This window comes from Mannheimia kashgarensis, from assembly GCF_041807705.1.
Lineage (GTDB): Bacteria > Pseudomonadota > Gammaproteobacteria > Enterobacterales > Pasteurellaceae > Mannheimia.
This window is the reverse complement of the sequence record NZ_JBGTYY010000014.1, coordinates 1-51,719: the sequence shown is the minus strand read 5'-3', so window position 1 is coordinate 51,719 and position 51,719 is coordinate 1. Positions and strand designations below refer to the sequence as shown.

Below are 51,719 nucleotides of genomic sequence, written 5' to 3'. Positions count from 1 at the left end.
TTTTCAATCAAGTCAATCAACAAGTGCCCACACAGATTGTCTGATAAATTGTTAAAGAACAAAAAAGAACGACGCACTGAACTTAAAACCTAACCGTTCACAACAGCGCGTCGTTGTGTGGGGTGTATTATACGGAAAACTAAAATCCTTGCAAGGGAATTTTTGAAAAAAGTTGCAAAAAATTTTAAAAAATTAACCGCTTGTTGAAAGTTTAAACCATTTGAAAAAAACTTCAGCAACAAGCGGTTAAATTTTAGATTAATTTTGCAAATCTTCGTATAATCAGCCATAAATAGGATAATGGAGGCATAATGGATTTTTTAGATCACTTTATCAAACTGCACCAAATTGAAGGCGATATCCAAGTTCTCTGCCGTTTTCAGGGCGATTGGCATATTCAAAATCCGCAAACGGAACAGCCGATAGGGGCCTTCCATATTATTTCCAAAGGGCAATGTTGTGTGAAATTGGAAGGCAAATGCCACCATTTACAGGCCGGCGATGTGATTTTTCTGCCTTATGGCACACAGCACGAACTGGCAAGTTGCCCGACTTTACTCGCCGTCAATCCCGATCAACTTATCCCGATTCAGCAGAGTACACTTGGGGGATTTACTCTTTGCCACCACCCGCAAAGCCACGACTTTGAGATGTTCTGCGGTCATTTCCACTATCGGTCGGCAGCCAACCACCCTATTTTTGAACTGCCGAAGTGGCACTTGTCTAGCAATAATCCCTCGATTTTCGCCCTGCTCACGCTACTTCAACAGGAGAGCGACAACTTGCTAGGCAATAAATCGGTGATCAACGCCCTTTCCAATGTGTTGTTTACCTATTTGATTCGTGATTATTTGCAACATCAACCGCTACAACACGGTATTTTGAGCCTGTTACAAGACAAACGGCTACAAAATGCGGTAAAAGCGATGATTGAACAGCCGGAAACGGCGTGGTCGATGGATCTACTCGCCGAACGTTGTGCGATGTCCCGCTCCAATTTTATTCGGGCATTTAAGGAGAAAAGTGGCGTATCGGCAGGGCAATTCCTCACTGAACTACGACTACGCAAAGCGGAGATGTTGCTCAACAGTAGCCAGCTTTCCGTACAACAGATCGCCCTTGCGGTCGGCTATCAATCTGAGGCTCATTTCAGTAAATTATTTAAAGCCTATAAACACTGCTCGCCAAGCCAATATCGAGCAGAAAATAAAACCTAGACATATTCCCCCTCGAAAAATTAGACTAAAAAGCCTACTGATTAGTAGGATGCCGATTTTTGATAACTAAATATAATCCATATATTAATCAGTCTATGATCGAATTTTACTATTTGAAATGGAAAAAATCTTTCTCTGTCCTACCGACATATTCGGCTTGGCAAACCGCATTGTGACATTATTCTAATATATAGCAATGTGCGTACTCAGCTAAAATTAAAAGGACTGAGTCCTTATAATATGGAGTTCAGTCCTCAAATTAAATCAGTTTAGCTTTTCGGGCTAGATTATTTTAGGGGAATTTATTTATGCGACAATAAATAGTAGTAAACCACCAATATCAAGAAAGGATTAAATAATAGCCTTGTAACTAATTGAAATCCCTTAACTCAAATAGCCCCATCGATCTCGCTACATTGATATAAGTATAAAGTGCCTCAACTTTGGCTTTTTCAGGTGTGCCAGGTTTGCCACCACCAACAGAATCCATTTCAATCGGATAACCTATATGTTGTGCGTATCCTTTTAATACTGCTGTGGCTCTCGGAATATGTTGTAATGTACCAATTCCAAGTACTTTTCTACCGTTATAGTTTTTCATTAATTGAATAATGCCAATAGCATTTCCTGGTGTATCTCGAGCAACTGGATCTAACAACAAGCGATCTTTTTCAATACCATTTTCACTTAACCATTTTGCCATCACATCTGCTTCGGCAAACTCCGTTTTGACTGCTCCGCCACTAACAATAATTTTTGCATGTGGGAATTTCTCTGCCATTTCTTTAGTTTTTTCTAAGCGATCTAGTAATAGTGGTGAAGGTGTCCCGTCTTTATTTGGTGTTGATCCAAATACAGCAATAGTATCTGGAACCATATCTGTTTGTGGTTCATTCCCATAACGCTCAGCCAATGTCTGTTCAGTGAAAGTAAGAATATCAGCCATTCTTTGTGCCACATCAGGATTGAGTTGTTTTAACGCAGAATAACGAGCAGCCTCCTGCTCGGAATCTTCTAGTACTCTAGCAGCTAACACACTCATCGCTAAAGCGTGAAGATCGCGAGGATTTTGACGTAAAATTTGATCCAATTGCGATAAGGCTTCTTGGTACTCTTTATTAATCAAATAAGCCTCCACTTGTAAGCGGTAAGTATTCAGATAATGGGGTTTCTCTTTAACTTTTTTATCTAATGAGGCATACATTGCTTGCCAATACCAACGGCGGAAGTTTAAAACCTCCTCTTTGAGGTAAGGATCGTTAATATAGTCGGGCGCATATTGAATAACTAGATGCTCAATCGGTACTCCCCTGCCATCTTCTTTACCTTTTGGGGCTGGCAATACTTTTGCTAAGGCAAAGTTAAACGCCTTATCATATTGACTGATATTTTCTTGGCTCAAATAATCAGCTGGTGTTGCCCAGCTATGCACACTCATCAAAGAGATGCCTAATGCAAGGGCGGAAAGCGTAGTTTTAAGTTTTTTCATAGAGACTCCTAATGAATAGTAAAAAATACTGTTTTCCCACCGCTTACAGCTTATTTATACCGTAAAGAAGAATTTATAATTTTTGGCCTCAGATAAGCAAAGCGGTAAAATATCACTATTTGGCTGAGCAATATTATTAATAACATTCAACATCATTTTTAATTTTTGAGGTTGCTCAATCACATTAAGGCTAATCACAATAAATTTGGTGTAGCCATATAATGTAAAATCCTCTCTGTTTTTGAAGTAGTGAATCTCAAATTTTTCTGTCTTGGCATTGAGTTGATAAAATAACTTAATCTTATCTTGTTTATTTTCTAATGTAATCTGTTCATAATTGAGATATTCTTGCTCGATATGAAACTCCGTAAGGCGATATTGTGTATCAATTTCAATTGATTGAATGTGAGGTAATACATCATCATATTGATAAGCGTGATAAAATACTTCATTAAGTGAATCAGCATATTCATTTTCAGTTAAATGACTATCAGCGAAATAGATTGGCTTGTAAGGAATATTCATATTTTTGCCATATTCATTGCAAAGATAGTAGTCATAGTTTTTTTCTTCCATTATGGCAAGTTCATATAGTACTTTGGTTTCAATCTTTAAAATATAATCAGAAAAATACCGCTTGATATTTAATTTTAATTGTTGCGTACTTAATCTACCATTCAGAGCAATAATAGCCAATCGAAGCGGTTTACGTTCTAACTCAATTCGATTAATCATTCCGGAAAAAATATCAAAAATAAAATACTGCTCCCGAATAGAGAGGCTGTACCCGTATGTTTTCTCAATGTCAGTGACTAATTTCTCCACCGTATGTGCTAAAACCGGATTTCGATGTAGCTCTGTTTGGTTAAATAACCCTAGATCTACATCGTCTGAAACCCCAAGCATTATTTTCATTGCGATAGGGATCAGCATTTTAAGCAGATCTTTATTGCAAGTTTCATCGTGAATTTCCGATAAATTTAAATAAGCTGATAATTGAGTAAAAATAAATCGATGAATTTCCCAAGCTTTATCCAACAACAGCGGATAATTATCCGAATTACAATCCTTAAAGCGGTAAAGATCAGTACTGGCAATCGCAATATAGGTCAGAAAGCGAATAATCTCCGGATTGAACTCAAAATTGCTGTCCTGTTCACAAAGCTGTTCAAGCAATTTAATCACAAACTGATATTCATTCGTCTGTTTATAATTAAAATTGAAATCAGGAAGCAATAATTCAGATTGTTGATTATAAAAATAGCGCAAATAGATAATAAACCGCTCAGCATAAATATCAGAAAAAACAACATTAAAATGCACTATCGTTTTGGCTAAGGTTTCACGGATTTTCTCAGTCAATGGGCAAGCAAAACGCTGTTCAAATTCTTTAATTCCAAATGGGTGATCAAGCTGAGTAAAGTATTTATATAGCCGTAACGTAAGCATTATTTTGCGATAATCTTCCCCTATAATCTTCATTCCGTGATGTGGTTTAGATTCCAATAGCAGACCATATTTCCCGAGTAATGTTTTAACTTGATTAAACTCTTTTGTTAATGAACTGGTAAAACTTAAATAGAGTTCACTTTGGAAGTCTTCGACTTTCAATGTACGCTGACTCACCATTAATCGGCGTAAGATCGCATTTACTCGTGACTCAAATTTATTATTTATTGTAATTGTTTGTGAGATTTGGAAATATTGTTTCAGCTGAATATGTAATTCTTCACTCTGGATTAAGAGTTTATAACCATAAAATGGGCGCGAGAAAATATGAATACCGTAGGATTCAAGTTTTTCTTTTAATAATTTGATCTCTTTTTTTACTGTTCTTACCGAAAGCTGTAATTCATCAGACAGTGCATCACTATTAATAAATTTTTCACTTCTTAGTAGTAATAAAAATAACGATTGAAATCGGCGATGACGGCTTAATAGTGCTAAAATCTTTTTTACATCGGTTTGAATATCTTGTGACATAACATTTCCTTATGGGTGTCATCATTAAATAGGATTTCGCTAACCCTTTCAATTTTAAGGCTTGCACGATATCTAGTGAATTAAGGTATGATACCGAATTTATCGCTGGAAGCCTTAACATCAGAGAAAGGAAGTAAAGTATTGAGGGTTCTAGCTGCTGTAATATCCAACAAAAAAAGCTACCTTATTGATCGGCAGCTTTTAAGTGTAGTCACATTACTGAAGTCGTAAACGGCATCTTTCTAAGGGGCAATTGGTGACTACCCCTACTTTTTATGTACCTTCTGGGTTCTATTTGTCAAAAATTCAAAGAGTATCTGCAATGCTCTTTTCCAACAACTGCTTAAATTCCATATAATCACATAATCCATATTGGTCAGCTTGGCAATAATTCGAAATCAAAATGTAATGTTGTGCTGGTTTGTCAAGGCTTAATGGTATCGCTTGACGAATTTGTTCAGTAGATTGATACACATATTCCAATTTAACTTTTTTCGCTTGGCTGCTTTTTTCTTTCCACAATTCAATAAAGACCTTTCCACCAATTGGCGTTTGTTCATATTGATGTGCTAATTTGTAAGATTTAATATTCAATGCAGAAAGAAGAGCAATAATGTTGGAATCGTGTCCAACTAAGAGTGTAATTTTGTTTTCACTGTTGAGATCTTGCTGAATATACTTTAATAACGGCAATGAAATATGTTTGGCAATAAATGGATCCCCTCTTAACATAAATTGATAGTCGTTTTTAATTTGATTTATCGCTTGCCATTTCTGCTCATTATCAAGATGATTATTGGCAATTTCATTTAGTGGCACGCCTTCATAATATTGCAATAATAAGGCATCTACAATATTTTTTCCTAATCGCATTGTACCTGAAACACCTGGTTCTTTATCCTTTTTAATCCTTAATTTTCCAATATCATTAAGAAATTCGCACTGTCTTTCTGTCAGACATTTTTCAGAATGAGTATAATCAATGATCTCACTTAATAAGCGATATGATGAAGTTAAATTTTGATGGGTTTTATTGAGATCAATTTTGCTTAATGCCTTTTGTACAAAGGTTTCGTCATCAGTGCAGATAATCGGATTAAAAACAGGATCCATTTTGCCAATCTGTTGTTGATGTTTAACCTGTACATTACAACCTGAAAAGCCGCCTGCAACTAAAGCTTGTGCAGTAGCAACTGTACGCTGGCATAAACCTCAATCTGCTGTCCACTTTCACAGCGGGCTTTGTCCAATAATCCGTTATGTGTAAGCCATTGGCCGAGATACTGCCCAAAATAGGTTTCCAGCAGTGTCCCCTTATGAGTTAAATAGCCAGTCGGTACGCTCCATTCCGCCCATTTATAAGGGGTTGATTTTTCGTAAAACGTATCATAGCAGCTCCTTATTATGGATAAGTGGTTTTCATTTTATTCCAATGTAAGAGAAGAAGAGGAAAAAACTATTTTCCATATCTACGATTAGTATTAAATCGTATTTAAATTTACCTTTCCATTTCAGGAGTTACACGATATATAGTGAATGAAAAAATCTACCGAATTTCAAAGAAATACCACTTCTAGACTCTTTTGCTTTTACTGTATTCAAAACTTAACTAAAAATAGCTTAATGCAAATGCACCTCTGTACTCGTTTCCACATTTCTTGATTTGAACTTGCATTATTTTCTCCTCGTAATAAGTATATCTATATTGTAGAAACAAACGCACAGCAACCAAATCAGAGGGCTTTTCCTAATAAAAAAAAGCTGCCTAAAACAGACAGCTTCTATATAGGTTAGATTAAATAGTTCTCTCTCAACCTCTCAATCTCCGCTTGACTGATCCCTAATACACTTTGGGCATACTGCTCAATAGTGCCATATTCGGTTTCAATGGTATTCAGCGATTGTTCGATAAATTCAGGCTGAGTGTCGATTAAGGACAGTAGATAGTCCAGCACATCTTGATCTTGAGTGAAAGTGCGGTAAACCGCCATTTTCTCTTCATTACGAGCAAGGCGGTTATAATGGGTAAGCATATAATCAGCAATCATATCCGCTTTACTCACCCCTAAAATGCCAAGCAGTAACATTGCACCAAAACCGGTGCGATCTTTTCCTCCTCTACAGTGTTGAACCAGTGGTGCATTGTCAGGGTTTGCCGCCAGTCTGAGCATTTCAGCAAAAGCAGTTTGGCATTCTACTTTTTCGACAAAATTGCGGTATTGTGTCATCACAATATCGTAACGATTGATGAGCTTGCCTTCGGCCTTTTGAGCAATGATTTTATTCACCAGATTGCGATCTTCATCGTGCTTATCTGAGCTAAACTGGGCAGCAAGCTCTGCAGTGTGTGCATTGGGATCAAGTTGGACTGTCTTCTCCTTGTCGTTAATTGAACGATTTGGGTATTTAGCAACTTCATTCGGGCTACGATAGTCAATCACTGTCCGAATGCCCAATTTATCGAGATAAGCCACACCTTCATCCTTTAGGTTATGCAGATGGTCAGAGCGGTATAATTTGCCCCATTTCACCTGCTTACCTTGATGGGCGGCATAGCCACCCATATCTCGAAAATTATTCATTCCAGCAACAGGCAAAGTGCGTTCAGCAATGATCCGTTTTTCACTCTCCGATTGAATAAGGAAAAACGGGCGCTCTTCACAAGCGGTTAATTTCAGCTCATATTCTGCCAAATCTGTCTCCGCCAGCCATTTGCCGTCTTGGGTATCGGGGCTATCCAGTAGGACAATCTGCACCGATTGAGCCGGATGTTGGCGAAACAAGTATCTGCCCTGTGCCAACCGAATTATGTCAAACTGTACCTCCATTAGCCTAATACCCCTGCATAAACTAATCCGATACAGATCCCCATTGTGGCAAGAATCATTGTAGCTGCGTATTTCCCGTTAGTTTTTTTCAAGATCCAGTAGATAATCACAGTCAATAGTAAACTCAATAATCCCGGCATCACTTTATCTAGCATTTCTTGGAATTTAATCACGTTATCGCCAGCTGCGATTTGGGAAACGACCTTGACTTTCACCACCGAGGCAATTAATGCACCAATCACCATTAAGCCCACCACATTGGCCATATTGCCGAGCCGCTGCAAGATGTTATTGCCTGCACCGTGAATTAAATCAACCCCTTTGCTATAACCTAAATGGATTCCATAATACTTAGTCGCAATGTTTACACTGTTATACAATAGGAACATTAAAATAGGACCAAGCACACTACCACTTAATGCCAATGCCGCACCGATACTGCCACAAATCGGTAACCAAGTGAATTTTAATAAGCTATCTCCAAGCCCTGCCAATGGTCCCATTAAACCAGTTTTAATGGCTGTTACAGTCTCTTTTTCATCCTCTTTGGTCGTCTCTTCTACCGCTGCTGCAATCCCTAAAATCAATGCATCAGAATTGACGTGGCTGTTAAAAAATTTCAGATGGCGTTTCATTGCTTCTGCTTTCTCTTCCGGTGGGCGATCTTTATAAAGTCGTTTTAATACGGGAATAAAGCTACTTAAAAAGCCGATAGCCTGCATTGATTGGAAGTTGTTTGTGACATTGAGTATCTGCATCCGCCAAAATACTTTGTTTAAATCTTGTTTGGTAATTTTATTGCTCATAGATCGTAATCCTCTTCGTCAGATGTTTTGCTCGGTACAGAATTTGGTTTATTCACCGCTAAGTCATAAATTAAAGCCAGTGGCAGTGCAATCAGCGTAATCGGCAATACAGAGAGTTTTAGATAAACTGCCAGCGTAAAACCTGCGACCAAGAACATCCACAATTCTGCTTTTTTAATCATCATCAACATCAGCAATCCAATCCCGATAACCGGAATAATTTTTCCCGCCACATTTAAGCCGGTGATCACTTTTGTCGGCAAGGCAGCAACCGCCTGAGCAATAATATCGGCACCATAATAAACTGCTAAGAAAGTAGGTATTGCCCGAATTGAGAAGGCAATTATCATCGGAATATAGTTAATGCGAAAAATCTTATCAAAATCACCACTTGCAGCCCAGCGTTCAGCAATCGGATTTAATGCACAAATACCTGAACGGTAAAGAATCAACAACTGTTGGGCAAGTAATGAAGTTGGTACTGCTAGTGCTACAGCAGTTGCAGCCTCTCCAGCTGCAATTCCTAGTGCTGTACCGATCGCTGTGCCTGAAATCATATCAGGAGCAGAATACGCACCGACATTGCCGATTCCCATCCACATTACCTCAAGGGTCGCACCAATAATTAAAGCCGTTTCTAAATCCCCCATAATCAATCCAACGACAGGGGCAATGAGTAACGGGCGGCGAATCATCTGTGTGCCAATATCATCTAAGGCACAAATTCCTGCCCAAAGGGCAACAAATAATGCAGTCAGCATAGCTAGATTATCTCCTGTAAGTTAATTTTTTCATCGTTAGGCACCATTTGCACCGTGATTTCAACACCTTTTTCCAGTAAAACATTAAACGCTTGTCGCTCCTCTGGCGTAACTGAAACCGCTTTGCTTAACTGTTCCCGACCAGCTTGGTAACGCATTCCGCCAACATTCAGCTTATCAAGCTTCACACCTAACTCAACTGTGCGTAATACATCAATACTATTGGTAAACAGTAACATTGTGCGGCGGGTAATTTGCGTTTTTTGTAATACTTCACCAAATTTCTCGATCCCAAATGCCACCACCTTAATACCTTGTGGTGCTGCAAGCGTCAGAATTTGTTTTTGAGTAGCATCATTGGCAACCCCATCATTTAGCACAATAATTTGTTCAATTTGATATAAATTAACCCAAGTAGTAACAACTTGACCGTGAATTAAACGATCATCGATACGGCTAAAGCAGATCATCATTTTCCTCCTGTAAGTAGAGATCTTGTTGAGTCCGAAGAGTAAACCCATTTTGGTAAGCAAGCGGTAGATTCTCACGAATTTCCTGCAAAGTTCCATCACGACTCATCAGAACCTCCAATAATAAAGGTAAATTTAAGCCGGAACAGGCGAGCACATTAGAATGGGTTAATTGAGTAGAAGCTAAATTCATTGGTGTCCCTCCCACAATATCGGTGAGAATGATCAAACCTTTTTCTGTATTTAATCCAGCAATAGCATCTTCCATCTGCCGTTTCACTTCTGATACATTATCTACAGCGACTACACCAATAGTAGCAATATTTTCCTGTGAACCAACAATCAATTCGGCACTGGCAATCGCCGCACCTGCAAATCCACCGTGACTCATTAATAATAGGGCAATTTGATTAGACATAACACCTCCTTAATTTAAAGTATTTGCATTAAATAAGAATAGGGAAATATAAACAAGAGAAGGGATTACACGATATATCGTGAACGCCATAATCCATTGAAAAATGGATTTATAAAAATAATCTCACACTTAATATGATGTTGGAAGAGAACGAAGATTTGAAATGGGCGAGACATTCTATTTTGAAGATTTTGGTTTGATGAATAGTTTAATTTGATACTTTAAACGGTCAAAAATTGAAAGGTGAAGTAAACTTATAAATAAATGCTGTTCGTTTTTCACAAACAGCATTTATCTTGCAAATTTTCCCTAAAATTCAACCGCTTGTCAGCCGCCGAGAGCCTTTAAGCCTACGGTCATATGTGTGCCGTAAAACAGGGTTCTGGCAATCAATTCCCCTGCAATAATTAGCACAAAGCCTAAGCCATTGAACCATACGCCCTGTTTTTTCAGGCTAATCAACAACGCTATCACGCCAACCGCAATCAAGCCGAAACGCAGAACGGTGTAGGCAGCATAGCTTGGCACTAAATCTAAGGCGTTAAAAATCGCATTTTTGGTTTGAGCAAGCTGTTGATAGTGGAAGAACGCCACAATCAATGCCACCACCGCAAATAAGCCAGTTAATTTGGTAAATAAATTTTGTCCTGTTTGTACTTTTGCCAGTTGGAGCAACAGCACGGTTAAAGCCGAGCCTGCCAATAACGCCGTTAAGCTGAAATTGAGCGGGGTGAAAATGGTGTTCCAAGTCGGCACGGTCGGGATCAAATAGAGTTTTGCCATCGCACCGACAAACACGATCCCACTGATTGCCACGATTATTCTGCCCAAAGTCGCCCAGCCTTTCGGGAGCTTGTTGGTAATCGGGGCGATAAGGCTTGCCAAAGGGCTAACAAGCGGTAACTGTACGCCATCTTTTTGCAAAAAGGCGGCGGTAGCCAACGCCCAATATGCTCCGCCTAAGGCGAAGAAAGTGGAACCGGTGAAAATCTCATTGCTAAGATCTGACGCTCCCACTCGATTTAACGCATTAAATGCCCGTTCCGGTGAGCCTAAGTGGGTGGTGGAGGCAATAAAGCCTAATGCCATTAAGCCCCATAAAATCACCATTACATAGTGTAAGCGGTTTTCCGCTGTTTTACCCTGTGAGGTGGTTAAAATCAAACTTAGCCCGATAAACGCCCCAACCACCGCCTGAGCAAAGACGGTAAAGAAGACCAACGGTAATTCGTGTAATCCTGCTCCCATTTTAAACCTCCTTCGGGTTGGCTAAGAAACCGCCGTCAAAGTCGGTCGGTTTAGCGTTGTTGTTTAGGCGTAGTGCGATATTTGGGTTAGTGTAGTGCGATGGCGGCAGTGGGGCGACATCTTTGATTTCGCCATATTTTGCCCGCAGTTCGTCCATCGGCAATAAATCCAATGCACGCAGTGGGCAAGATTCTACACACATCGGCTTTAAGCCCTGCTCCACCCGCTCAAAACAGCCATCACATTTGGTCATTCGCCCTGTGCGTTGGTTAAATTGTGGGGCTCCATACGGACACGCCATCGAGCAGTATTGGCAACCGATGCAGACATCTTGATTGACGACCACAAAGCCGTCTTCCCGTTTGTGCATTGCTCCACTTGGGCAAACATTAGCACAGGCGGGGTTTTCGCAGTGATTGCAGGAAATCGACAGATAGTAAGAGAAGACATCTTGTGTCCACGCTTCGCCCTCTTGCTTCCAACCGCCGCCGCAGTATTCGTAGATACGGCGGAAACTGACATCAGGGGTTAAATCTTTGTAATCTTTACAGGCTAATTCACAGGTTTTACAGCCTGTGCAACGTTGTGAATCAATATAAAAGCCATACTGTTTTTTACTCATATTTCCCCCTAGCCTTGTACTCGTTCAATTTGCACCAAGTTGGTGTGCTGCGGATTGCCTTTTGACAATGGCGATGGTCGCTGTGTAGTCAGCACATTAAAGCTACCGTTGTGATCGACCCGATTACCGTCCGGCATATACCACGCCCCTTCGCCCATTGCGGTAACGCCCGGCATAATGCGTGGCGTGACATTTGCCATCACACGGGTTTCGCCCCGATCGTTGAAAATCCGCACCGTATCGCCGTGTTTTATCCCCCGTTTTTCCGCATCAATCGGGTTGATCCAGACCGATTGCAAAGAGGCTTGTTGCAACACATCAACATTGCCGTAGGTGGAATGCACCCGAGATTTATAGTGGAAACCGACTAATTGCAGCGGAAATTGCTCCCGTTTCGGATCGTCCCAGCCCTCAAATTGGCGGGTGTAAATCGGCAATGGGCTAATCACATCGCCCTCCGGCAGTGTCCAAGTGTCGGCAATTTTCGCCAAGCGCTCGGAGTAGATCTCAATTTTGCCCGATGGGGTGGTGAGCGGATTTGCAATCGGATCTTGGCGGAATTTTTTGAACGCCACCATATGCCCGTTCGGATCTTTCTGTTTGATAATGCCCTGCTCACGGAACTGTTCAAAGCTGATATCTTTGAAGAACGGATTTTTCTCTTGGGTTTGAGTATAGAGATGACGCAACCACTCTTCTTGGGTTCTGCCTTCGGTGAACGCCTCTTTTACCCCCATTTTCTCGGCAATGCCGGCATAGATTTCATAAATCGGCTTACATTCAAACTGTGGCTCAATCGCTTTATCGGCAAAAATCACATAGCCCATATTGCCTGCCGAGCCGTCCATACAGAAATCCGCCTGTTCGGAAGTGGTGCAATCCGGCAACAGAATATCCGCATATTTGGCGGTAGAAGTCATATGGTTATCGATCACCACCAACATTTCCAACTTGGTTTCGTCCTGCAAAATCTCGTGGGTGCGGTTGATGTCGGAATGCTGATTGATAATGCAGTTACCTGCGTAGTTCATAATAAATTTGATATTTTGATTGAGTTTTTCCGCCCCTTTCAAGCCATCGGTTAGAGCTGTCATCTCTGAACCACGCGTTACCGCATCCGTCCACATAAAGATCGGGATTTTCGCCTCAATCGGGTTTTTACCCACCGGCATACGCACAAACGGCATCGTATAGAAACCTTCACGAGAACCACTGTTACCGCCGCTAATGCCCACATTGCCGGTTAAACAGGCAAGCATTGCAATCGCACGAGAAGCCTGCTCACCGTTAGCGTGGCGTTGTGGTCCCCAACCTTGACAGATATACGCCGGTTTTGTGGTAGCAATTTCACGTGCCAGCTCAATAATTTTTGCTTTTGGAATCGCCGTGATTTTCTCCGCCCATTCAGGGGTTTTTGGCGTTTTATCGTCGCCCTCACCCAAAATATAGGCTTTATAGTGTCCGTTCGGTTTGGCTGAAGCCGGCAAAGTTTTCTCGTCATAGCCGATACAGTAAGTATCTAAAAATGCCTGATCGACCAAGTTCTCGGTAATCATCACATATGCCATACCTTCCACCAACGCAGCATCGGTTCCCGGGCGAATCGGAATCCACTCCCCTCGCCCTGCAATGGTGTCGTTATAGCGAGGGTCAATCATAATGGTTTTAGCCTGAGAGCGTTCTTGGGCTTGTTGATAAAGATAAGTTACCCCACCGCCACTCATACGGGTTTCAGCAGGGTTATTGCCGAAATAGACCACTAATTTGGAATTTTCAATATCGGTTGGGCTGTTGCCGGCATTACTGCCGTACATAAACGGAATCGCCTCAAAAATCTGTGAATAACTATAAGTACCGTGATGCCCCAAGCAACCGCCGATACTGTTCATAAAGCGGCTGGAAATGCTGCGTGGAGGCGGATAGGAAGCGGCAACTGTTGCCCCAAGTGTGCCGGTGGCAAACGGCAGATATAATGCTTCATTACCATATTGAGCGATAATGCGTTTTAAGTTAGAGGCAATTTCTTCAAAGGCTTCGTCCCACGAAATGCGTTTAAATTTCCCCTCACCACGCTTACCAACGCGTTTCATCGGATATTTCAAACGATCAGGATTATAAACCCGACGACGCATCGACCGTCCCCTTGCACAGGCTCGCACTTGGTGGAAATCGTCATAAATATCCGCCCCAAGATTATCGGTTTCCACATATTTAATCACGCCATCAACTACGTGCATTCTCAGCGGACAACGGCTGTGGCAGTTCACTGTACAAGCACTCCATACCAGTTTTTCTTCGCTTGGTTTGCTGATTTCAAGCTTGGTGTCTGCTTTCGCTATTGGAATTTGCACCGTATTAGCCGCCAGTGCCATACCGCCCACTGCTGCCGTGCCTTTTAAAAATTGTCGTCTCTCCACATTCAGTGGCGTTTCAAATTGATGTTTCATAGTTCCCCCCACAAAAAATCGACTTGGGGTAACTATAACGGGCAGTGGCTGGCAAATTATTGACTTTCGTCAAGTTTGAGAAAAAGTTGGACTAAACCGCAAGAGGTTTGGACTATTTCGCAGAATAGAAAACAAGCGGTCAAATTTGCTCAAAATTTTACAAAAGGAAAGGGGGCATTCACCCCACCTGTAAACTCACATAATGCTGCGGGCAAGCGGTTTTACACTCGCCGCAGCCGTTGCATTTGTCGCTGTTGAGCTGCATTTTGCGGGTGGTGAGGTCGAAGGAGATCGCCTGCTCTCGACAGGCGGTCTCACAAAAAAAGCAGGCTTGATTGTTCTGGCGGAGGCAGGAGAAATCAAAGGTTGGGCGTAGTCCCGTATCGGGCTGGGTATTACTTGCCAATGCCCCATTCGGACAAGCAGTGGCACAGTTGCCACAGAGATCGCAAGCGGAAAAATCAATTTCAAGGGTCGCTTTGCCCTCTTTCAATATAATCAAACCGTAAGGGCAGGCTTTGACGCATTCGCCACAACCGTTGCAGTTTTTCAGAAACAGCGGTTCTGCTACCGCAAACGGCGGTCGGGCGGCTTGGCGTTTTAGCCATTCCCCTGTACTTTCCGCTTGAGCTTTCTGCCCACCTCCAATTAAGGCACGGAACAGTCCCCGCCGTGAAATGCGGTTATGCTCCAAATAGGCAGCGTAATAGCGTTCGTCTTTTGCCATTGCGATGCCTAACGGTAGAGCTGCAATGCAAGCGGTTGAATTTGCAAGCTTTTTTGCAAATCGTTTAACAGGGCTTCGGCTAACCGCCCCAACCCTTGATAAAAAGGCACATTTTCAGCATTAAATAATTCAAAAAAACGGTACGCCCAAGTCAGAAAATGCTCGGCTAAAAACGGCTTGAGCAGTTCAGGGTTTTCTTCCGCCAGATAAGCGGTCAGCATCAACATCAAACCGATATGATCTTCCGGCTCATTTTGGTTGAGCGAAAATTGAATACCGTTACTCTGCAAAAACTTCCGCAATGTCAGCAAACTTTCGCCAAACACCACGCTCTCTTTATCCAGATAGACTGATCCCCACGGCGGAGCCGGTAGAGCATTCGGCCCGATAAACAGAGCTTGATAATCTGCTTCAAGCTGTTCATCCGAGATTTTTTGCAGATTTTGCTGAATTTCCGACCGCTTGCTCTCACTGAGAAAATCGCAATCTGCCAGCCACTCATCAGTTTGAAATAACGCCACCAACGGCTGGTTTTGCGGCACGCTCGGGGCATAGAAAAACAGCGAACCCAGAATACGTGCAAGTTGAATTTGGCTATCGTTCATTATCACTCCTTTTAAATACAGCATTTTGCCAAAATCTTAGTTTATTAAGCGATGAAAATAAAGCAGATTTGCTCAAGAAACAAAATAAACATTCGCAATTTTTTGCCACAAGCGGTAGAATTTTATCCAACTTTTACCAATTAAGGAGTAGATTATGGAACATTTTATCGGTTTCGGTGTGGCGGGTAATTTTGCCGGACACTTAGAGCAAGCTGGCGAGGCGGCGGATTTTGTAAAAGTCAAAACCGTTGAAGCTGTGCAACCAAAAGCCATTTTTCCATTTTATGTGCCTGCTGAGAATTTAGGGGATTATCAGTTCTTATCCACCTATCCGCTTTCTAATACGGCGATTAATTTCCCCGAAGATGCAGACAATCTGCAAATCGAGCCTGAAGTTGCCTTAATTTGTGAAATCGGCTATCAAGGCAATCAGGTTGTTTCCCTTACCCCAACTCATTTTGGTGCTTATAATGACTGCTCTATTCGTCGCCCAAATGCGAATAAAATCTGTGAAAAGAAAAACTGGGGAGCTTCTTCTAAAGGGCTTTCAACTACTTTGTTAGAGCTTGATACGTTTAACGAAGGCAGCAGATTAGATAACTATAATATCGCTTGTTTCCATAAACGCAACGGTGAGCTGAACAGCTACGGTATTGATAGCCCAGCGGTAGAATATAGCTACTTCCATCAAAAACTACTCGACTGGATTGTCGATAGAATGAATAATCAGCCTGATGAAGGCCCGATGAATAACATAGCTGAAATGTTAAAACAGGCGAATTATCCAACTAAAGCAATCATCAGCATTGGGGCAACACGCTACACGCCTTTTGGCGAAACCAATTTCTTACAGGTGGGCGATGTGAGTATGGTTGTGGTTTACAATGCGAAGAAATATTCGCATAGCCAAATTGAAGAAATGGCGAAACTAGAAACCTTTAGCGAAGACGTTTCTGCCTTAATTCAAACAGTTCGTTAAACAACAAGCGGTCTTTTTTTGAGAAAATTTTGCGATCTGTATCGAAAATTTGAATTTCTTTTCTGACGCTTTCCTTTCTTTATTTTATAGTGCCTTCAACTCTTGGAGGCACTATGAAAACACTTCTCTTTTTATTACTGCTCTGCCCTGCTGTTTTAGCGAAATCGCCTGATTTGATGTTGCTTGGGCAATATAAAGATCAAGATCTGTCTGGCTGGGTAATGAGCGAAAAACTCGATGGCGTGCGGGGATTTTGGGACGGCAAGCAACTGATGAGTCGTCAGGGCTATCCGCTAAATCCACCGGACTATTTTGTGAAAGATTTTCCGCCGTTTGCGATAGACGGTGAGTTGTTTAGCGAGCGGGGAAAATTTGAGGAGATTTCTGCCACCGTTCGTGCTGCTAATCCAAAGGGCTGGTATAAACTCAAATTACAGGTATTTGATGTACCGAATGCAAAAGGCAATCTGTTTGAACGGCTCAATTCATTAAAGCAATACCTCGCACAGCACTCTACACCACATATTGAGATTATTGAGCAAATTCCTATTCAAAACAAAGAACATCTTGATACTTTTTATCAGGCTATTTTAGCAAAAGGTGGGGAGGGCGTTGTTGTTCGTAATCCCAATGCGGAATATATTCAAGGGCGTTCAGCCCAAATTTTGAAAATCAAACCTGTTTTAGATGAAGAGTGTACCGTTATCGCACATCACAAAGGTAAAGGCAAGTATGCCGATAAATTAGGGGCGATCACTTGTGAAAATCAGCGAGGGCGATTTCGGATCGGTTCCGGTTTTAAAGATAAAGAGAGAGAAAATCCACCACCGATTGGTTCAACCGTTACTTATAAATATCGGGGCTTAACCGAGAGCGGAAAGCCAAGATTTGCAACTTTTTGGCGAATAAGAGGTGATCAACTTTCTGAAAAATAAGAGCTATCTCACATTTTCAACAAAATAAAATTGACAGACTGCATTTATCGGCGTAAAAAGTTGTTACCTTTTTTTAACAATCTATGAACAATGTTATGCTAACCATTCATCATACCAGTGAACATAGCTTGCTCTGCTTAGTTGCTCCGCCTGCCGAACTTGCTAAACAACAACAAATCTGGGCGGTAGCTGAACAGGCGAGAACATTAGAAAATGTGACAGAAGTAGTAGTTGGAATGAATAATTTTACCGTCTTCCATGCTCTAACCACAGATTCAAAAGCCTTGATCTCCACAATTCAACAACTGTGGGAAAGTTATCAAGTTCAATCGGCTCAAACACCCCGCTTAATTGAAATTCCAGTTCATTACGGTGGCGAGTTTGGCGAAGATCTGTTTGAGGTGGCAAAATTCCATAATACGACGGCGGAAGAAATTATCCGTCGCCATACCGAGCCAACTTATACCGTATTTATGATCGGCTTCCAGCCTGGTTTCCCTTATCTTAATGGCTTACCAACCAATCTTCATACCCCTCGCCGTGATGTGCCGAGAACCAAAGTACCGGCAGGTTCAGTCGGCATTGGTGGTAGCCAAACGGGGATTTATCCGTTTACTTCGCCCGGTGGCTGGCAACTGCTCGGATGCACCGAGTTACCTCTATTTAACATTCAGCACAATCCGCCAATGCTCCTTTCAGCCGGCAATAATGTGCGATTTGTGGCAGAGAGCATCACCCTATGATTTATGTTGAAAAAGTACAGGGCTTTGCCCATATTCAAGATTTAGGGCGATATGGTTATCGTCATTTAGGCATCAGCCACGCTGGAGCGATGGACACCCTTGCCTTACAAGCGGGCAATTTATTGCTAAAAAATGCAAATAATGCCCCTGCTCTCGAAATCACCGCCGGTGGGCTAACACTAACTTTCGATTGCAACACGCCGTTCTGTTTTACGGGGGCGTTGGTGGAAGCCGAATTAGACGGAATGCCCGTTTTTTCCTATTTCCGTTATACCGCCAAAGCCCGCCAAACCTTAACCTTAAAACGGATTGCGACAGGCAATTATGCCTACCTTTGTGTTGCAGGCGGTTTTCTTGTGCCACAAGTGCTAGGCTCGGCGAGTACCGATTTAAAAGCCCAATTTGGCGGTTTTCACGGCAGAATGTTAAAAGCGGGCGATAGCTTACCGACAGGATTGCGTGATACCGAGCTTTCAATGCTTGCGATTGAGCCGATTGATTTTACCGCTCGCATTCGGGCAACCGCTTCCAGCGAGTATGAAGCCTTTACTAGCGACAGCCGTGAACGCTTTTGGCAACAGGGCTGGAAATTGCAAGCCAGCAGCAACCGTATGGGCTACCGTTTTGCAGAAAAAGCGTTGAAATTGACCGCTCCTCCTGAAATGCTCTCTTATGCTGCTCCAAGTGGTACGGTGCAAGTCCCACCGGACGGACAGCCGATTATCTTGTTGGCAGATGCTCAAACTACCGGCGGCTATCCGAAAATTGCCTGCATTATTCAAGCGGATCTCGGACGACTTGCCCAAAATCCGTTTGGTTCGGCGGTGCAATTTGAACAAGTCAGCCGTGAACAAGCGGTCGAAATTTACCAAAAAGATCAAAATTATTTAGTGAACATTCGGAGAAAAGTAGATGAAGCAGGTTGATTTAAATGTTGATTTAGCCGAAGGCTGTGGTAACGACCAACGCCTATTACAGCTTGTTACCTCTGCCAATGTCTGCTGTGGTTTGCACGCAGGCGATTACAACGAAATGCGTAAAGCCATTCACTGGGCAAAAGAAAACGGCGTACGAGTTGGGGCTCACCCGGGCTTTCCGGATAGAGAAAACTTTGGGCGTACCAATATGCAGCTACCCGGTGAAGAATTAACCGCCTGCCTACTTTATCAACTCGGTGCAGTGAAAGCCTTGTGCGATGCCGAAAGCGTAGCGATGGATTATATCAAGCCACACGGGGCTTTATACAATATGGCAGCCAAAGACGCCCATTTAGCAGGCTTGATTGCAAAAACCATCAAACAGTTCGATCCAGCCCTGAAATTAATGGGCTTATCCGGCAGTTTAATGCTTACTATTGCGGAAGAACACGGTTTACAAACTATTTCCGAAGTCTTCGCAGACCGCCACTATTTAGCTGACGGCTCTCTCGTGCCTCGTACCCGTGATGATGCGATGGTCGAAAGCGATGACGAAGCAATCAGCCAAGTATTACAAATGGTACTAGACGGCACTGTGCCAACCGTTGATGGTGATAATGTAACGATTAAATCCGATAGCATTTGCTTACACGGAGATGGTGAACACGCAGTGGCATTTGCCGAACGGATTAGGAAGGAGTTGGAGGAAAAGGGGATTGCGGTGAGAGCGTAATATCTCACTCCGCCCATAATCTTTGTTACTTTTCTTTGCTTCGCCAAAGAAAAGTAACCAAAAGAAAGGCTACCCGAACTTCGCTTTGTTGTGATTTCCTTAACGGAAAATTTGTAAACTCGCTACGCTCAAATACGACAAATTTTCCTAGAAATCACAAGTCGCTCAGACGGGAAAATGGAACATCATTTGACAATTTTCGCAAAAATTTCTAAAAAATGCCGCTTGTATAATGGTTATTCCCCCTCAAAATTGCCTGAGCGAATTAGAATGTGTAGAAAAATTTACTCTGAGCAAAGCGAATGTAAATTTTTCGTGAAACACATCCTAATGTAGCGAAGGAAAGCAATTTTATCGGGGTGTGCTTTCTTTGCACAAACAAAGAAAGTAACAAGAAAAACGCTCGATATATATTTTTATCAAATCCAAAAACAACAAAAGGAAAACATAATGTCAAAAACCAGCAACCGCAGTACTTTACTTGGGGCTGCATTCTTAATGGCGACTTCCGCTATCGGGCCGGGCTTTTTAACCCAAACCGCCACTTTTACCCAAACGCTACTTGCCAGCTTCGGGTTTGTGATCTTACTCTCGATCTTGCTTGATATTGGAGCTCAACTGAATATCTGGCGAATTGTTGCCGTCTCTGAAAAGAAAGCTCAGGATATTGCGAACGCCGTATTACCGGGTGCGGGTTATTTCTTAGCACTGCTGATTGTGATGGGCGGTTTAGCCTTTAACATTGGTAACGTGGGCGGTGCAGGCTTAGGCTTAAATATTCTGACTGGTCTTTCGCCTGAAATGGGGGCAATTATCAGCGGAGCGATTGCTGTCGGCGTATTCCTATTCCGTGAAGCGGGTAAAGTAATGGATAGATTTGCTCAAATTATGGGCTTTGTGATGATTGCCTTAACCATCTTTGTGGCGGTAAAAGCGAATCCGCCTCTTGGTGATGCCGTAGTGCATACTTTCGTACCGGAAAAATTAGATGTGATTGCAATTGTTACCCTTGTGGGCGGTACGGTGGGCGGCTACATCACCTTTGCAGGCGCCCACCGCTTGCTTGATGCCGGTATTAAAGGTAAGGAAAATCTGAAAGAGGTGAGTAAAAGCTCGGTTTCTGCGATTTTAATTGCCTCCATTATGCGTGTTGTACTGTTCTTGGCGGTGCTGGGCGTGGTGTCAATGGGTGTACAGCTTGATCCGAAAAATCCGGCTTCAACCCCATTTGCCCACGTTGCCGGTAATGTCGGTTTGATGATCTTTGGTGTGGTGATTTGGGCAGCTTCGATTACTTCTGTTATCGGTGCGGCTTATACTTCCGTTTCTTTCATTACTTCGTTCTCGCCATTTATCGAAAAACATAAAAATTGCTTCATTGTTGCCTTTATTGTGGTTTCGACTGCAGTATTAGCCACCATTGGTCGCCCTGCACAAGTATTGGTGTTTGTCGGCACGCTGAACGGCTTAATCCTGCCAATTTCACTGGGCTTAATCTTGCTTGCGGCACATAAAACGAAAATTGTGGGCGATTACAAACACCCGATTTGGATGACTATCTCAGGGGCTATTGTGGTTATATTAATGGCTATTTTAAGTGCGATGACACTCTCAAAATACATTTCTAGCTTGATGGCGTAATCGCAAAATAATGACAAGCGGTCAAATTTCCAAATTTTTTTGCATATCGAATTGCAAAAGATTGGCAAAATCTGACCGCTTGTTATTTAGTTTGTGATCTACCACAAATTTTTATACTAAATCATTTGAAATTAAGCCAGAATTTTTCTACATTTTACATATCATTTTTATCATTAAGGATAACTCTATGACAAACGCAGAACTATTTGGCGAAGGGTTAAATCTGATGTTTGCAGGAATGGGCTTTGTTCTCCTGTTTTTGTTCCTGCTCATTTATGCCATCAGTTTTATTTCTAGTCTGATTAACCGATACTTCCCAGAATCTACACCTGTTCCAAAACAAAAATCACCAATCTCTCAACCTCAAGATGATGTAGAACATTTACGCCCTGTTATTATTGCGGCGATTGCTCATCATCGTCGAATCAACGGACAAAATTAATACAGTTTAAAAGGAATGTGATTATGACAACTCAACCGAAAAAAATTGCGATTACCGATGTGGTGTTGCGTGATGCTCATCAATCTCTGTTCGCCACCCGTTTACGTTTAGATGATATGTTACCTATTGCCGCCGAGCTGGATAAAATCGGCTATTGGTCGTTAGAAACGTGGGGGGGAGCAACTTTTGATAGCTGCATTCGCTTTTTAGGCGAAGATCCTTGGGTGCGTTTGCGTGAATTGAAAAAAGCGATGCCGAAAACACCAATGCAAATGTTGTTACGGGGTCAAAATTTGCTTGGCTATCGCCATTATGCTGATGATGTCGTGGACAAATTTGTGGAGCGTTCTGTCGCAAATGGTATGAGCGTTTTCCGTGTGTTTGATGCCCTAAACGACCCTCGCAATATGCAAGCGGCATTACAAGCGGTGAAAAAACACGGCGGACACGCACAGGGTACATTAAGCTACACAACAAGCCCTGTTCATACCCTGCAAACGTGGTTAGAAGTAACTGAGCAGTTATTAGAAATTGGCGTAGATTCTTTGGTTATCAAAGATATGTCGGGTATTTTAACGCCAATGGCAGCCTATGAATTAGTCAGCGAAATTAAAAAACGCTACGATGTCGAGCTGCATTTACATTGCCACTCAACCACAGGTATGGCAGAAATGGCATTACTAAAAGCGATTGAAGCAGGCGTTGATGGTGTAGATACCTCCATTTCTTCAATGTCTGGCACTTACGGACACCCATCAACGGAATCCATTGTGGCAACATTGCAAGGCACGCCGTATGACACTGGCTTAAATATCCCTGAATTAGAGAAAATTTCCGCTTATTTCCGTAACGTGCGTAAGAAATATGCAAAATTTGAAGGACAACTGCGTGGTGTAGATAGCCGCATTTTAGTGGCTCAAGTGCCAGGCGGTATGCTTACAAACCTTGAGAGCCAGCTCAAACAGCAAAATGCGTCTGATAAATTAGACTTGGTATTACAAGAAATTCCGCGTGTGCGTGAAGATTTGGGGAATATTCCACTTGTAACCCCAACTTCACAAATTGTGGGTACGCAAGCTGTAATGAATGTGTTAATGGGCGAGCGTTACAAAACCATTGCGAAAGAAACCGCAGGGATTTTAAAAGGCGAATATGGCAAAACACCTGCTCCTGTAAATAAAACATTACAAGAAAGAGTGCTAGAAGGTGCTGAGCCGATTACTGACCGCCCTGCCGATCATCTTCCGCCAGAACTGGAAAAATTAGTGGCAGAAGTAACCGCAAGTGCAAAAGAAAAAGGTATCAAACTTTCTGAAAATACCATTGATGACGTATTAATTGTGGCACTTTTCCAACAAGTAGGCTGGAAATACTTAGAAAACCGCAATAATCCTTCCGCATTTGAGCCTGTACCAAGTGCTGATGATGTGAAGCCTGCTCAAGCTCCTGCACCAAAAGCCCAACCGCAATCTGGTTCAGCGGTTTATACCGTTGAGCTTGAAGGCAAAGCCTTTGTGGTGAAAGTTAGCGAGGGTGGCGATATTACCAATATTGCACCAGCTGCTGCTCCAGCACCGCAAGCCACTCCTCAAGTTGCTCCACAAGCGGTCAATTCTGCTCCACAAATTACAAATACGGCTTCTGCAAATGCTGAGCCTGTTAATGCTCCAATGGCGGGTAATATTTTGAAGGTGGAAGTAAAAGAAGGGCAACAAGTCGCAGAGGGCGATGTGTTACTGATTCTTGAGGCAATGAAAATGGAAACCCAAATCTGTGCAGCAAAATCAGGCACTATTCAAGGTATTAACGTGAAACAAGGCGACGTGGTTGCTGTAAATGATACGTTAATGAGCATCGTATAGGAGTAGTATATGGAAGGTATTATTGCCCTATTTAAAGGAATGGGGATAATGCACATCGAGTTCGGACAAGCGATTATGATCGCCGTGAGCACTCTCCTGCTTTGGCTTGCCATTGCTCGCAAATTTGAGCCTCTGCTACTCTTACCTATTGGTTTCGGTGGCTTAATGGCTAATATTCCCGAAGCTGGAATGGCGATGACTGCATTAGATCATCTGCTCTACAGCGGACAAGCAGAACAGCTCTCCGTTATTGCCGCAAAAGTAAACAGCACAAGCCTTGATCCTTATATACTTAAGGAAGCAATTTCGCTTGCAGCCCCTTCTGTACAAAATGAATTAGAAGTGATAGCAGGCGATATGGGCTATACCGCTGGCGTATTAGCCTTATTCTATAAAGTGGCGATTGGCTATGGTGTTGCTCCTCTTATCATCTTTATGGGCGTTGGCGCAATGACCGATTTCGGACCATTACTCGCAAACCCTAGAATGTTGCTACTTGGTGCGGCTGCTCAATTTGGGATTTTTGCTACCGTATTAGGAGCATTAGGCTTAAATTGGTTAGGCTTGATTGATTTTACCTTGCCACAAGCTGCGGCGATTGGGATTATCGGCGGTGCAGATGGTCCAACTGCGATTTATCTTGCCAGTAAACTCGCCCCTGAATTATTAGGGGCTATTGCAGTGGCTGCTTACTCTTATATGGCGCTAGTACCGCTCATTCAACCGCCGATTATGAAAGCCTTAACAACCGAGCAAGAGCGTAAAATCCGTATGACGCAGCTACGCCCCGTGAGCAACCGTGAAAAAATCATTTTCCCGATTGTATTACTACTACTTGTCGCCTTGTTATTGCCAGATGCCGCTCCCCTACTCGGAACGTTCTGCTTCGGTAACTTATTACGTACCAGTGGCGTGGTAGAACGTTTAAACGATACCGCCCAAAATGCGTTAATCAACATCGTAACCATCTTCTTAGGCTTATCCGTTGGGGCAAAATTAGTAGCAGATAAGTTCTTGCAACCACAAACGTTAGGTATTTTATTATTAGGTATTGTTGCTTTTGGAATTGGTACTGCAAGCGGTGTGATTATGGCAAAAATAATGAATCGCTTTAGTAAAAACAAAATCAACCCACTTATCGGCTCTGCGGGCGTGTCTGCCGTACCAATGGCAGCACGGGTGTCTAATAAGGTCGGTCAAGAGTATGACAAACAGAATTTCTTACTAATGCACGCAATGGGGCCAAATGTTGCTGGTGTGATTGGATCAGCCATTGCTGCCGGTGTGATGTTGAAATACATTGCAACTATGTAGTAAGGTAGTAAGGCTATTTGCAAAAACCTCCGAAAAATAACTGCTTTCGGAGGTTTTCTTTTGAGCTAATTTTTACATTAGCAGAAAATTTTCGCATTCAAACAAAAAATTTCAAAAAAAGCATTGACTTTGTTTTTGAGAATTATTATCATTAATGCACTTCAAAAATAATAGGTAATCACTCCAACTCTTTACGCCGTATTCCCCCACAAAATACGGCGTTTTTTCATCTATAGCCTATCAATTTCAATTCATACCGCTATAATAGAAACATTTTTTATTGATTAGAGAAGGAAGATAAATGACTCAATCTATCGAATCCACACTTGCAGAACTTAAACGCGGTGTCGAAAACATTTATTCAGAAGAAGATTTAATTACAAAATTAAAAGAAAACCGCCCATTGCGTATTAAATTAGGGGCAGATCCAACCGCTCCGGATATCCACTTAGGTCATACCGTTGTGTTAAACAAACTTCGCCAATTCCAACAATTTGGACACGAAGTGTATTTCTTAATTGGCGATTTCACCGGTATGGTGGGCGATCCATCAGGCAAAAACTCAACCCGTCCGCCACTTAGCCGTGAAGATGTGTTACGCAATGCCGAAACCTACAAAGAGCAGATCTTCAAAATTTTAGATCCACAAAAAACCAAGATCGTATTCAACTCTGATTGGTTAGGTAAATTAGGTACGGAAGGAATGATCCGCCTAGCCAGCAACTACACCGTTGCTCGTATGCTTGAGCGTGAAGATTTCAAAAACCGCTTTACCAATCAGCAGCCAATTGCTATTCACGAGTTTATCTACCCACTATTACAAGGGCACGACTCTGTTGAACTAAAAGCAGACGTAGAGCTTGGTGGTACAGACCAAACTTTCAACCTTTTAGTTGGACGTGAATTACAAAAATCAGCCAGTCAGAAACCACAGGTTGCGATGACATTGCCACTACTTGTTGGCTTAGACGGCGAGAAAAAAATGTCGAAATCGCTTGGTAACTACATTGGCGTAACCGAAGTTCCAAGCGAAATGTTCGGTAAAATTATGTCGATTTCAGACGATTTAATGTGGGATTGGTACAACCTACTTTCATTCCGTCCATTAGATGAAATTGCACAATTAAAAGCTGACGTTGCAAATGGCAAAAACCCGCGTGATGTGAAAATTTTACTAGCAAAAGAAATTATTGCTCGTTTCCACGATGAAGCTGCAGCTGATGCCGCAGAGCAAGAATTTATCAACCGCTTCCAAAAAGGGGCAATGCCTGATGAAATGCCTGAATTTACCTTTGAAGGCGAAATTGGTTTAGCCGCTCTTCTTAAAGAAGCCGGTCTTGTACCATCAACCTCTGAAGCAATCCGCTCTGCTCAACAAGGTGGTGTGAAAATTGATGGTGAAAAAGTGGAAGATGTGAAACAAAATGCCCAGAAAGGCACTTTTGTTTACCAAGTTGGTAAGCGTAAATTTGCTCGCATTACCGTGAAATAATCTTTCTACATAAGCAAGCGATCATAATTTGTCAAAAATTTGCAAATTATGACCGCTTGTAAAATAAAAAACTGCCCTAGAATTTTCATTTTGGGGCAGTTTTTATATAGCATTATAAATACTGATTATTTAAACTCATAACGTCTGATTGTTTTTAAATCTTCGTCTTGGTTTTTAATTTCATCAGCTAAATGAACACGAGCACCAATTGCTGCGTGAGCATCATATTCACGAGTTAAAGTTACTGTTTCGCCATTATCGCGTTGAACAACTAATTCAACTACTTTATTTGATAATGGTTTACTTGATAACACTGTTGCATTACCTTTATCAGAATAAACATCCGCGGTACAAGCAGCTAGAGTTAATGACGCTAATACAGCTAAAGAAAGTTTTCTCATTATTATATCCTCAAGAAAAACCTAAAAAATACTGAAATTAAAGAAGAGACACATTCATATCTGAGTTAGATCCTACAATTCTCACACGTTTACCAGGCACAAAACCGTCTTCTTTCTTCTGAACGACCACGATTTCTTTACCATCATCTTTGCGAATTACCATTTCTAATGAAGAAACTTGGCTCGCTTTATGTTCTACTTGATTACCGATTACAGAACCTGCAATCGCACCTACTGCTGTTGCAATAGCTTGGCCTGTACCGCCACCAACAGTGCTACCGGCAATACCGCCTAATACACCGCCGCCAACAGTACCAATCACACCTTGACTATCTGCTTGAATTTTAACATCACGCACAGATAAAATTGTGCCATAAGCGATAGAACGAGCTTCTTTTGCTTGATTACCCGTGTAAACGCTGCCACTATAAACATCTGTATTTGCACAGCCAACTAACACAAAACTTGACATTAACGCCACTGCTAAAGCTAATTTTCTCATTTTAATTCTCCTAAAAACCTAAAAATTACATTTCTGACATAATTATGCTGTTTATATCATAAGGGTGCAGCTTTAGACAATAAGGATTACAAAAAGTTACATTTCTCAAGCTGATAGCAATACTTGGATTCGGTAATGACTCCACTTCCGCTTTAGGCTGACTAATTTTAAGTTTAAGCTCAGTATTATTAGCTAAATTAAAATGAGAAATAGCACGTTCCACCCACTGTTCTACACTTTCTCCACCTAAAAACGGAAACACTATCTCAATATGTTCCCAACCTTCTTGCGGATAAATCTTATCTTTCGGAAAAGGCAACTCAACAATATTTACAAATTGTCCGTAAAATTCTACCGCTTGTGTTAAGGTAAATAACCCTATCGGTCTGCCGTTCACCTCACTCTCTTTAAGTAAGGTTGCCTCCTCGAGTAAAATGGCTTTCCACTGCTCTGCGGTTTCAGTTTGGTTCATTCTTAGCGCAAGGTGATCGATTTCATACGCTGCTAAATCAATACCGGCGATTTCGGCAATTTGTCGGATTTTCTGTTCAAATTGCGATAAATCGCCAAAACAAGCGGTCATTTTCTCGAAAAATTTTGCATTTTCTGCTATAATCTCGTTCATTTTTTGCAAATAAAATTTAATAGGTTAAATCAGTGAATATTCAACAAATTTTATCAGATAAAATTAAACAGGCAATGGTGGCAAGTGGTACAGAGAGCAATGTTGAGCCATTAGTTCGCCAATCAGGCAAGCCAGAATTTGGCGACTATCAAGCAAACGGTGCGATGGGTGCGGCGAAAAAATTAGGTATGAACCCGCGTGAATTTGCTCAGAAAGTGTTAGATAACGCCAATTTAAACGGCATTGCCGATAAATTAGAAATTGCAGGGCCGGGCTTTATCAATATTTTCTTAAACCCGGAATGGCTGGCGGAGAACACTAACAATGCCTTGCAAGCGGTCAATTTTGGCATAAAAACTGCAAATCCGCAGACGATTGTGATCGACTATTCCTCGCCGAACGTGGCGAAAGAAATGCACGTCGGGCATTTACGTTCGACCATTATTGGCGATGCGGTAGTCCGCACCTTAGCATTCTTAGGCAATAACGTGATTCGTGCCAACCACGTTGGCGACTGGGGAACTCAATTCGGTATGCTGATCGCTTACCTTGAAAAAATGGAAAACGAACACGCCAGCGAAATGGAGTTAAGCGATTTAGAAGCCTTCTACCGTGCGGCAAAAGAGCATTATGATTCAGACGAAGCATTCGCCGAAAAAGCCCGTAACTATGTGGTGAAATTACAAAGCGGCGATGAATATTGCTTAACGATGTGGAAAAAATTAGTCGATATTACAATGCACCACAATCAAGAGAACTACAATCGCCTAAATGTTACGCTCACCGAAAAAGATGTGATGGGCGAGAGCCTCTACAACCCAATGTTGCCTGAAATTGTGGCGGATTTAAAAGCCAAAGGCTTAGCGGTGGAAGATGACGGTGCTTTAGTGGTTTTCCTCGATGAATTTAAAAATAAAGATGGCGACCCAATGGGCGTGATTGTGCAGAAAAAAGATGGTGGTTTCCTTTACACCACCACCGACATTGCGGCAGCAAAATATCGCTATGAAACGCTAAAAGCAGATCGTGCATTAGTGTTCTCAGACAGCCGCCAAGCTCAACATATGCAACAAGCGTGGTTAATTACTCGCAAAGCAGGTTATGTGCCAGAGAGTTTCAGCCTTGAACACCCATTCTTCGGAATGATGTTAGGCAAAGACGGTAAGCCGTTCAAAACTCGTAGCGGTGGCACAGTTAAACTGAAAGATTTATTAGATGAAGCCGTTGAGCGTGCAGATGAATTAATTTCTGAGCGTTCTACCGATTTAACCGCAGAAGAAAAAGCGGCAGTGGTTGAAGCGGTAGCAATCGGCTCGGTAAAATATTCTGATTTATCGAAAAACCGTACAACAGACTACGTTTTTGATTGGGATAATATGCTAACTTTTGAAGGTAACACTGCGCCTTATATGCAATATGCCTACACTCGTATCCGCTCTATCTTTGCCCGTGCAGGCATTGATGAAAACGGCTTAAGTGGTTCTATTCAACTCAATGAACCTAAAGAGCGTGCCTTAGCGGTAAAATTGCTTCAGTTTGAAGAAGCCTTAAATGGTGTAGCAAAAGACGGTATGCCGCATATTTTATGCCAATACTTATATGAATTAGCAGGTAGTTTCTCGAGCTTCTACGAGGCTTGCCCAATTTTAAATGCGGCAGAAGAAACCAAAAACAGCCGTTTAAAACTAGCAGCATTAACGGCAAAAACCTTGAAACAAGGGTTGGATCTATTAGGCATTAAAACAGTAGAGAAGATGTAAGAATAGTTCCCCTCTTTAGCAAAGAGGGGGTAGGGGAGATTTGGCAGAGCTAATTCTAACCTTATACGAAATTTTAGTATCGTAATCAAATCTCCCCCAGCCCCTCTTTATCTAAAGAGGGGAGATATTTATAAGGAACAATGTAAAATGAAATTTATTGACGAAGCCCTGATTCGTGTTGAAGCAGGCGATGGTGGAAATGGCTGTGTGAGCTTCCGCCGTGAAAAATATATCCCGAAAGGGGGCCCAGACGGTGGCGATGGCGGCGATGGTGGTGATGTTTACTTAATCGCTGACGAAAACCTGAACACACTTATCGACTACCGTTTCGAGAAACGTTATGCCGCAGGGCGTGGCGAAAATGGTCGTAGTGCAGGTTGTACAGGTCATCGTGGTAACGATATTACTTTACGAGTACCTGTTGGTACCCGTGCTATCGATAACGACACTCAAGAAGTGCTTGGCGATTTAACTAAACACGGTATGAAAATGTTGGTGGCTAAAGGCGGCTATCACGGTTTAGGTAACACTCGCTTTAAATCATCAGTAAACCGTGCGCCACGCCAGAAAACCAATGGTACGCTGGGCGAAAAACGTGATCTGTTATTAGAGTTAATGTTACTTGCTGATGTGGGTATGCTTGGTTTACCCAATGCGGGGAAATCCACCTTTATTCGCAGCATATCTGCGGCAAAACCGAAAGTGGCTGATTACCCATTTACTACCCTTGTGCCAAGTTTAGGCGTGGCTCGTGTTGGCTCAGATCGCAGCTTTGTGGTGGCGGATATTCCCGGCTTAATTGAAGGGGCTGCGGAAGGAGCTGGTTTAGGAATTCGCTTCCTAAAACACTTAGAGCGTTGTCGCATTTTAATTCACTTAGTGGATATTATGCCGATTGACGAAAGCGATCCTGCTCACAATATTTCTGTGATTGAATCCGAGCTTTATCAATACAGCGAAAAGTTAGCCGAAAAACCAATTTGGTTAGTGTTCAATAAAATTGACACCATTGGCGAAGAAGAAGCGGCGGAACGAGCAAAAGAAATCGCTGAACAAATCGGCTGGGAAGACGATTACTACTTGATTTCTGCTGCTACAGGTCAAAACGTGCAAGCCCTCACCCGTGATATTATGGACTTCATCGAAGCGAACCCGCGTGAAGTAGAAGAAGAAAATAAAGAAGCGGAAGAAGTGAAATTCAAATGGGAAGACTACCACAATGAGGCAATGCAAAACCCTGTCGAAGAAGATTGGGACGACTGGGACGATGATTGGACCGAAGAAGATGACGAAGGCGTAGAGTTTATTTACGAACGCTGATAAAAAGACAAGCGGTTGTTTTTAGCTAGTAATTTGCAAATTCTGAGGAAAAACAACCGCTTCAATAATTAAGCTAAAAATGGTAGGAGCCACTTAAAGTGATATTCTTAGTTTTAATTCTAATATCATTTTGACCTTTTAAATTAGCTTTATGATATTCAACCCCAATATCAAAGTCTGGTGTAGCTGCATATTTCATTCCTGCACCGATACCAACGCCATAAGCTCCTGGATTTTTAATTACAGCTCGATTCCCATAAACAGCATCATTATTTACATCAAATGAACTTACATTTAGACTCACTTTTACATAGGGTAAAAAATTGCCTAAAAGGCGATAGCCTTGTAAATAAGCCATGCTTGTTGCAAATTGCTCTTTTGTAACAGTTCCTAACTCAGATTTCGTTTTTGCATTCGAGAAAGCGAAACTTGCCTCTGCTTGTCCTACAAAATCAGTAGATCCCAAGTTAAAGCCATAACCAGTCTTAACTCCAAATCTTGTTCCATTCGAGCCATTAGCAGTAAAATTACCACCTATTGAAGAATACCCAAGTTCAGAATAAGGAACAGAAAAAGTATGCTTAGTTGTAGTTAACTCACTACCAAAATAAAAACCTGTAAAGGAGGTAGCTTTTGCAAATGCTGGAACAGATAGACAAATAAAAGCAAATGCAACACCTAGAATTTGATTCATTTCATATTCCTTATAAATTAATTGGCTGTAATTTTGATTTCTGTTCAGCAGTAAGTGTTTCAATCGATAAAATATTCAATGTACGCTCAGCTGAGGTTGCTCCTAAATCTGCATTCACTTCTTCAGGTAATTTATACATTGCACCTGTCAAAGGATCTAAAATTAAGTAACCAATTAATCCACCGAACAGTAAGTTACCACCTAAATACCAACCATCTAAACTGGTATCCAGTTCAATCGTCCGAGTTGTTCCTGCAACTTCTTTACGTTTTTTACCTTTACCTTCAAATGTACTTGGTGTTGTAAAGGTAATTTGGTATTTCTCACCTTTGAAATAACCAGCACCAGCTTTTAATGTAACAATTTGCGGTGTTACGCCCTGTGAAACTTGTTCTCCCGCTCTATTCTTAATCGTAAAAGAAGCCCCACTTGGTGTCGATTTAATATTTACGGGATAAGTGCTTTCGCTAACAATCGTTGCACAACCTGTAGCAAAAAGAGCTGTAACGACTAATACGGATAATTTTCCTAATTTTTTCATAGATAAGTCCCTCTAAATGTGTGAAAATAACATTGTTTGCATTACAAAATGCAGGAAAATTCTAAGAAAAAACCTTATTTTCAACCAGAATCAAACAAGACAAAAAACCACCTAATTTGTCATTAGAATTGCTCAATTTGTGAGGAAATAAATCAATGGGAATGCACGATAAAATCCGTTTAATGCGAGAAATTCGTCAATGGTCGCAGGAAGAAATGGCGGATAAGATGAATATGTCATTAAGTGGCTACGCTAAAATTGAGCGAGGCGAAACAAAATTACATTACGATAAATTAGTGCAAATTGCCCAAATTTTTAATATGAATTTGTCTGATCTTGTTGATTCTGACAAAGGCGTTATTTTTTGTATGAATGATAACAGCGATTATATTTACACAAACTATGGCAATATTAGTGAGGCAACTCTACTTGAAATTGAGAAGTTAAAATTATCCCTTTCTCATAAAGATGAACTAATATCATATAAAGACTCATTATTGCTCCAAAAAGACCAAGAAATTCAATCGCTTAAAAAGATTATTGCTTTATTGGAAAATCGTTAGGAGGAAAACAGACAGAATGGAAGTAAATCAAATACCTGTCGGCACAATTAAAACTTTTGGTAATTATGGTATTCCGTACCAAGTTGGCGAACCTGATCAAGTATTAGCAGATGGTGATATTTTAGTTAATATCACCTTGATTCAAACAGGCGAACAAGAAAAGTATAAATTATCTAAATTATTGAAAGATCCTAATGCGGAGTAAAAATGTACGCAATTTCATTTGATTTAGTTGTTGCAGATACTGAAGAAAACCACCCTAAAGGGGTAACTCAAGCCTATACCGATATTGGTATAACACTTAAAAAATTTGGTTTTGAACGTGTTCAAGGTAGCTTATATATCAATAATGATGAAAATATGGCAAATTTGTTCCAAGCAATGAATGCGTTAAAAGCAATGGAATGGTTTCCTCGTTCAGTTAGAGATATCCGAGCATTTCGCATTGAGCAATGGTCTGATTTTACCTCTATCATTAAAGAATAAAAAATCACAAGCGATTGTTTTTGCACGGAGATTTGCAAATTCCCGGAGAAAAACAACCGCTTGTAGGTTTAAGGAGAGTTTATGCTTAGCTCAACATCGTGCGATTTATTCAATATTCCGTTCTTCCAATTTGCTCAGATGAAAAAATATTGCCCTGAAGAAATTCCTCGTATTAAAGCGGATTACAAGGCTCATTGGGAAATTTGGAAAAAGCTACATCTAGACATTGCTCACCAACTTGGGCAGCCGTTTAGCGAGCCACATATTGAGCGTTGGTGTAATGGCTGGCAGGTTCGAGCCCATTTTTTCACTTACTATAAGTATGAATTTAATAAAAACTCGGCAGCGATTATTTCGGTTATTCTAAACCGCCGTCGTTTGCAAGTATGCCTTGATTGGCACTGCTATCGGGCTGATCGTTCGCAAATTAATGTGCAGCAATATAATCAGTGGTGGGAAAATATTGATTGGGAAAAATATAGGGAATTTGATATTTGGAACGGTAAAGAGAGTGAATATGATGATTTCAGAAAAGTCAGCCAGATTTCAGCTCAAGAATTAATTTTAGCAGATGATGAGGATTTTTGGTGCATCGGGCGGAATGTGGAAAAGGAAGAACTTGATAATATTGATGCGGTGGAATTTATCTATCAGACCATTCGAGACTTATTACCGCTTTATGAGAAATGCCATCAGTAAAAATAGGGCGAACAATTATGTTCGCCCTTTTGGTTATTTAAGCAACAGCCTCTTTTTTATTTTCAATGCGTAAACGGTAGCGTTTATCCAACATACAGAGTAAACCACCGAGAGCCATAAACAGCCCGCCAATCCAAATCCAGCGAATGAATGGTTTGTAGTATAAGCGAACCGCCCAAGAATCATCTTCTAGCTTTTCGCCTAAGGCTGCGTATAAATCACGAGTAAAGCCCCAGTCGATTGCCGCTTCGGTCATACCCATTCGGCTCACGTTATAGAAACGTTTTTCTGCATTAAGCGTAGCTTCATATTTGCCATTGCGGGTAATTTCAAGCTCGGCTGTACCACCTTGATAGTTTGCCCCATCGGTGATTTTAATACCTTTAAATTCAAATTGGTAATCCAAAATCTCGGCTTTATCGCCCACATTCATTCTGACATCACGTTCAATGCTGAAATTTTGGCTAAATGCAATGCCAAACACCGTCATCGCTACCCCTAAGTGAGCCAGCACCATTCCCCAATGTGAACGGGACAGTTTGAAAATGCCGTTTAAGAACGAGTGGCGATGGGTTGCACGTTGATGTAGCTCATACAGGCTAAGTAACACAATAAAGACAGACATCATCGTGCCTAACACCACAGTCACGGTAATGGTATTACGGAATAAATACGGCAAGCCAAAACCAAGCAGAGCCATTAAAATAGTGGCAATAATAACTGGTTTACGAATAGCTGAAACTTGGTCTCTACGCCATTTCACTAACGGTCCGATACCCAATACAAAGGAGAAAGGTACCATTAAAATTAAGAACATCTGGTCGAAGAACGGTGCGCCGATTGAGATTGTGCCTAAACCGATTTGTTTGTGAACAAGCGGTAATAATGTACCTAAAAACACCACCGATAAAAACGCCATCAATAAAATATTATTGATTAATAGCATTGTTTCCCGTGAATAGCGTTCGTAGTTATCCAAGCTTTTAATTTGGGAACCTTTAAACGCATATAGCAATAATGAGCCGCCCACCACAATAACAAGGTAAGCTAAGATATATAAACCTCTCGTTGGATCTGAGGCGAATGCGTGAACGGAAACTAAAATGCCTGAACGCACTAAGAATGTTCCTACCAAACAGAGTGAGAAGGCAAGAATAGCCAATAACACCGTCCACGCTTTGAATGTGCCTCGTTTTTCAGTAACCGCTAATGAGTGAATGAGTGCTGTTCCTGCAATCCACGGCATAAGTGAGGCGTTTTCAACTGGGTCCCAGAACCACCAGCCACCCCAGCCTAATTCGTAGTATGCCCACCAAGAACCAAGTACGATGCCGAGTGTTAGAAATACCCACGCTGCCATCGTCCACGGGCGAGACCATCTTGCCCAAGCAGTGTCTAATCGACCTGTCATTAATGAAGCAATCGCAAATGCAAAAGCAACCGAGAAGCCCACATAGCCCATATAAAGTAATGGTGGGTGGAAAATTAAACCCACGTCTTGCAACATCGGGTTTAATTCTTTGCCATCAACAGGGAAATTAGGGAAAGTTCTATCAAATGGATTTGAGGTAAAAATAACAAATACCAGAAAACCAATGCTAATTAATCCCATCAGTCCCAGCACTCTTGCTACCGCTTCTTCGGGCATTTTGCGAGTAAACGCCGCAACACCTACAGACCAAAGTGAAAGCAACCAAACCCACAGTAAGAGCGATCCTTCGTGCGCACCCCATACTGCCGATAATCGATATTCAAGCGGCAAACGGCTATTTGAGTTGTTCACCACATATTGCACGGTAAAATCATTCACCGCAAACAGATAAAACAGCGAACCAAAAGAGACAGTCAATGCCAAAAACATTGCCCAAGTCATCGGGCGGGCAAGAGCAATTAAGGTGCTATTTTGCTTTTCTGCTCCCCAAATCGGTAAAATTGCCAATAATACAGAAATAGCTAAAGCGAGTGCCAAAGCATAATTGCCTAATTCTGCAATCATTTAGTTTCCCCTTGTGTATTGGCTTTTTGGGCTTCAGCTTCTGCTTTCATTTTGCGATCCGTTTCCGATTCGCCTTTTAAATCTTGCTCTGAAACACCTGATTTTTTATGTTGATCTTTCAATTTATCACCTAATTCAGGTGGCATATAGTTTTCATCGTGTTTTGCCAATACTTCCGTTGCTTTTAAACGAGTCGGCTCAATGAGCACACCTTGTGCCACAATGCCCTGCCCTTCACGGAATAAATCAGGCAAAATGCCCTCGTATTCCACAGTAATGGAAGGTCCAACATCGTTTAAATCAAATACCACTTTTAAGGTTTTATCATCACGTTTAACCGTATCTTCCACAACCATTCCGCCCACACGAATACGCTGTCCGACTTCTGGCTTTTGTTTAGGATCATCATTTTTACCATTGACAATTTCAGATGGCGTGTAGAAAAGATCGATATTTTGGCTTAACGCATAAAGTGTCAATCCTGCTGCCACAGAAAGCCCAAGCAATACTGAAAGTACTACTTTCAATCTTGATTTTCGTCTTGGATTCATCGTAATCACCCTCAAAAACAGATGCAAATTGCATCAAAAATATTCAAAAAATAAGCTATTATAAGAATAACAAAAAACCGCAAAATATTCCTCATATTCAAAGGAAGTTTTGCGATTTCTCAAATTAAATACCTATAAAGAAGTATTAATAGAATATTTGCAAAATTTTAACGTTTTTTAACCACTTGTATTTGCACTATTAATATGACTGTTTGAGCTTTTCTTCTCTTGCCAACTCTTTTTTCGCTTGGGCTAAAATTGCCCTGTGTTCACGGCGGCTTAACCAAATCAAGCCACCTACCGCAATAAAAGTAACCGCATAAGAGAGCCATACGTAGAAACCGTAGCCACCCATTGCGAAGAAATCGCTGATTGATTCAAATTGAAATGTCATTTCTATCTCCTGCTTTCTTATGCTGATTTCGCTAAATTTTTAACCCAAGGGCGATTACGCTCATCTTTTAATAATGCGATACGATAACGCCAAATACTAAACCACGCTGTAAAAATAAGTGTGCCTAAAATCGCCAATAATAGCGGAATAAGCATTTCAACCGCCATTGATGGTTTGTCGAACTTAGTAATAGTTGCTCCTTGATGTAGCGTATTCCACCACTCCACAGAGAAGTGAATAATCGGCAGGTTAATTACCCCAACCACAGAAAGCACTGCTGCAGCTTTTGCCCCCGTTTGTTTATCTTGAAACGCTGAATAAAGAGCCATTACCCCAATATAAAGGAAGAAAAGCACTAAGGCTGAGGTTAAGCGTGCGTCCCACACCCACCAAGTTCCCCACATTGGTTTTCCCCAAATCGCTCCTGTGGCAAGAGAGATAAAGGCGAAAACTAAACCGATAGGTGCCATTGAGATCATCGCTAAATTCGCTTGGCGAATCTGCCATACTAACGCCACTAATCCTGCCACCGCCATTGAACCATACACGCCCATCGACCAAATTGCTGCCGGAACATGGATAAAGATAATACGGTAGCTATCGCCCTGTTGGTAATCTTTTGGCGCAAATGCCAACCCCCATACAAAAGCAACCGTGAGCATAATCAAACTTAGCCAACCTAAAAACGGTTGGATTTTCCCTAGCAAATGATACTGCGTTTCAGATTTTGCATAAGGGTGTAGCCATTTCCACATATATTTCTCCAAAGTAAATAACTCCCCTCGCCCGTTTACGGAAGAGGGACGATTTGAGCTTCGTTCAGAAGCGAAAATCAGGGAGAGGGGAAATTTGCAAATTTTCGCAATAATTCGACCGCCTTCCCTCTCTCTGAAAAATTTACCTTTGAACGAGGTGTTTTTCGGTCTCTCTCCCTCTTGAGGGAGAGAAGATGTTTTAGTTCAAACTAATTCTTAATGCACCGGCGATCGTAAACGGCGAAAAAGTTAAGGTAATTGCTAAAATTGCGCCAAGAATGGCAAGTTGTCCGCTGTAGCCCATATTTAACGTGGCAGCTTCTAGCACCGCTGCAGCAAAAATCAGCACAGGTAAAAACAGTGGTAAAATTAATAAGCTGAGTAATGTTCCACCTTTGCGTAAGCCAACTGTTAATGCTACACCTATCGCACCTAAGCAGCTTAAAATCGGCGTGCCAAGTAACAAAGTTAGCACCAATGCCCACCAAACGTGCGTTTCAAGCGAAAGTAAAATTGCCGCAATCGGTGAAAGTAAAATCAGCGGTAAGCCCGTTAAAGCCCAGTGAGCAACCACTTTCGCTAATGCAACTTGCGGTAATCCAACAGGCAATAACATTAATTGCTCTAATGAACCATCTAAATAATCATCTCGGAATAAACGTTCAAAAGAAAGTAAGGCGGAAAGCAGTGCCGCTACCCACGCAATACCTCCGGCAATTTTACCTAATAATTCAGGATTCGGCCCCATTAAAATCGGGAATACAGTAATAACCATTAAAAAGAACCAAAGCGGATTTAAAATTTCCGATGGTTTGCGAAAAGCAATGGTTAATTCACGCTGAATAATGCTAAATAGAATCATACTTTAAACTGATCTAAGGAAATAATCGTTACTTTATCACTGTCTGCTGCTTGGTGACTGGTGAAAATCACTAATCCGCCTTTTTCACAATGCTGTTCGATATGAGAAATCAAATCCGCTACCCCTTTTTTATCAATAGCGGTAAAGGGTTCATCTAAAATCCAAAGTTTCGCCTGCGTAAGCCATAATTTCGCCAGAGCCACACGCCGTTGTTGCCCGGCAGATAATTGAGAGCAAGGCAAATCTTCTCGCCCGATAAGGGAAACTTTATTCAATGCCTCCCACAACGACTCATCATCTTGAGGTAGCTGTTGCACCTTTTGGAAAAAACGTAAATTCTCCCACGCAGTCAGTTCCGGCTTCACACCCGAATAATGCCCTAAATAAAAGAGTTCCGAATAGTATTCATCACGTTGCTTTTGAATAGGGATATCATTCCACAACACCTCGCCTTCAGCAGGTAAAGAAAGCCCGGCTAAAATACGTAACAGGCTGGTTTTCCCAATACCATTATGCCCTTCAATCTGCACCCAATCACCACTGTTTACAATAAGGTTACACCCTTCAAATAAACGGGTTTCTCCTCGCTCACAAGCAATGCTCTGCAATTTAAGCTGATATTGGGCTGTTAGGTTCATCATAATTCAGTAGGAAGAAAAATTTTAGCTGAAGTGTAACATAAGCTATTCTTTTAACGTAGCAAATAAGTTACTTATTTAGAGGTAGCAAGCGGTCAAATTTTCAAAAATTTTTGAAAATTTTGATAAGAATCAAACCGCTTGTTATAGAGAAAGGGTTTCTTTTACAAAAGGAATAGTTAATTTTCGCTGAGCTTGGAGCGATGCGTGGTCTAATTTATCTAATATTTTGGATAGCTCTTCCAAATCCGAGCCGATTTTTTTCAGCAGAAAATGAGCAACCTCATCAGAAAGCTCTATCCCTTTTTGGTGTGCATTGGCTTGCAAAATATGGCATTTTTGCTCGTCAGTAAGATCGCTTAATTGATACACCTCTCCCCACGTTAAACGGGAGCGCAAGTCTGGCAGCTTAATATTTAATTGATGTAGCGGGCAATCCGCACTAATTAACAACAAGGTCTTTATACCATCACTAAATAGCCCTTGTTGCTCTCGAATTTGATTGAATAAGTTGAAAATAGCCAGTTCCCACTCCTCATCGCCAGCAATGGCTTGAATATCATCTAAACAAATCACATTCAGCAGCTCGGCATTATCTAAAACCAATGGCGAGAAATAATAGGCTTTTTTGAGTGGAATATAGCTTGAGGTTTGCTGGTTTAAAAGAAAGTGATTACTCACGGCTTTTAACAGATGACTTTTACCACAGCTTTTTTCGCCCCAAATGTAGAAAAACGGCTGTTGTACATCGGCAAAATTCCGTTTGAGAGATTCAAGCAACACTTCGCTATTTTCTGCATAGAAATTATCGAAAGTGTCTTCATCAATTTGATAAATCGGTAGAGGTAACTGCAAAATATTCCTTAAAGCCAGCCATCAAAACTCTGTAAGAATATCGGAAAACCGCTATTTTGAGAAGCATAAATTGCTCAATTAGCTTTCATTTGTAAATTTTAATAAAGTCCTACCTCTATTTGTTAAAAAAAGATTGCAGTTCGCTAAAAAAATTGTATATTCAGAACTTCACATAAAAAAAGTAATTCAACCTATAAATAAAACTCAAGGAGTGAAAATGAAACACCTAGCTAAACTTTCGTTAATTGCTATGGCGATTGCAGGCTCTGCAACAGCAGTGGCAGCACCAAAAACTTTCGTTTATTGTTTAGAAGCCTCTCCATCAGCAATGAGCCCAGTATTAGTCACAGACGGTGCAAGTATTGATGCCAATGCTCGCCCTATTTATAACAAATTAGTGGATTTTGAAGAAGGCACAACCAATGTTATCCCATCATTAGCAGAAAAATGGGATATTTCTGAAGATGGTAAAACCTATACTTTCCATCTGCGTAAAGGCGTGAAATTCCACGATAATAAAGAATTCAAACCAAGCCGTGATTTAAATGCAGATGACGTATTATTCTCAATTAATCGTCAGCTTGACCCGAACCACCCATTCCACAAAGTATCAGGCGGAAACTATGAATACTTTATCGGTATGGATATGCAAAATATCATTGATAAAGTGGAAAAAGTGGACGATCACACCGTTAAAATTAGCTTAAAAGTGCCAAATGCACCATTCTTAGCAAACTTAGCGATGGATTTTAACGCTGTTTATTCTGCGGAATATGCAGAACAATCATTAAAAGCAGGTAAACCGGAGCGTATTGATACCAATCCAATCGGTAGTGGCCCATTCCAATTTGTGGATTACCAAAAAGATGCAACGGTTCGTTACAAAGCCTTTGAAAACTACTGGCAAGGAAAGGCGAAAATCGACCGCTTAGTGTTTGCGATTACCCCAGATGCGTCTGTACGCTTAGCGAAATTACAAAAAGGCGAATGCCACGCAATGCCGTATCCTAACCCTGCGGATATCGAAACACTGAAAAAAGATGCTAATATTGAGTTAATGAGCCAATCAGGTATGAACGTAGGCTATCTTGCATTGAACTCATCAATCAAGCCGTTAGATAACCAAAAAGTTCGCCAAGCGTTAAACCACGCTGTGAACAAACAAGCAATTGTTGATGCGGTGTATCAAGGTGCTGGTCAAGTTGCGAAAAACCCAATTCCACCAACAATGTGGAGCTACAATGAAGCAATTCAAGACTATGACTACAACCCTGAAAAAGCAAAAGCGTTATTAAAAGAAGCAGGTTTTGAGAACGGCTTTACCACCGAACTTTGGGCAATGCCAGTAGCTCGTCCGTACAACCCGAATGCACGTCGTATGGCTGAACTTATCCAAGAAGACTGGAAAAAAGTGGGCGTGAATGCGAAAATCGTGAGCTACGAATGGGGCGAATACCTCAAACGTTTACGTCAAGGCGAAGCAGCAACGTCAATGATCGGTTGGACAGGTGACAACGGCGACCCAGACAACTTCTTAAACACATTATTAAGCTGTTCAGCGGTTGAAGCAGGTTCAAACTATGCTAAATTCTGCCACAAACCGTTTGAAGAAGTGGTAATTGGTGCAGCTCAAGAAAGCGACAAAGAAAAACGTACCGAGCTTTATAAACAAGCTCAAGTGATCTTTAAAGAGCAAGCTCCTTGGGTTACCATTGCTCACTCAACGGTTTACTTCCCTGTGCGTAAAGAAGTAAAAGGTTATGTAATGAGCCCATTTGGCTTACATGACTTCTACAACGTAGAACTTGCAGATAAATAATCTGCCTGCAAGCGGTGGAATTTTGCAGATTTTTTGCAAATTTTGACCGCTTGTCGTTACTATTGTAGGGGCGGGCCCTGTGCCCGCCCGAATACATGCGGATATAACGGGCGGGTACAGGACCCGCTCCTACTAATTAATCTAATAGTACAATAAGTTGTACAGATATTTTCATTATGTTCCAATTTATCCTTAAACGCATATTAATGGTGATCCCCACCTTTATCGCCATTACTTTAATTACTTTTGCCCTTGTGCATTTTATCCCCGGCGATCCAATTGAGATTCGAATGGGAGAACGTGGATTATCACCCGAAGTTCATCAACAGATGATGGAACAGCTCGGTTTAAACCGACCGTTGTTTGAACAATATTTCAGTTATATCGGTGGCGTGCTACAAGGCGATCTTGGCAGATCGTTTCGTAATAACGAACCTGTATTAAAAGAATTTTTTACCCTTTTCCCTGCAACGGTTGAGCTGGCATTTTTCGCCTTGCTCTGGTCGCTTATTTTAGGGATCTTCTTAGGCGTGATTGCAGCGGTTAAAAAAGAGTCTTGGATTTCACACACCGTTACCACGCTTTCACTGACTGGCTATTCAATGCCGATTTTCTGGTGGGGTTTGGTGCTAATCCTTTATGTTTCTACCCCATTAGGATTACCTGCTTCGGGGCGTTTGCCGTCTGAATATTGGATTGAAGCCGAAACAGGTTTTATGCTGATTGATACTTGGCGTTCAAACGAACCAGGTGCGTTTTTAGCCGCAATAAAATCCTTGGTTCTGCCTGCTATCGTATTAGGTACAATTCCACTTGCGGTCATTACCCGTATGACCCGTTCCTCAATGCTTGAGGTGCTAGGCGAAGATTATATCCGCACCGCTAAAGCGAAAGGCTTGAACACCACTCGTATTGTGATTGTTCACGCCCTGAGAAATGCATTAATTCCTGTGGTAACCGTAGTGGGCTTGATTGTAGGGCAACTTTTGTCAGGGGCGGTTTTAACCGAAAATATCTTCTCGTGGCCGGGCATCGGCAAATGGATCATTGATGCCATCAACAGCCGTGATTACCCTGTATTACAAGGCTCTGTGTTAATCATTGCCACTATTATTATTTTAGTTAATTTAACCGTAGATTTAATTTACGGTATTGTAAACCCAAGAATCCGCCATTCATAACAAGCTAACAAGCGGTTGCAAAAAATATCTGAAAACAACCGCTTGTACTTTAGGATTTGGGCTCATTTTATTTTTGGAGTGATGAATGTCTTCAATAACATTGTCTGCACCTAAACCAAAAACGCCGCTACAGGAGTTCTGGTACTATTTTTGTCAAAATCGAGGTGCATTAATCGGACTTACCTTTATTGCTATAGTCTTTGTTGCTTGCGTGTTCGCACCTTGGGTTGCCCCATTTGATCCAATCGAACAAAACCGTAGTGCATTATTATTGCCACCCGCTTGGTTTGAAGGGGGAAATTCCGCTCATTTACTCGGTACTGATGATATCGGGCGTGATATTCTGTCTCGTATTATTTACGGTGCAAGATTATCTGTCTTTATCGGCTTAATCATTGTGCTACTTTCTTTTGTATTCGGCGTAATTTTAGGCTTAATTGCAGGTTATTACGGCGGTATGCTTGATATCATCATTATGCGATTTGTAGATATTATGCTTGCCATTCCAAGCTTGCTTTTAACCATTGGCGTGGTAACCATTCTTGGTCCATCGCTGACTAACGCAGCCATTGCGATTGCGGCAGTTTCTATTCCAAGCTATGTGCGTTTAACTCGAGCTCAAGTATTAAGTGAGAAAAACCGTGATTATGTAACCGCTTCCCGTGTAGCAGGAGCAAGTGTGTTGCGTTTAATGTTTGTGGTTATCTTGCCAAACTGTTTAGCTCCGCTTATCGTACAAATGACGATGGGTATTTCAAATGCGATTTTAGAACTCGCTGCACTCGGCTTCTTAGGTATTGGGGCTCAACCACCAACACCTGAACTAGGAACGATGCTTGCCGAATCTCGTGGCTTTATGCAATCAGCAAACTGGTTAGTAACCATTCCGGGTTTGGCGATTTTATCGTTAGTATTAGCATTCAACTTAATGGGCGATGGCTTGCGTGATGCTCTCGATCCAAAACTAAAACAATAGGAGAGACAAGATGGCATTATTAACTGTTAATCAGCTTTCCGTCCATTTTGGCGATGAAAAAACGCCATTTAAAGCGGTAGATCGAGTAAGTTACGAAGTCAATGAAGGCGAAGTATTAGGCATTGTAGGCGAATCAGGTTCAGGGAAATCGGTCAGCTCCCTCGCGATTATGGGCTTAATTGACTTTCCCGGCCGTGTAATGGCAGAAAATTTACACTTTAATGGCAATGATTTGTTGGCATTAAAACCAAAGGAAAAGCAACAAATTGTCGGGGCTGATGTGTCTATGATTTTCCAAGATGCAATGACTAGCCTCAACCCAAGCTATACCGTTGGCTATCAGATTATGGAAGCGTTGAAAGTCCATCAAGGTGGTTCAAAAGCAAGCCGCCGTGAGCGAGCGATTGAGCTACTCACAATGGTGGGTATTCCAGATCCTGAATCTCGTTTAGAGGTGTATCCGCACCAACTTTCAGGTGGTATGAGTCAGCGAGTAATGATTGCAATGGCGATTGCCTGTAACCCTAAATTATTGATTGCTGATGAGCCAACAACTGCACTTGATGTAACCATTCAAGCACAGATCATCGACTTACTGCTAGAACTACAACGCAAAGAGAATATGGCGTTGATCTTGATTACGCACGACTTGGCACTGGTTGCCGAAGCGGCTCATCGTATTATCGTAATGTATGCAGGGCAAGTGGTTGAAGAAGGGAAAGCAGAAGAAATTTTCAGCTCACCGCTTCACCCTTACACCCAAGCGTTGCTGAAAGCCTTACCTGAATTTGCCGAAGGTAAATCTCGCTTGCAATCTCTGCCAGGTGTTGTACCGGGTAAATATGACCGACCACAGGGCTGTTTGCTCAATCCTCGCTGCCCGTATGCAACGGAGAAATGCCGTGTTGAAGAGCCCCTAATGCAGATTATCAACGGCAGACAGGTAAAATGCCATTATCCGTTGAGTGAGCAAGGTAATCCAACAATATAAGACGCTATATTGGCATCCGCTGTATCTTTAACTTGCAAAAAATTTTGTAAAATGCACCGCTTGTGGTCGCAAGCATTGCGACCCTACGGTTTTCCGAGAAGGAAAAAGAATGAACGAAAATAATCAATCTCCACCGCTATTAGATGCGATTAATTTAAAAAAATACTACCCCGTCAAAAAGGGAATGTTCGTACCGCCAAAACTCGTTAAAGCGGTTGATGGCGTATCATTTACGCTTGAGCGTGGCAAAACATTGGCGATTGTAGGCGAATCGGGCTGTGGAAAATCAACATTGGGGCGAATGCTCACAATGATTGAAAGCCCCACTGAAGGCGAATTATTCTACAACGGGCAGAATTTCTTAGTAAATGATAAAGAAACCGCTCAGCTACGCCGTAAAAAAATTCAAATTGTATTCCAAAATCCCTATAGCTCACTCAACCCTCGTAAAAAAGTGGGAGCAATTTTGGAAGAGCCTTTACTTATTAATACTGACTTATCCGCAAAACAGCGTAAAGAAAAAGTATTAGAAATGATGGCAAAAGTGGGCTTAAAGCCTGAATTTTATGACCGTTATCCGCATATGTTCTCGGGTGGACAACGTCAGCGAATTGCGATTGCTCGTGGCTTAATGTTACAACCCGACATTGTAGTGGCTGATGAACCTGTTTCTGCATTAGACGTTTCGGTTAGAGCCCAAGTGCTTAACTTGATGATGGATCTGCAAGAAGAAATGGGCTTATCTTATGTGTTTATTTCTCACGATTTATCCGTTGTGGAACATATTGCCGATGAAGTGATGGTAATGTATTTAGGGCGTTGTGTTGAGCAAGGAGATACGAAAACGATTTTTAGTAATCCTCGCCACCCTTATACACAAGCCTTGCTTTCAGCAACACCACGTTTAGATCCAAATCAACGTCGTGAACGCATTAAGCTAACAGGCGAGCTGCCAAGCCCGCTTAAACCACCAAAAGGTTGTGCTTTCAATGCCCGTTGCCGTTTTGCTACAGATCGTTGCTATGTTGAACGACCTGAGTTAAAAACCTACAAAGACGGCACAAAGATTGCTTGCTTCGTGGTGGAAGAATAATTGACAAGCGGTACGATTTTGTAAAAAATTTGCAAATCGTGCCGCTTTTCTTTAAGGAAAAATATGAAGCGTTATTTTTTATTATTTGGATTGCTACTTAGCACCTATTCCCACGCTATTGAAAAATTGAATGTGCAGTTATGGGCAGAGCGAGATCTGATTTCTAACGACGACAAATATATCCTGAATTTACACACAGGCGATTGGCGATCTGGCGGTATTCTCTATTGGGTTGGCACAACCAATAGTTTGCATTTTCGAGGCAATCAAAAAGGGCTAGATTTTACATTAAGTTCTTTTGAGCTGGGCGGAGGAGAAAAACCGTCTGAATATAAAATAGCAGGAAAGCTAACGCCTCATCTTAACCGCTTTGAAGCAAAGCTACACCATCTGCCAAGTCAAAATGTTGAAAAATTAACCTTTGGATCGCTTTTTTGGCAGCCTGATCGCCCTCAACATTTGATCGAATTTTGGGGAGAGCCACAACCCTATAACCGAGTGAAGATTGATGAAATCCGCATTCTCGAACGAGAAAGCCGTCAGTTACTGCAAACCATTGAAGTATCACACAAAAATGATATTTACCAAGAAGGGCTTGCAGCACGCTATATTGATTTAAACTTCGATGGCTATTTTGATATTGCCATGCAAGTTGGGGGAGATTTTGAGGCTGGCGGTTACCGTTATTGGCTCTATAATGCTTCCACTCAAAAATACGAGCTTTCAGAGGAACTCAGCAAACTCACTCGCTATCCATCACGGGATATTATCCTCCGTGAATTGCGACTTTTAGAAGGCACAGTGAAGTGGTAAATGAGGATTTTGCTCACAAGCATTTTAATTATTAAGGAGAAACAATGGCAAACTTTATCCGAAAAACATTTGGCGGATTATCACTTAGTTACTATCTAAGGCATTTCTTATTTGGGTTACTGATTTTTGCCTTATTTATCTTCGCAGGCGTAAAGCACCCTAAAACAGGCGAATGGAATATACCCGTTCTTACCATTCTAATTATTAGCCAATTTCTTTACCCTTACGCACGTTTTGTGTATGAAAGCATTATTGACTATATCTTCGGAAATAATGTGTTCTTTGCGAATGCGATTTTAGTTTTAATTGTGAAGTTATTTACTATGATCTTATGCTATAGCTTTGCAATTTTTATTGCTCCAATTGGGCTGATTTATCTCTATTTTTATCATACCAAACAAGAAAAATTACATAATTCATAAAATAAAAAGGGCTGAACTAGATAAGTTTAGCCCTTTTGCTCAATATTACATTATCGTTGAACGACCTTTATTTAAGAGCTTAGTTAAAACATTTTCCGCAGATTGCTCAATTTGTCTGCCAATTTTTTGGCTCAATGTTTTCTTCTCTTTGTATTTTAATTCAATCACATCTTTCTCAAAGATTGCATTTAAAATCAGATCATCGCTGGTTGCGATTTCATCAACTAAATTTAACTCAATCGCTTGTTGCCCGAACCAATGTTCACCTGTTGCGACCTTTTCAATATCCAACTGTGGACGATTCTGTGCCACAAACTCTTTAAACAATGAATGGGTTTCTTCTAGCTCTTGCTGGAATTTCTGCTTGCCTTTCTCCGTATTTTCGCCCACTAAAGTTACTGTGCGTTTATATTCGCCAGCGGTCATCACATCAACATCAATATCGTGCTTTTTCAAGAAACGATGGATATTCGGTACTTGAGCCACAACCCCTACCGAGCCAATCACCGCAAAAGGAGCAGCCACAATTTTATTTGCCACACACGCCATCATATAGCCACCACTTGCCGCAACTTTATCCACCGCTGCAATTAAAGGAATGTTGCGATCACGCAAGCGTTGCAGCTGCGAAGCTGCTAACCCGTAACCGTGAACCACACCGCCCGGGCTTTCGAGCTTGAGCAATACTTCATCTTTCTCAGGATTAGCAAGGCTGATTACCGCATCAATTTCTCGGCGTAAAGAATTGACCTCGTGAGCCATCATATCACCATTAAAGTTCAGCACAAATAAGCGAGATGGAGCTTCTTCACTTTCTCCACCTTCTTTTAAACGCTTTTTCTCCGCTTTTGCTTTCTCTTTTTCCGCTTTTTTCTCTTGCTTTTCTTGATATTTTAATTCAGCGTCGCTCAAAAAAAAGCCTGCAAGCGATTTTTGCTGTTCCTTATATTTTTTCGTTAAATTGGTAATGGATACTGTACCGTTTTCAGTTTGCTTTTTCGATTCCAAAATCAACATTACCACCACTGCAACAATGCCGAAAACCGTCAATAATTCTAATAAGAAAATACCATAATTAAGTAAAACTTCTTTCCACATACTTCTTCCTTTTTGCAAAAAAATTAATAAATATGACCGCTTGTAGAGCCATTTAATAAATCGATAACCGCTTGAGCCGCTTGCTCGTCTGCATTACATTGAATTGACTTGTGCAACTCAAAAAATCGCTGTTTTAAACCTGCCTTTTTAGCTTGGCTTTCTGTATCCTCTGCAAGAAAAACCGCTAAATGTTTTGCTAAATTCTCTGGATTACACTCCTCTTGGATTAGCTCTGGCACAAGAAGTTCTTGAGCAAGCAAATTAGGCAGAGAAATATAGTCCGTCTTAACTAGCCTCTTTGCCAGCCAATAAGTAAGCGGTTTCATTTTATAACCCACCACCATTGGCGATTTACACAACATTGCTTCTAATGCTGCCGTACCAGACGCTAAGAGAGTGCATTCCGCTGCAATCATCGCCTCACGAGCTTTACCTTGAATAATGTTAAGTTCTAACTCTGGAGCAACTTGGACTTTAATTTCATTAAATTGTGCAATTCGTTTTTCATTTACCATTGGCACTAAGAATTGCAAATCAGGAAAACGAGCCTTTAAAAGCTGAGCTGTTCTTAAAAATGGCTCAGCTAAAAACTGGATTTCACTCCCCCTACTCCCCACCAGAATTGCCATATAGCGTTTACTTTCATCAATATTAAGCGATAAACAGGATTGCGAACGGCTTGGATCTAAAGGAATCGCATCTGCCATTGTATGCCCAATAAAACGGCAAGGTACATTAAACCTATCATAGAACGCTTTCTCAAATGGCAGAAATGCTAATACCAAATTAGTCGCTCTCGCAATTTTAAATACCCGCTTTTGACGCCACGCCCACACAGAGGGGCTAACATAGTGAATCGTTTTAATGCCATTCGCTTTCAGTTTTTCTTCAACGGTTAAGTTAAAATCTGGTGCATCAATGCCAATAAAAATATCAGGCTTTAATTGAAGCATTTCGTCAATCACTTGCTTACGGCGTTTTAGTAATCGTGGTAAGTGTTTAACCACTTCAGCCAAGCCCATTACTGAAAGCTCTTCCATATCAAATAGCGTTTCACAACCTGCAGAAATCATTCTCGGGCCTGCTACTCCAATAAATTTAGCATTCGGATAATGCTTTTTTAGCTCTTTAATTAGCCCCGCTCCGAGAATATCGCCAGATACCTCTCCTGCTACTAATCCAATAATAGGTGCTTTTTCTTTCATCTCAAAATCTATTGGTAATTTATAATGGATCTATTATAGCCAATCATTATATAAACTAACAAAAGAATATTGCTCAGGATAGTATCTTCACATAAACTAATCTCTCTTTTTATATTTTATTTCAAATGGAGTGATCTTATGAAAAAAACAACATTAGCTATTTTAGCTTCCGCTCTAGTAGCAAATGCAGCTTCTGCAGTTACTATCTATGAGCATAAAGAGACAGAGACACAGCTTGACTTTATTGGTTCTGCTCGCATCAAATGGGAAAGCACATCAGATAAAGTTTCACCGGTAAATGGTGAAACTACCCGTCAGCACATCAACCACGCAGTAGATAACAACAGCTCTCGTTTCGGCTTCCGTTTAACCCAACAAGTTGGTCACGGTTTCTACGCACTAGGCCGTATTGAATGGCGTATGCGTGGTGATTCAAGTTCTCAGCACAATTTCGATCATCTTTATACTCATCAGCTCTATGCTGGTATCGGTCATAAACAATACGGTGAATTAACTTACGGTAATATGACAAATATTGCTGATGAAGTAAGACAAACTGATTTACCAAATACATTAAGCTTAAGTGATGGTTTATTAAATTCTGCTTCACGCCGTACACTTCAATATGTTTACAAAGGTATTGATGGCTTAAAACTAGGTGTATTCTATGGTGGCAATAGCCAACGTGGAAATAATAACTTAGATTTAGCAAATGAACGTAAAGACGTTTGGGGCGCTGCAGCAATCTATAACTATAAGATTGATGATAACCAAAGCCTAAAATTAGCAACCGGTACGACTCGTGAACGTTTTGAACAATCAATCGGCAACTACGAGCGTACAGCATTTGCTTTTGGCACAGCCTATATCTATGGAAAAACGACCGTTGGCTTAGATTTAGAACGCCGTGAAACGGAAGATCAAAATGCTATCGGTCACAAACGTATCGAAAAAGAAGTTCGCACTGTGTTACTCCATCGTTTAACCGATCAATGGAATGCCTATACTATGTATGCGTACAAAGAAAACAAGTTAAATGCAGCTGGTTTAGCTAATGATACTAAAGTGAAAAGAAACCAGTTTATGGTGGGTACAGAATACTACGTTATTCCAAAACACTTAAAAGGTTTTGTTGAATGGCAAGCAACCCGAGCTAAAAACTATACCAATGATGTTAAAACATCAAAATCACGTAATTACACAACAGTTGTTGGTGTACGTGCTTATTGGTAATCAAACTATCTTTTTGTGAATAAAAAGCCTCTCAAGTTGAGAGGTTTTTTTATGGTTCAGAAGTGAGCATTTCGTATGCTGTAAATCTCACCAAAAACACCTGCTTGCCCTAATTTTTCTTTTCTCTCTCAATAACAAGCNGAAGTGAGCATTTCGTATGCTGTAAATCTCACCAAAAACACCTGCTTGCCCTAATTTTTCTTTTCTCTCTCAATAACAAGCGGTCCTTTTTCTTCATTTTTTTGCAAAGCTAAAATCTATCAATAATCTATCCCTGTTATAAATACCAAACCTCAAAATAACAAAAACCCCTTAAGTATCTCTACTTAAGGGGATTCCTAAATTAATAACCCGACGATGCTCTACTCTCACATGGCGAATCACCACACTACCATCGACGTTACTGCGTTTTACTTCTGAGTTCGGTATGGAGTCAGGTAGCACCACAGCACTATGGTCGTCGGGAAAATCTTGTTGATTTTCTGTCTTCTCTATTTTTTCGTTCTTTAATCTAAAAACAAGCTCTCACATTGAGTATTCTTTTCTTCGTTTGTCTGTTTGTTTAGT

Annotated in this window: 51 protein-coding genes, 1 rRNA gene and 1 pseudogene; 25 read left to right on the top strand and 28 right to left on the bottom strand. The window is 41.3% G+C overall.

The annotated features are described in order from the left end of the window. Nucleotides 1–311: 311 nt before the first annotated feature. The gene (locus tag ACERCF_RS07245) at nucleotides 312–1,217 is read left to right on the top strand and encodes a helix-turn-helix domain-containing protein (RefSeq protein WP_373625143.1); all 906 of its coding nucleotides are present in this window, start codon (nucleotides 312–314) and stop codon (nucleotides 1,215–1,217) included. A gap of 370 nt (nucleotides 1,218–1,587) precedes the next feature. Here ACERCF_RS07245 and ACERCF_RS07240 read toward each other — a convergent pair whose 3' ends face one another. The 13 genes and pseudogenes from ACERCF_RS07240 to dmsD form a co-directional block, all read right to left on the bottom strand. Then, entirely contained in the window at nucleotides 1,588–2,706 is a 1,119-nt protein-coding gene (locus tag ACERCF_RS07240; protein WP_373625142.1) for a YdcF family protein, read from the bottom strand. A gap of 54 nt (nucleotides 2,707–2,760) precedes the next feature. After that, nucleotides 2,761–4,689, bottom strand: a complete 1,929-nt coding sequence (locus ACERCF_RS07235) for an HTH domain-containing protein (protein ID WP_373625141.1) — start codon at nucleotides 4,687–4,689, stop codon at nucleotides 2,761–2,763. A 306-nt stretch (nucleotides 4,690–4,995) separates the two neighbouring features. Continuing rightward, a pseudogene (locus tag ACERCF_RS07230) lies at nucleotides 4,996–5,832 on the bottom strand (histidine-type phosphatase); the annotation flags it as partial. A 647-nt stretch (nucleotides 5,833–6,479) separates the two neighbouring features. After that, complete coding sequence (locus ACERCF_RS07225) at nucleotides 6,480–7,517, bottom strand: tyrosine-protein phosphatase (RefSeq protein ID WP_373625140.1); 1,038 nt, start codon at nucleotides 7,515–7,517, stop codon at nucleotides 6,480–6,482. Then, nucleotides 7,517–8,323 (bottom strand): PTS system mannose/fructose/sorbose family transporter subunit IID, encoded by an 807-nt coding sequence (locus tag ACERCF_RS07220; protein ID WP_373625139.1) that lies wholly within the window; start codon nucleotides 8,321–8,323, stop codon nucleotides 7,517–7,519. Before ACERCF_RS07220 ends, ACERCF_RS07225 begins: the two co-directional genes overlap by 1 nt. Further along, nucleotides 8,320–9,084, bottom strand: coding sequence for a PTS mannose/fructose/sorbose/N-acetylgalactosamine transporter subunit IIC (locus tag ACERCF_RS07215; RefSeq protein WP_373625138.1), 765 nt, complete (start codon nucleotides 9,082–9,084; stop codon nucleotides 8,320–8,322). The genes ACERCF_RS07220 and ACERCF_RS07215 overlap by 4 nt, the downstream gene beginning before the upstream one ends. Before the next feature lie 2 nt (nucleotides 9,085–9,086). Beyond that, nucleotides 9,087–9,557 carry a PTS sugar transporter subunit IIB gene (locus tag ACERCF_RS07210; RefSeq protein WP_373625137.1) on the bottom strand — a complete coding sequence of 157 codons (471 nt, stop codon included), beginning with the start codon at nucleotides 9,555–9,557 and terminating at the stop codon, nucleotides 9,087–9,089. Further along, on the bottom strand, nucleotides 9,541–9,972 hold the full coding sequence (locus tag ACERCF_RS07205; protein ID WP_373625136.1) for a PTS sugar transporter subunit IIA: 432 nt from the start codon (nucleotides 9,970–9,972) through the stop codon (nucleotides 9,541–9,543). The genes ACERCF_RS07210 and ACERCF_RS07205 overlap by 17 nt, the downstream gene beginning before the upstream one ends. Before the next feature lie 327 nt (nucleotides 9,973–10,299). Further along, on the bottom strand, nucleotides 10,300–11,220 hold the full coding sequence (locus tag ACERCF_RS07200) for a DmsC/YnfH family molybdoenzyme membrane anchor subunit (protein ID WP_373611871.1): 921 nt from the start codon (nucleotides 11,218–11,220) through the stop codon (nucleotides 10,300–10,302). A gap of 1 nt (nucleotide 11,221) precedes the next feature. Continuing rightward, nucleotides 11,222–11,842, bottom strand: coding sequence for a DMSO/selenate family reductase complex B subunit (locus ACERCF_RS07195; protein WP_373611869.1), 621 nt, complete (start codon nucleotides 11,840–11,842; stop codon nucleotides 11,222–11,224). An 8-nt stretch (nucleotides 11,843–11,850) separates the two neighbouring features. Next, complete coding sequence (locus tag ACERCF_RS07190) at nucleotides 11,851–14,289, bottom strand: DmsA/YnfE/YnfF family dimethyl sulfoxide reductase (protein WP_373625135.1); 2,439 nt, start codon at nucleotides 14,287–14,289, stop codon at nucleotides 11,851–11,853. Between the two features lie 178 nt (nucleotides 14,290–14,467). After that, on the bottom strand, nucleotides 14,468–15,016 hold the full coding sequence (gene napF, locus ACERCF_RS07185) for a ferredoxin-type protein NapF (protein WP_373625134.1): 549 nt from the start codon (nucleotides 15,014–15,016) through the stop codon (nucleotides 14,468–14,470). An 8-nt stretch (nucleotides 15,017–15,024) separates the two neighbouring features. Then, complete coding sequence (gene dmsD / locus ACERCF_RS07180; RefSeq protein ID WP_373611866.1) at nucleotides 15,025–15,621, bottom strand: Tat proofreading chaperone DmsD; 597 nt, start codon at nucleotides 15,619–15,621, stop codon at nucleotides 15,025–15,027. 154 nt (nucleotides 15,622–15,775) lie between these two features. Between dmsD and ACERCF_RS07175 the strand changes: the two genes are divergently transcribed. From ACERCF_RS07175 to tyrS, 10 genes are all read left to right on the top strand, one after another. Then, nucleotides 15,776–16,600, top strand: a complete 825-nt coding sequence (locus ACERCF_RS07175; RefSeq protein ID WP_373625133.1) for a DUF5718 family protein — start codon at nucleotides 15,776–15,778, stop codon at nucleotides 16,598–16,600. Nucleotides 16,601–16,713: 113 nt separating this feature from the next. Continuing rightward, a complete protein-coding gene (locus ACERCF_RS07170; protein WP_373611864.1) occupies nucleotides 16,714–17,535 on the top strand; it encodes a DNA ligase in 822 nt (273 codons plus the stop codon). 95 nt (nucleotides 17,536–17,630) lie between these two features. Then, nucleotides 17,631–18,278, top strand: a complete 648-nt coding sequence (gene pxpB, locus ACERCF_RS07165) for a 5-oxoprolinase subunit PxpB (RefSeq protein WP_373625144.1) — start codon at nucleotides 17,631–17,633, stop codon at nucleotides 18,276–18,278. Beyond that, nucleotides 18,275–19,204 (top strand): 5-oxoprolinase subunit C family protein, encoded by a 930-nt coding sequence (locus ACERCF_RS07160; protein WP_373625132.1) that lies wholly within the window; start codon nucleotides 18,275–18,277, stop codon nucleotides 19,202–19,204. Before pxpB ends, ACERCF_RS07160 begins: the two co-directional genes overlap by 4 nt. Beyond that, complete coding sequence (gene pxpA / locus ACERCF_RS07155) at nucleotides 19,191–19,928, top strand: 5-oxoprolinase subunit PxpA (protein ID WP_373625131.1); 738 nt, start codon at nucleotides 19,191–19,193, stop codon at nucleotides 19,926–19,928. Before ACERCF_RS07160 ends, pxpA begins: the two co-directional genes overlap by 14 nt. A gap of 447 nt (nucleotides 19,929–20,375) precedes the next feature. Continuing rightward, nucleotides 20,376–21,569 carry an NRAMP family divalent metal transporter gene (locus ACERCF_RS07150; protein WP_373611874.1) on the top strand — a complete coding sequence of 398 codons (1,194 nt, stop codon included), beginning with the start codon at nucleotides 20,376–20,378 and terminating at the stop codon, nucleotides 21,567–21,569. 187 nt (nucleotides 21,570–21,756) lie between these two features. Beyond that, nucleotides 21,757–22,011, top strand: a complete 255-nt coding sequence (locus tag ACERCF_RS07145; RefSeq protein WP_373625130.1) for an oxaloacetate decarboxylase subunit gamma — start codon at nucleotides 21,757–21,759, stop codon at nucleotides 22,009–22,011. Nucleotides 22,012–22,034: 23 nt separating this feature from the next. Continuing rightward, entirely contained in the window at nucleotides 22,035–23,873 is a 1,839-nt protein-coding gene (gene oadA / locus ACERCF_RS07140) for a sodium-extruding oxaloacetate decarboxylase subunit alpha (RefSeq protein ID WP_373625129.1), read from the top strand. A 9-nt stretch (nucleotides 23,874–23,882) separates the two neighbouring features. Beyond that, complete coding sequence (locus ACERCF_RS07135; RefSeq protein WP_373625128.1) at nucleotides 23,883–25,187, top strand: sodium ion-translocating decarboxylase subunit beta; 1,305 nt, start codon at nucleotides 23,883–23,885, stop codon at nucleotides 25,185–25,187. A 301-nt stretch (nucleotides 25,188–25,488) separates the two neighbouring features. Continuing rightward, entirely contained in the window at nucleotides 25,489–26,679 is a 1,191-nt protein-coding gene (gene tyrS / locus ACERCF_RS07130) for a tyrosine--tRNA ligase (protein WP_373625127.1), read from the top strand. Between the two features lie 125 nt (nucleotides 26,680–26,804). On the opposite strand, the gene ACERCF_RS07125 is transcribed toward tyrS, so the two are convergent. Genes ACERCF_RS07125 through ACERCF_RS07115 form a run of 3 tightly spaced genes read right to left on the bottom strand, consistent with a single transcriptional unit; the run spans nucleotide 26,805 to nucleotide 28,207 of the window. After that, entirely contained in the window at nucleotides 26,805–27,080 is a 276-nt protein-coding gene (locus ACERCF_RS07125) for a putative periplasmic lipoprotein (protein WP_373625126.1), read from the bottom strand. Nucleotides 27,081–27,117: 37 nt separating this feature from the next. Further along, a complete protein-coding gene (locus ACERCF_RS07120) occupies nucleotides 27,118–27,582 on the bottom strand; it encodes an outer membrane lipoprotein (RefSeq protein WP_373625125.1) in 465 nt (154 codons plus the stop codon). A 25-nt stretch (nucleotides 27,583–27,607) separates the two neighbouring features. Next, nucleotides 27,608–28,207 (bottom strand): VOC family protein, encoded by a 600-nt coding sequence (locus ACERCF_RS07115; protein WP_373625124.1) that lies wholly within the window; start codon nucleotides 28,205–28,207, stop codon nucleotides 27,608–27,610. Between the two features lie 32 nt (nucleotides 28,208–28,239). Between ACERCF_RS07115 and argS the strand changes: the two genes are divergently transcribed. Then, complete coding sequence (gene argS / locus ACERCF_RS07110; RefSeq protein ID WP_373625123.1) at nucleotides 28,240–29,967, top strand: arginine--tRNA ligase; 1,728 nt, start codon at nucleotides 28,240–28,242, stop codon at nucleotides 29,965–29,967. A gap of 147 nt (nucleotides 29,968–30,114) precedes the next feature. Continuing rightward, entirely contained in the window at nucleotides 30,115–31,287 is a 1,173-nt protein-coding gene (cgtA, locus tag ACERCF_RS07105) for an Obg family GTPase CgtA (RefSeq protein ID WP_373625122.1), read from the top strand. A gap of 73 nt (nucleotides 31,288–31,360) precedes the next feature. Here the strand turns inward: cgtA and ACERCF_RS07100 are convergent, their stop codons facing one another. Then, a complete protein-coding gene (locus ACERCF_RS07100) occupies nucleotides 31,361–31,981 on the bottom strand; it encodes an outer membrane protein (RefSeq protein ID WP_373625121.1) in 621 nt (206 codons plus the stop codon). Between the two features lie 10 nt (nucleotides 31,982–31,991). Continuing rightward, nucleotides 31,992–32,522, bottom strand: a complete 531-nt coding sequence (locus tag ACERCF_RS07095; protein WP_373625120.1) for a hypothetical protein — start codon at nucleotides 32,520–32,522, stop codon at nucleotides 31,992–31,994. A 155-nt stretch (nucleotides 32,523–32,677) separates the two neighbouring features. Between ACERCF_RS07095 and ACERCF_RS07090 the strand changes: the two genes are divergently transcribed. From ACERCF_RS07090 to ACERCF_RS07075, 4 genes are all read left to right on the top strand, one after another. Then, nucleotides 32,678–33,085 (top strand): helix-turn-helix domain-containing protein, encoded by a 408-nt coding sequence (locus tag ACERCF_RS07090; RefSeq protein ID WP_373611849.1) that lies wholly within the window; start codon nucleotides 32,678–32,680, stop codon nucleotides 33,083–33,085. Nucleotides 33,086–33,101: 16 nt separating this feature from the next. Beyond that, nucleotides 33,102–33,290, top strand: coding sequence for a DUF5397 family protein (locus ACERCF_RS07085; protein ID WP_373625119.1), 189 nt, complete (start codon nucleotides 33,102–33,104; stop codon nucleotides 33,288–33,290). Nucleotides 33,291–33,292: 2 nt separating this feature from the next. Next, a complete protein-coding gene (locus ACERCF_RS07080) occupies nucleotides 33,293–33,571 on the top strand; it encodes a virulence factor (protein ID WP_373625118.1) in 279 nt (92 codons plus the stop codon). Between the two features lie 81 nt (nucleotides 33,572–33,652). Continuing rightward, on the top strand, nucleotides 33,653–34,270 hold the full coding sequence (locus ACERCF_RS07075; protein ID WP_373625117.1) for an HI_0552 family protein: 618 nt from the start codon (nucleotides 33,653–33,655) through the stop codon (nucleotides 34,268–34,270). Between the two features lie 37 nt (nucleotides 34,271–34,307). On the opposite strand, the gene ACERCF_RS07070 is transcribed toward ACERCF_RS07075, so the two are convergent. The 7 genes from ACERCF_RS07070 to hda all read right to left on the bottom strand — a co-directional run bounded on the left by ACERCF_RS07070 (nucleotide 34,308) and on the right by hda (nucleotide 40,321). Beyond that, a complete protein-coding gene (locus ACERCF_RS07070; RefSeq protein ID WP_373625116.1) occupies nucleotides 34,308–36,266 on the bottom strand; it encodes a heme lyase CcmF/NrfE family subunit in 1,959 nt (652 codons plus the stop codon). Further along, nucleotides 36,263–36,817 carry a cytochrome c maturation protein CcmE gene (gene ccmE / locus ACERCF_RS07065; protein WP_373611844.1) on the bottom strand — a complete coding sequence of 185 codons (555 nt, stop codon included), beginning with the start codon at nucleotides 36,815–36,817 and terminating at the stop codon, nucleotides 36,263–36,265. Before ccmE ends, ACERCF_RS07070 begins: the two co-directional genes overlap by 4 nt. Before the next feature lie 199 nt (nucleotides 36,818–37,016). Continuing rightward, entirely contained in the window at nucleotides 37,017–37,211 is a 195-nt protein-coding gene (gene ccmD, locus ACERCF_RS07060; RefSeq protein WP_373625115.1) for a heme exporter protein CcmD, read from the bottom strand. 17 nt (nucleotides 37,212–37,228) lie between these two features. Then, the gene (locus ACERCF_RS07055; protein ID WP_373611842.1) at nucleotides 37,229–37,966 is read right to left on the bottom strand and encodes a heme ABC transporter permease; all 738 of its coding nucleotides are present in this window, start codon (nucleotides 37,964–37,966) and stop codon (nucleotides 37,229–37,231) included. Between the two features lie 199 nt (nucleotides 37,967–38,165). Continuing rightward, entirely contained in the window at nucleotides 38,166–38,828 is a 663-nt protein-coding gene (ccmB, locus tag ACERCF_RS07050; RefSeq protein WP_373625114.1) for a heme exporter protein CcmB, read from the bottom strand. Next, the gene (ccmA, locus tag ACERCF_RS07045; RefSeq protein ID WP_373625113.1) at nucleotides 38,825–39,466 is read right to left on the bottom strand and encodes a cytochrome c biogenesis heme-transporting ATPase CcmA; all 642 of its coding nucleotides are present in this window, start codon (nucleotides 39,464–39,466) and stop codon (nucleotides 38,825–38,827) included. Before ccmA ends, ccmB begins: the two co-directional genes overlap by 4 nt. Nucleotides 39,467–39,610: 144 nt before the next feature. After that, the gene (gene hda / locus ACERCF_RS07040; protein WP_373625112.1) at nucleotides 39,611–40,321 is read right to left on the bottom strand and encodes a DnaA regulatory inactivator Hda; all 711 of its coding nucleotides are present in this window, start codon (nucleotides 40,319–40,321) and stop codon (nucleotides 39,611–39,613) included. A gap of 217 nt (nucleotides 40,322–40,538) precedes the next feature. Here hda and ACERCF_RS07035 point away from each other — a divergent pair, with 217 nt between their 5' ends. From ACERCF_RS07035 to ACERCF_RS07005, 7 genes are all read left to right on the top strand, one after another. After that, nucleotides 40,539–42,140, top strand: a complete 1,602-nt coding sequence (locus ACERCF_RS07035) for an ABC transporter substrate-binding protein (protein ID WP_373625111.1) — start codon at nucleotides 40,539–40,541, stop codon at nucleotides 42,138–42,140. 176 nt (nucleotides 42,141–42,316) lie between these two features. Then, nucleotides 42,317–43,321, top strand: a complete 1,005-nt coding sequence (locus tag ACERCF_RS07030) for an ABC transporter permease subunit (RefSeq protein WP_373611838.1) — start codon at nucleotides 42,317–42,319, stop codon at nucleotides 43,319–43,321. An 85-nt stretch (nucleotides 43,322–43,406) separates the two neighbouring features. Further along, nucleotides 43,407–44,297, top strand: coding sequence for an ABC transporter permease subunit (locus tag ACERCF_RS07025; RefSeq protein WP_373611837.1), 891 nt, complete (start codon nucleotides 43,407–43,409; stop codon nucleotides 44,295–44,297). A gap of 10 nt (nucleotides 44,298–44,307) precedes the next feature. After that, nucleotides 44,308–45,288 (top strand): dipeptide ABC transporter ATP-binding protein, encoded by a 981-nt coding sequence (gene dppD / locus ACERCF_RS07020; RefSeq protein ID WP_373611836.1) that lies wholly within the window; start codon nucleotides 44,308–44,310, stop codon nucleotides 45,286–45,288. Between the two features lie 109 nt (nucleotides 45,289–45,397). Beyond that, a complete protein-coding gene (locus ACERCF_RS07015) occupies nucleotides 45,398–46,381 on the top strand; it encodes a peptide ABC transporter ATP-binding protein (RefSeq protein WP_373625110.1) in 984 nt (327 codons plus the stop codon). 63 nt (nucleotides 46,382–46,444) lie between these two features. Beyond that, nucleotides 46,445–47,194 carry an XAC2610-related protein gene (locus tag ACERCF_RS07010; RefSeq protein ID WP_373625109.1) on the top strand — a complete coding sequence of 250 codons (750 nt, stop codon included), beginning with the start codon at nucleotides 46,445–46,447 and terminating at the stop codon, nucleotides 47,192–47,194. A 44-nt stretch (nucleotides 47,195–47,238) separates the two neighbouring features. Next, complete coding sequence (locus ACERCF_RS07005) at nucleotides 47,239–47,616, top strand: hypothetical protein (protein WP_373625108.1); 378 nt, start codon at nucleotides 47,239–47,241, stop codon at nucleotides 47,614–47,616. Between the two features lie 45 nt (nucleotides 47,617–47,661). Here the strand turns inward: ACERCF_RS07005 and sohB are convergent, their stop codons facing one another. Both sohB and lpxB read right to left on the bottom strand, forming a co-directional pair. Continuing rightward, nucleotides 47,662–48,714 carry a protease SohB gene (sohB, locus tag ACERCF_RS07000; protein WP_373625107.1) on the bottom strand — a complete coding sequence of 351 codons (1,053 nt, stop codon included), beginning with the start codon at nucleotides 48,712–48,714 and terminating at the stop codon, nucleotides 47,662–47,664. 23 nt (nucleotides 48,715–48,737) lie between these two features. Beyond that, the gene (gene lpxB / locus ACERCF_RS06995) at nucleotides 48,738–49,919 is read right to left on the bottom strand and encodes a lipid-A-disaccharide synthase (protein WP_373625106.1); all 1,182 of its coding nucleotides are present in this window, start codon (nucleotides 49,917–49,919) and stop codon (nucleotides 48,738–48,740) included. A gap of 138 nt (nucleotides 49,920–50,057) precedes the next feature. Between lpxB and ACERCF_RS06990 the strand changes: the two genes are divergently transcribed. Beyond that, the gene (locus ACERCF_RS06990; RefSeq protein ID WP_373625105.1) at nucleotides 50,058–51,152 is read left to right on the top strand and encodes a porin; all 1,095 of its coding nucleotides are present in this window, start codon (nucleotides 50,058–50,060) and stop codon (nucleotides 51,150–51,152) included. A gap of 349 nt (nucleotides 51,153–51,501) precedes the next feature. Here ACERCF_RS06990 and rrf read toward each other — a convergent pair. After that, nucleotides 51,502–51,617: ribosomal RNA gene (rrf, locus tag ACERCF_RS06985) — 5S ribosomal RNA — on the bottom strand. Nucleotides 51,618–51,719: the final 102 nt, after the last annotated feature.

Excerpts from the sequence above, each read along its gene's own strand:
- ACERCF_RS07170 (WP_373611864.1), top strand. The coding sequence starts at position 16,714 with ATGAAAACACTTCTCTTTTTATTACTGCTCTGCCCTGCTGTTTTAGCG.
- sohB (WP_373625107.1), bottom strand. The coding sequence starts at position 48,714 with ATGTGGAAAGAAGTTTTACTTAATTATGGTATTTTCTTATTAGAATTA.
- ACERCF_RS06990 (WP_373625105.1), top strand. The coding sequence starts at position 50,058 with ATGAAAAAAACAACATTAGCTATTTTAGCTTCCGCTCTAGTAGCAAAT.
- ACERCF_RS07005 (WP_373625108.1), top strand. The coding sequence starts at position 47,239 with ATGGCAAACTTTATCCGAAAAACATTTGGCGGATTATCACTTAGTTAC.
- oadA (WP_373625129.1), top strand. The coding sequence starts at position 22,035 with ATGACAACTCAACCGAAAAAAATTGCGATTACCGATGTGGTGTTGCGT.
- ACERCF_RS07145 (WP_373625130.1), top strand. The coding sequence starts at position 21,757 with ATGACAAACGCAGAACTATTTGGCGAAGGGTTAAATCTGATGTTTGCA.
- ACERCF_RS07025 (WP_373611837.1), top strand. The coding sequence starts at position 43,407 with ATGTCTTCAATAACATTGTCTGCACCTAAACCAAAAACGCCGCTACAG.
- ACERCF_RS07125 (WP_373625126.1), bottom strand. The coding sequence starts at position 27,080 with ATGAGAAAACTTTCTTTAGCTGTATTAGCGTCATTAACTCTAGCTGCT.
- lpxB (WP_373625106.1), bottom strand. The coding sequence starts at position 49,919 with ATGAAAGAAAAAGCACCTATTATTGGATTAGTAGCAGGAGAGGTATCT.
- ACERCF_RS07160 (WP_373625132.1), top strand. The coding sequence starts at position 18,275 with ATGATTTATGTTGAAAAAGTACAGGGCTTTGCCCATATTCAAGATTTA.
- ACERCF_RS07175 (WP_373625133.1), top strand. The coding sequence starts at position 15,776 with ATGGAACATTTTATCGGTTTCGGTGTGGCGGGTAATTTTGCCGGACAC.
- ACERCF_RS07115 (WP_373625124.1), bottom strand. The coding sequence starts at position 28,207 with ATGAACGAGATTATAGCAGAAAATGCAAAATTTTTCGAGAAAATGACC.
- dmsD (WP_373611866.1), bottom strand. The coding sequence starts at position 15,621 with ATGAACGATAGCCAAATTCAACTTGCACGTATTCTGGGTTCGCTGTTT.
- dppD (WP_373611836.1), top strand. The coding sequence starts at position 44,308 with ATGGCATTATTAACTGTTAATCAGCTTTCCGTCCATTTTGGCGATGAA.
- ACERCF_RS07100 (WP_373625121.1), bottom strand. The coding sequence starts at position 31,981 with ATGAATCAAATTCTAGGTGTTGCATTTGCTTTTATTTGTCTATCTGTT.
- ACERCF_RS07010 (WP_373625109.1), top strand. The coding sequence starts at position 46,445 with ATGAAGCGTTATTTTTTATTATTTGGATTGCTACTTAGCACCTATTCC.
- ACERCF_RS07205 (WP_373625136.1), bottom strand. The coding sequence starts at position 9,972 with ATGTCTAATCAAATTGCCCTATTATTAATGAGTCACGGTGGATTTGCA.
- ACERCF_RS07095 (WP_373625120.1), bottom strand. The coding sequence starts at position 32,522 with ATGAAAAAATTAGGAAAATTATCCGTATTAGTCGTTACAGCTCTTTTT.
- ACERCF_RS07210 (WP_373625137.1), bottom strand. The coding sequence starts at position 9,557 with ATGATGATCTGCTTTAGCCGTATCGATGATCGTTTAATTCACGGTCAA.
- ACERCF_RS07220 (WP_373625139.1), bottom strand. The coding sequence starts at position 8,323 with ATGAGCAATAAAATTACCAAACAAGATTTAAACAAAGTATTTTGGCGG.
- ACERCF_RS07135 (WP_373625128.1), top strand. The coding sequence starts at position 23,883 with ATGGAAGGTATTATTGCCCTATTTAAAGGAATGGGGATAATGCACATC.
- ccmE (WP_373611844.1), bottom strand. The coding sequence starts at position 36,817 with ATGAATCCAAGACGAAAATCAAGATTGAAAGTAGTACTTTCAGTATTG.
- ACERCF_RS07190 (WP_373625135.1), bottom strand. The coding sequence starts at position 14,289 with ATGAAACATCAATTTGAAACGCCACTGAATGTGGAGAGACGACAATTT.
- ccmB (WP_373625114.1), bottom strand. The coding sequence starts at position 38,828 with ATGATTCTATTTAGCATTATTCAGCGTGAATTAACCATTGCTTTTCGC.
- ACERCF_RS07080 (WP_373625118.1), top strand. The coding sequence starts at position 33,293 with ATGTACGCAATTTCATTTGATTTAGTTGTTGCAGATACTGAAGAAAAC.
- ACERCF_RS07015 (WP_373625110.1), top strand. The coding sequence starts at position 45,398 with ATGAACGAAAATAATCAATCTCCACCGCTATTAGATGCGATTAATTTA.
- ACERCF_RS07035 (WP_373625111.1), top strand. The coding sequence starts at position 40,539 with ATGAAACACCTAGCTAAACTTTCGTTAATTGCTATGGCGATTGCAGGC.
- ACERCF_RS07075 (WP_373625117.1), top strand. The coding sequence starts at position 33,653 with ATGCTTAGCTCAACATCGTGCGATTTATTCAATATTCCGTTCTTCCAA.
- ACERCF_RS07235 (WP_373625141.1), bottom strand. The coding sequence starts at position 4,689 with ATGTCACAAGATATTCAAACCGATGTAAAAAAGATTTTAGCACTATTA.
- ACERCF_RS07120 (WP_373625125.1), bottom strand. The coding sequence starts at position 27,582 with ATGAGAAAATTAGCTTTAGCAGTGGCGTTAATGTCAAGTTTTGTGTTA.
- ACERCF_RS07030 (WP_373611838.1), top strand. The coding sequence starts at position 42,317 with ATGTTCCAATTTATCCTTAAACGCATATTAATGGTGATCCCCACCTTT.
- ACERCF_RS07225 (WP_373625140.1), bottom strand. The coding sequence starts at position 7,517 with ATGGAGGTACAGTTTGACATAATTCGGTTGGCACAGGGCAGATACTTG.
- ACERCF_RS07215 (WP_373625138.1), bottom strand. The coding sequence starts at position 9,084 with ATGCTGACTGCATTATTTGTTGCCCTTTGGGCAGGAATTTGTGCCTTA.
- pxpA (WP_373625131.1), top strand. The coding sequence starts at position 19,191 with ATGAAGCAGGTTGATTTAAATGTTGATTTAGCCGAAGGCTGTGGTAAC.
- ACERCF_RS07085 (WP_373625119.1), top strand. The coding sequence starts at position 33,102 with ATGGAAGTAAATCAAATACCTGTCGGCACAATTAAAACTTTTGGTAAT.
- pxpB (WP_373625144.1), top strand. The coding sequence starts at position 17,631 with ATGCTAACCATTCATCATACCAGTGAACATAGCTTGCTCTGCTTAGTT.
- ccmD (WP_373625115.1), bottom strand. The coding sequence starts at position 37,211 with ATGACATTTCAATTTGAATCAATCAGCGATTTCTTCGCAATGGGTGGC.
- cgtA (WP_373625122.1), top strand. The coding sequence starts at position 30,115 with ATGAAATTTATTGACGAAGCCCTGATTCGTGTTGAAGCAGGCGATGGT.
- ccmA (WP_373625113.1), bottom strand. The coding sequence starts at position 39,466 with ATGAACCTAACAGCCCAATATCAGCTTAAATTGCAGAGCATTGCTTGT.
- ACERCF_RS07055 (WP_373611842.1), bottom strand. The coding sequence starts at position 37,966 with ATGTGGAAATGGCTACACCCTTATGCAAAATCTGAAACGCAGTATCAT.
- ACERCF_RS07195 (WP_373611869.1), bottom strand. The coding sequence starts at position 11,842 with ATGAGTAAAAAACAGTATGGCTTTTATATTGATTCACAACGTTGCACA.
- ACERCF_RS07200 (WP_373611871.1), bottom strand. The coding sequence starts at position 11,220 with ATGGGAGCAGGATTACACGAATTACCGTTGGTCTTCTTTACCGTCTTT.
- ACERCF_RS07070 (WP_373625116.1), bottom strand. The coding sequence starts at position 36,266 with ATGATTGCAGAATTAGGCAATTATGCTTTGGCACTCGCTTTAGCTATT.
- ACERCF_RS07240 (WP_373625142.1), bottom strand. The coding sequence starts at position 2,706 with ATGAAAAAACTTAAAACTACGCTTTCCGCCCTTGCATTAGGCATCTCT.
- ACERCF_RS07245 (WP_373625143.1), top strand. The coding sequence starts at position 312 with ATGGATTTTTTAGATCACTTTATCAAACTGCACCAAATTGAAGGCGAT.
- ACERCF_RS07090 (WP_373611849.1), top strand. The coding sequence starts at position 32,678 with ATGGGAATGCACGATAAAATCCGTTTAATGCGAGAAATTCGTCAATGG.
- tyrS (WP_373625127.1), top strand. The coding sequence starts at position 25,489 with ATGACTCAATCTATCGAATCCACACTTGCAGAACTTAAACGCGGTGTC.
- napF (WP_373625134.1), bottom strand. The coding sequence starts at position 15,016 with ATGGCAAAAGACGAACGCTATTACGCTGCCTATTTGGAGCATAACCGC.